This is a genomic window from Nocardia sp. NPDC055050, from assembly GCF_053608345.1.
Map to the genome: position 1 here is coordinate 109582 of NZ_JBSGVG010000014.1, position 54632 is coordinate 164213.

A 54632-nucleotide genomic window follows, 5' to 3' on the forward strand; every position below is an offset into this window, starting at 1 on the left:
TGAGCGCCACCATGCTCGTGGCCAGCCCGCACAGCAGCGACCCCACCGCGAACGCCGCGATCCCGAACAGGATCACCGGCTTGCGCCCGACCATGTCGGCGAGCTTGCCGTAGATCGGCACCGTCACGGCCTGCGCGAGAAGGTAGATGGAGAACAGCCACGGGAACATCGCGAACCCGCCGAGAGTGTCGGTGATGGTGAGCACCGCTGTGGCGATGATGGTCGAGTCGAGGGCCACCAGCCCGGTGGAGAGCATGAGCGAGGCCAGGATCGGACCTCGTTCGGAACGCAGACCGACAGCCGGGCTCACGGTATCGGTAGCCACCGAGGTCCTTTCGTTGCATCGACTAACCACTCGGTTCAAGGTATCCGGGGCGCAACCGTTTCCGCGCGGCAATTTCCGAGGGTGTGACGCGATCGGTGTGGGGCGGGTCTTCAGTCGGCGGCGAACCTCGCGGCGATGTCGGCCGCGGTGACCTTGGCCAGTTCCACGAAGAACGGCACCCGCTCGTCGATCATCAGCGTCGCGGGTCCGCGCATGCCCAGAGCGAAGCGGCAGCGACCCTGGTTGTCGAGGATCGGCAGGCCGATGGTCCGGAATCCTGGGTCGAGTTCGCGATCGTTGAACGCATAGCCGCGTTCGCGCGTGGTGATCAGTTCCGCGCGCAGTTCCTCGGGGCTCGACACCGAACGCTCGGTGCCCTCTTCGTAAGGCAGCGCACGCAATTCGTCATCGCTGGCATCCGACCATGCCAGCAGCGCTTTGCCGAGTGCGCTGGCGTGCAGCGGAAGTCGCACACCCTGGAGCTTGTGCCCGTCGCTCTCGCGCCAACGGCTGGTGCCCAGCAGGACCGCGTGGATGCCGTGGCGGGTGGCCACCGACCCGGTCGCTCCGGTGGTGGCGGCCAGTTGCTCGAGGTAGGGCTCGGCAAGGTAGATCCGATGTTGGCGATAGGCGATCTGACCGTATTCGGCCAGTGCTCCGCCCATGCGGTAGCGACTGGACTCGGCGTCCTTCTCCAGGAACCCGGCCTGCACGAGCGCACCGAGCAGACGGTGGGTGGTGCTGATCGCCAGGCCCTGGGCGCGGGCGACTTCCGAGACCCCACGCTCCTCGCCGCCACGGAAGCAGTCGAGTACCGAGAGGGCCCTGGTCACGGTCTGCACGCTGGAGGTCTCCACAGAGGCGACGGTAACACAGGTGTTCGAGCGCTCGACCGCCCAAATTTCCGCTATGTGGAAAACAAGAGTCCGGAAACCTCGGTTATGTGCCATAGAACGACAAGTCCACCGCTGTCAAGCTTTCCGATCCGTGGAAAGGCATACCTCGTTCGAGACCACACCCGCTCCTACGCTGCGAAGGCATCAACCCCCAGCCCCGAACAGGAGCCCCGATGTCCCGCAGGCTGCCGGCCTTCTCGCGGATCGCCCTCGCGATCGTCCCCGTCGTAGCCCTCGTCGCGGCGTGTGGCTCCGGCTCCACGCCGGAACAGGGGGCGCAAGCCTCGTTCGTTCTCAAGGTCACCGATCCGGGCAACAGCGGCCCGCTCGCCGTCGGCAAGCGCGACGGCACCTTCGACGCCGCACTCGCCCCGCTGGGCGCCAAGATCGAATGGGTCAGCACCACGCCGGGTTTCAGCTCCATGCTGAAGCTGTTCAACACCAGTGAACTCGATGTCTCCGGCGCCGCGTTCAGCCCCGTCGTCGGCGCGCTGTCCAAGGATGTCGGCGTGAAGATCGTCGCCGTGGCCGACCCGGCGGGTCAGGATCAGAGCGGCATCGTGGTGACCCCGGACTCGGGCGTGACCACCGTGGCAGGCCTGGTGGGCAAGCGGATCGCGGTGAATCCCGCGGGCAAGGGCGAGTACATCACGCTCAAAGCGCTCGCCCAGGCGGGCATTCCGGCCGACAAGGTGACCCGGGTGCCCCTGCAGCAGAAGGACGCCGCTTCGGCCTTCGCGACCGGCAAGGTCGACGCGTGGGCATCGTTCCTGGTGCCCTACCAGGAGGCCAAGGCCGCGGGCGCCAAGGAGATCGCCACCGAGAAGTCCGTCGGCTCCAAGGACAACACCGTGGTGGTGTTCCGCACCGAAGTTCTCGACAAGCGACCCGATATCGCCGCGAAGTACCTGGAAGTACTGCAGGGACTCACCGCGAAGCAGAAGGCGGCGCCCGCCGACTTCGAAAACGTCTTCGAGAAGTCCGGCCCGCGGGCGCTGACCGGTGACCGGCTCGCCGACGCGGTCCGGGTCGGCGGTGAGGTCACCGTGCCCCGACTGCCCGCCGAATCCGATGCCATCGACCTGGCCGACGTGGTGAACACCTTCGCCGACAACGGCGTCATCTCCCGCCGGATCACCGCCGCCGACATCTTCTACGACCTGAAATCCAAGCTCACCCCGGACCAGCTCGCCGCGCTGAAGGGCAAGTGAGATGAGCACCCTCGCCTTGGCCCCGCCCCGGGCGCGCGTCGCCCGGCAGCGGCCGCGATGGTTGTCACTCGGCCTGCGCGCTCTTCTACCCGCCGCGATCGTGCTGGTCTGGTGGGTGGGTTCGGCGAGCGGCGCGATCTCGCCGCGGGTGATCGCGGGCCCCGGCGCGGTCTGGTCGGCGTTCGTCGAACTGTTCGACAGCGGCCAGCTGGTGGATTTCGCGCTCGCCTCGTTCGGGCGCGCGGCCGCCGGGGTCGCGATCGGCGTGGGGGTCGGGTTGGTGCTCGGCCTGCTGTCGGGGTTGTCGAGCCTCGGGGAGGAACTGGTCGACTCGACCATGCAGATCGTGCGGGCGGTGCCGTTTCTGGCGCTGGTTCCGCTGTTCATCGCCTGGTTCGGGATCGACGAGCTGTACAAGATCCTGCTCATCGCGGTGGCGACGACGGCGCCGATGTATGCCTACACCTATCTCGGTGTGCGCAATGTCGACCGCAAGATGGTCGAGGCGGCACGCAGTTTCGGGCTCACCGGCGCCCGGCTGGTGGTCGAGGTGATCGTGCCCGCCGCGCTGCCCGGGATCCTGATGGCGCTGCGGGTGTGCCTGTCGATCAGCATCACCGCGCTCATCGCCGCCGAGCAGGTCGGCACCCAGCAGGGCGTCGGCTACCTGGTGACCCTCGCTCAGGAATACAACCGCACCGACTACATGGTGCTGTGCGTCGTGCTCTACGCGCTGCTCGGTCTGGTGTTCGACGCACTCGTGCGGCTCGCGGAGCGCTACGCGATGCCCTGGCGGAAGCAGGTGGCGATCCGATGACGACGACAACAGCAGCGCCGGTCCCCGTCGAGACCGAAGCTCCGGCCCCGGTAGCGGTATCGATCACCGGTCTGCGTAAGGCGTTCGGCGAGAAGACAGTTCTCGACGGAGTCGACCTGACCATCCGCCGCGGCGAGTTCGTGGTGCTGCTCGGCCCGAGCGGCACCGGCAAGACCACTCTGCTGCGTCTGCTCACCGGGCTCGAAACCCCCGATGCCGGTGAGGTATTGGTGCCTGCCCGACGCACGACGGTCTATCAGGAACCCCGGCTGATCCCGTCGAAGCGGGTACTGGCCAACGTCATCGTCGGCCTGCGGCGCGGCAAGCCGCAACGCGAAGCCGGTCTGCGCGCACTGAACGAAGTCCACCTCGACGGCAAAGCCGGTCAGTGGCCCGCCACCCTGTCCGGTGGTGAAGCCCAGCGCGCCGCACTCGCCAGGGCGCTGGTGCGCGAACCGGAGCTGCTGCTGCTCGACGAACCGTTCGCGGCACTGGACGCCCTCACCCGGCTCCAGATGCAGGACCTGGTCGGCGATCTCGTCGCCCGGCACCGGCCCGCCGTCCTCATGGTCACCCACGACGTCGACGAGGCGATCCGCCTCGCCGATCGGGTGATCATCCTCGACCACGGCCGTTTCGCCGTCGACGAGGTCATCGATCTACCCCACCCGCGTGATCACGCGGCACCCGAAACCCTCGGGTACCGCACGCAATTCCTCGCCCAGCTCGGCGTCGGACCACACACCAGGAGCCTGCCATGACCGAAACCCTGTGGTACACCCGCTGCCCCGTGCCGACCGCGAGCGGTCTCGCGCACAGCCTCGGCTGGCTCGGCGAGACCGCCGCCAGCGCAGGCCTCGAGTTCGGCGTTCTCCAGGACGTGGGCCCCGAGCTCGCCGGCCACCACTTCTCCCACGACCTGTCGGGCCTGATCCGGGAGGGCGGCAATGTGCCCGCCCTGGCCGCTCGCGCGCAGGGTTCGCCCACCCGCCTGATCGGGCTCACCTGGATCGACGAGTCCCAGGCGATCCTGGTCGGCCCCGAATCGCCGGTCGCCGACGCGGCGGGCCTGGCCGGTCTGCGCGTCGGTGTGCCCGCGTGGGCGCAGGATCAGGCGCGCAGCTTCCCGCGCGCGATGGCACTGCACGGCTTCGCCAACGCGCTGCGCCCGGCCGGGCTGACCCTGGCCGATGTCCGGGTCGTCGAGCTCGATGTCGAGCGGGACCCGCAGGTGCGCACCGCGATCCAGAGCGCACGGCGCTCGACGACGTGGGGTGTGGAGGAACTCCTCGACGGCAAGGTCGACGCCATCTACGTCAAGGGCGCCCGCGCCCAGGAAGTAGCCAAGGAGAACGGGCTGCGCGTCGCGGTCGATCTCGACGCCTCGGCCACCAAGCACCTGCGGGTCAACAACGGCACTCCGCGCCCCATCACCGTGCACGCGGACCTGCTGGAATCCCGGCCCGAGGTCGTCGTCGGCTTCCTCGCGCAGAGCCTGCGCGCCGCCGACTGGGCCGCCGGTGATCTCGACGGGGTCCGCGCGGTGTTGCAGCGCGAAACGCTGTCCGGTCCCGACGGCGTCGCCGCGGCCTACGGTGACGAGTTCCATCGCGGCCTGCATCCCTCGCTCACCGCCGAACGCGTCGAACTACTCGGCGTGCAGAAGCAGTTCCTCTACACCCACGGCTTCCTGGCCGCCGATTTCGATCTCGAATCCTGGGTCGCCCCCGAGCCGTTGGCTCGCGCGCGGGAACTCGTCGCCGCCGAGCGGGTGCCCGCATGACCGAGTTCGTGTGGCGGCTGCCCAGCCGCGGCGACGGTCGGCGCGCCGACCCGGGTCTGCGCGGTCGCGGAGGCTTCGGCCTGCCGACTCCTCGTCTCGAGACCACCGACGTGCGTCCGGGTCGCTTCGGTCCGTTCGACGATCTCGCCCAGATCGTCGACGCCGCCGAACTGAACGGGTTCGACGGTGTGCTCGCGCCCTACGACCCGCTCGGCGAGGAGTCCTGGATCGTGGCGGCCGCCGCCCTGCGCGCCACCCGCTATACCCGGGTGACGGTCGAATTCCAGCCCGCTTTCGGCACACCGGTGTACGCGGCCAAGGTGTCGGCGACCCTGCAGCGGCACTCGGCGGGCCGATTGAACTGGCGGTTGGCTGTCGACACCGACGCCGCCGAGGCCCGTTCGCGCGGCGATCGTGTCACCGGCGACGAACGCTACGACCGCGCCGCGGAATTCCTCACCGTCGCGCGCGGTGTCTGGAACGAGAACGAGATCAGCGCAGCGGGATTCGCGGGCACCGGCTTCGACTACGCGGGCCGGTACTACGACGTCATCGACGGGGGATTCCGCGGCATCCTGTCCGGTCTGCCGTTCCCGACCGTCCACCTGAGCGGCACGTCACCCGCCGCGCTGGCCTTGTCGGCCGCGCACGGCGATGTCCATCTCTTCGCCGATCGGGCCGACGGAATCGCCTCCGCCGTCACCGAACTGGAGGAGCGGGCCGCCGCGGCGCGACGCCGGGTACGGGTCGGTCTGGAGCTGCCGATCATCGCCAGGGAGACCGAGGACGAAGCCTGGGCCAGGGTCTACCGCCAGTGGGACGAGCTCGACCGCCCCGATACCGCCGCCGACCACGCGCTGGGTGATGGACGCTGGGCGGGCTTCGACGCCTTCGGCTACGACCGGAGCATCGGCCTGGTCGGCAGTTACGAGCAGGTGGCACACCAACTCTCGGCCTACGAGAGCGCCGGAGTGCGGACCTTCGTGCTGTCCGGCCACCCGAACATCGAGGAAATCCACCGCGCGGGCGAACACCTGCTGTTCCTCGCCGACCCGGCTGGCCGCAGCCTCCCCACCGCGCAGGAGCTCACCGCATGACCATCGACGTCTACTGGCGCATCGGCATGGAAGGCGACCACGCCTCCCTGCGCACCCCGCGCCGCTACAACCGGGGCAACGCGGGCGGCTACGGGCCCGGAAACATAGCACCGGCCATCCGCGACGGCGCACTCGATCAGTACAGCTATCTCGACCATGTCGCCGCGGTCGCCAAGGCCTCGGAATCGGCGGGCTTCCTCGGCGGGCTGCTGCCCTCGTTCCCGGTGACCGACGACCCGTGGGCCGTGGCCGCCGCACTCGCCGCCGAGACCACCACCTACCGCTTCATGGTGGCGTTCCAGCCCGGCTTCCTCCATCCCGTGCAGGCGGCCAGGATGTCGGCGAGTCTGCAACGCGCCACCGGCGGGCGACTCGTCTACAACATCATCAGCGGTGGCGGCGGACCGGCCCAATTGTGGTGGGGCGACAGGGTTTCCCATGACGACCGCTACGCGCGAACGAGCGAATTCCTCGACGTGCTGCGCGGGGTCTGGGACGGCGAATCCTTCGACCACGACGGCCGTTTCTTCGGCACCGAGGGCGCCGCACTGCCACCGGGTCTGGCCGGACAGCCTTTCCCCGAGGTGTACTTCTCCGGCTCCTCGGGTGCCGCCGTCGCCGCGGCGGGGCGCCACGCCGACTACTACCTGTCCTGGCTCGAGCCCTACGCCGACCTGCGCGCCAAGTTCGACGGTGTCCGCCGCAACGCCGAAACCACCGGCCGCACGCCCAAGTTCGCGGTCCGCATCGACATCGTCGCCCGCCACACCGAGGAAGCGGCCTGGGCCGAGATCGAGAAGGGCTGGGCCTTCGTCGACCGCGACGCCGCCAACCGCGCCGCTCAGGGCGACTCCGTCGGGGCGGCCCGGATCAAGGGCTGGGTGCCCGAAACCATCACCGGATACCGCGATCTGGAAGTCCAGCCCAACGTCTGGTGCGGATTCAGCCTGATCCGCGGCGGCCCGGCCTTCGGCCTGGTCGGCAGCTACGAGCAGGTCGCCCAGCGGCTCGACGAACTGATCGACCTCGGCGTCGACGCCTTCATCCTCGCGGGCAACCCGCACCTGGAAGAGGCCTACCGGGTCGGCGAGGAAGTACTGCCACTGCTGGGCCGTTCCCGGCTCACCACCCCGTCCACCGACACCGTCCTCGCGACGGCCCGATAACGCAGGAGCAACCTTGACCACCACCGAAACCCGTCTGCCGGAGGCCGTCACCGCCTTCGTCGATGCGGTCACCCGCGACGCCGACACCGCGTTCCGGGTATTCCGGGAGACCGGCACCGTCACCGGCAACGGCACCGTCAACTTCGTCGAGCGCGTACCCGGCGAGGAGATCGCCGTCGCTCTCAACGAGCCGGGCCCGTGGGCCGACGACCGGACCGTCGCGCCCGTCGTCGCCACCTTCGACGGAGAAGTGCTGTCCGGCAAGGGATCCGCCGGATTCGTCACCGGTTACGCGAAGGTGTTCCGCGCGCACCCCGAGATCACCTCCGTCGTCCACATCCACACCCCATGGCTCGGCGGCTGGGCGCAGACCCACCGCACCCTGCCGATTCGCTACGCCGCCTCGCAGCGACTCACCTTGTCGCGGGAGATCCCGTCGCACATCGACCGCACGGTCGGTGCGGGCGATTTCATTCTCGGCCGCCTCGAGGTCGACCCGCACCTGGTCGCGATCTTCGAGGCCAACGGTGGCGCGAACGTGATCGGTCGCGCCGGTCTGCTGGAACTGGCGAAGTTCGTCGTGCTGCTCGAGGAGGGCGCGCAGTATCAGGCGATCGCCGAAACCCTCGGCGGCTCGGTCGAATTCGATCCGTCGAATCTCGCGGTGCAGTGGCAGCGCAGCGGTCTGGCCGACGAGGCCCGCCGTCTCGGCCTGATCGGAGACGCGCGATGAGTGGTATCAGGGTCGGCTACTTCCCGCACAACAATTCGCTGTTCGTCCTGCGTCATCGCGGGATCCTGGAACGGTCGCTGCCCGAGGTCGAATGGGTCGATCTGCGTGCGCTGCCGCAGCCCGCGCGTGTCGATCCCACCACCGCGCTGCCGAGCGAACACTCGGACTGGTTGTTCACCGAGGGCGGTTACGACATCATCGGCACCGGGTTCACCCCGCCGATCACCGCGCTCGCCAACCAGCGCGACATCGTCTATCTCGGTATCTCGGGCCCGCGTGTGGAGAACGGCAGGCTGGTCGCGACCGCGGCGAGCGGCATCACCTCCGCCGCGGATCTGAAAGGCAAGCGGGTCGGGATCGCGCACGGCTCGTGGCAGACCACCCTGTTGCTGTTCGCCCTCGACCAGGCCGGTCTCAGCTGGGCCGACGTCGAACCGGTCGATGTCGACGTGCGCGGGGGCGGCGCCGCGCTGCTGGCCGGTGACCTCGACGCCTGGGTCGGTACCTACCCCGGTCTTCAGGACGTGGAGGCGGCCACCGAGCTCACCACGCTGGTCGACACCGCCTCGGTCTTCAGCCACCCGTCGCTGTGGTTCACCCGTCGCGACCTGGCCGAAAGCAACCGCGCCGCAGTGGAAGCGGTGCTGGCCGCACTCCAGGAGTCCGACGCCTGGATCGCCGCGAACCCCCGCGAGGCGGCCCAGTACTTCGTCGACGACGCACAGGCACGCGGCATCCCCGCCGACCTGGATGCCTGGGAAGCAGCCCTGCGCGGCCGTCCGTTCGGCGTGCATCCGGTGAGCGAGGATTTCCTCGACGAACAGCAACGCGCCGCCGACCTCCTCGCGGCCAACGGGCTGCTCCCGCGCACGGTCGAGGTGCGGTCGGCCGTGCTGCCGTGGATCGGTGAGGTGATCAGCGACCGGTCCGCTGCCACCGTCTGAGCCCGGAACGCTCGGGTGATCGAACCGATCACCCGAGCATCGCGTTCAGTCGCGCCGCGACCCCGTGACCCACACCGGCCCGGTGAGCAGCCAGATCACGGTGATCACACCGAGGCTGCCGAACACCCCCATCAACTGCTCGCGCTGGGCGGCATCGGCGACGGTGTAGCTCAACGCCAGGGTGAGCGCGCCGGCGATAGCCGCCGCACCGAGCCAGCGGGAGAAATCGGCCCATTCCTTGCGGGTGCGTTCCGGCCCGTACTTCGGGATCTTCACCGGGACCGGTCCACCGGCGAAGCGGTGGGCGAATCGCTCGTCGGCCCACCGGATCATCCGGCCACCGAACATCACCGTGCAGCCCAGATAGATCCCGGCGACACGATGGGCGAAGGTCACCTCGCCACCACGGTGGAGGTCGATCGCCACCGCGACCACCAGCACCACATCCAGGACCGGCACCAGAGCCAGCGCCACGGTGCTCGCACGCGGCACCCGGATCACATAGCGCAGCAGCAATCCGCCGACCACCAGCACCCAGAAACCGACTTCGCACGCGGCGATCGTCAGCAGTACGGGGTTGCTCAGTTCGTTCATTCCCCCACTGTGCCGGGCACGTCGGTCCGCCGTCGTCCCGCTTGTGGTCCGCCGCCGGTCCGTCTTTCGGGGGACCCGGCCCGTGCGGACGATGTGCTGAAATGGGGCATGCCCACGTCCCGCACGTTCCTGAGCCGGCTCGCGGACGTTTTCGACAGCTCGACCGCGGCCGCCGTCGGGGTGTTCCTGGTGGGCTTGCTGTTGTGGGCGGCGGGTGGCTGGGCGGTCGTGGTCGACCACGACCTGTATCCACCACCGGCGAAAATGGCGCTGCTGTGCGCGGCGTTCGCGATCCAGCTGACCGCGCAGCGCAGGCCCGCGCTCGCCTTCGGCCTGATGGTCGCGCTGCTGGCCGGCGACTTCGTGTTGGGTCCGTCGCTGCCGCTGTGGATCGCGCTGACCGACGTGATCTTCCTGGCGGTCAGCACCGGATCGGATCGGCTGGGCGCGGTGGTCGGCTGGTTCTCGGTGACGGTGACCCTGGGCGGGTCGCTGCTCGCGCTCACCGTGTTCGGCGTCAGAGCGGCCTTCTACACCGGCTTGATCGGCGTCGCGCTCACGTGGTCGCCGCTCGGTTACGCCCGCGCGGTGCGGGCCTCGCGCCGCACGGTCGACGCCGAACGGGCCGCGGCCCGCGCCGAACTCGCCGCCCGCGACGCCGAACGGTCCGCGGCGATCGGCGAGGAGCGCCGGCGCTTGGCCCGTGACCTGCACGACGCGGTGGCAGGCCACGTTTCCGCCGTCGCGATCCTCGCCGAAGTCGCCCTCAAGGACCCCGCCAACACCGCGGTGCTGGCGACGATCCGCTCGAGTAGTCTGGCCGCGGTCGAGGAGATGCGCACGACCATCGAACTGCTCACCGCGCCCGACGACACCGCCGTGACCACGCGACTGGCCTCCCTCGACGGCTTGATCGACGCGGCCGAGGCGGCCGGCGGCTCGGTGACATTGCGCCGGCCCGCCGACCTCGAACTGTCCACCGCGGTCGAGGCCGTCCTCACCCGGATCCTGAGCGAGACTCTCGCCAACGCGACCAAACACGCCCCCGGCGCACCCCTGGATATCGAATTGCACCGCGATGCGACACGATTGGTGGTGACCGCGATGAATCCGATCCCACCCGGCATTCCGGTAGGGCAGGGAAACGGACTGCGCAACATGATGTTTCGCGCGGAATCAGTCGAGGGCACCATCACCGCGGGCGCACAGGACGGCACCTGGCGGGTGTGCGCGCGAATTCCCCTGGGAGACAAGTGACAGTCACAGTGCTGGTGGCCGACGACCACGCCACCATCCGCGCGGGTCTGCGGATGCTGCTCGAAGTGTCCGGTGAGGTGCGGGTGATCGGTGAAGCGGCCGACGGCGCCGCCGCGGTCCGCCAAGCCAAGGCCCTGAGCCCCGATGTGGTGCTGATGGACGTGCGGATGCCGCGCGTCGACGGGCTGGAGGCGACCGCCGCCGTCGTCGCGCAGACCAGCGCGAAAGTGCTGGTCCTCACCACCTTCGCCCTCGATGAATACGTCCTCGGCGCGCTCTCGGCCGGTGCGAGCGGATTCCTGCTCAAGTCCGTCGGTGGCGACGACCTGGTCAGTGCCGTCCTGGCGGTGGCCGAAGGAGACGCGGTCCTCGACCCGAAGGTGACGCGCGCGGTGATCGCGGCGCTGCCTCGCGCGGCCGATGTCGCGCCACCGCCCGATCTGTCCGCGCTCACCGACCGTGAACGACAGGTACTCGCCGGTCTGGGCGCCGGTCTGTCCAATATCCAGATCGGTACCCGCCTGCGCATCGGCGAGGCCACGGTGAAAACGCACGTTTCCCGGGTGCTGAGCAAGCTCGGTGTGCAGTCGCGCGTGCAGGCGGCGGTGATCGCATCGCAGTCCGGTCTCGATCTGCCCTGATCGCGATCGGGTCTCAAACCGACGATGTCCCGGTACCGCGTCGGGTACCGGGACATCGGGTCGGAACAGGGCTTAGCGTGCAGGTTGCGGGTCGGACTGTTCCGGACGGATCCGGCGTGATTCAAACCAATAGGTCAGGGAAACGGTGGCGTAAGAAGCCAGGACCACTGCTGCGGTTACCAGAAGAAACGCGACGAACAAGGGAATCAGGAAAGCCATGGTGCCCTCCTCGCGGTACGGTAGTCGTGCGATGAAGGTGGTGGTCAGCGCCTCGTCGCGCCGAATCTGAACGAGCCCCGCACATTCGATAGTAGGGGCACGGCGCGACGCGGGCACGGATCCGCGGCTGTGACTGCGGTCATGGTTTACGCGGAGTGTCGCCCACGTCACCGAACCGCCCATGAGGTTGAATGTTCAACATATCTGGGTTCTACCGCGTCACGAGTTCTCGACATCGGCTTCACCACGAACAACCGACGAAGGAGCACCGATCGTGAGCATGATCCTGGCCGCAGTGCATGACACCTATAACGTCGTTGTCGCCCAGGTGGGCAATCCCACGCCGGAAGCGCCGCCGATGGCCGACAAGGTGATGCAGTTGGGCCGGTATTTCACCTGGATGATCCTGTTGTCCGGCGTCACCGCCATCACCTACGGCGGCGGCCGCTTCGCCTGGGAGAAGTGGAACGGCGGCGGCCTGCAATCGCCGAAGATGATCGCCAGCGCCATGGCGGGCGGCGCGGTCGCCACCAGCGCGGGCACGATCATGAACGCGGTCATCGGGGCCTGATCATCGGCCCCGCTACTGTCGGGGTTGTGCGTATCTTTCTCGCGGGCGCCACGGGCGTCATCGGATCACGGTTGCTGCCACTGCTGGTCGGCGCCGGTCACGAGGTGGCCGGCCTGACCCGTTCCCCGAGTAAAGCGGCGGCGGTCCGCGCCACCGGAGCCACCGCGGTGGTCCACGACGTCTACGACGCCGACGGCCTCACCACCGCGGTGCTCGACTTCACCCCTGACCTGGTCATGCACCAGCTCACCGACCTCCCCGACGAGGTGGCGCGCCTGGCCGGCTCCGGCGAGGCGAACTCCCGCATCCGTACCGAGGGCACCGCGAATCTGCTCGCGGCCGCCGCGGCGGCCGGAGCGAAACGCTTTCTCGCCCAGAGCATCGCCTGGACGCCGCCGGCGGGCCGTGGTGACGCCATCGCGACCCACGAATCCGCCGTCCTCGCCGCGGGCGGCGTCGTTCTGCGTTACGGCCAGTTCTACGGTCCCGGAACGTACTACGAGTCCACCCCACCGGCGCACCCGCGCATCCACGTCGACACCGCCGCCGCGCGCACGCTCGAGCTGCTCGAAGCGCCGACCGGCATCGTGGTCGTGGTCGATCCGGAGTAGAGGCGCCGCCCCGAATAGGGAACAGTGAGGGGATGGCTGTTGACGTAGACACCCTGCACGACGACGACGATCTACACGCCGCGGGCGCGCTGTTCCGGGCGGCGATGGTGGGATTGCCGCCGCTGCCACCAGATCGTGACCATCTGTCCGAACCGGGCCGCACGCTGGGCGCTCGCATCGATGGTCGGCTGGTCGGCACCGCGGAGTCCTACACCAGCTGGCTGGTTGTTCCCGGTGGCGCGCGCGTCTCACACGCCGCGGTCACCCATGTCGGCGTGCTGCCCACGCACACCCGGCGCGGAGTGCTCACCGCCCTGCTGCGCCGACAGCTCGACGACATCGCCGAGCGGGGCGAAGTGGTGGCGACCCTGCGCGCGTCCGAGGGCTCGATCTACGAGCGTTTCGGGTACGGCGTGGCGAGTTCGTTCGCGCGCCTGGACCTGCACCGAGGTCGAGCCCGCCTGCGTGACACGGTCCCGCCGTCCGGACCGGTGCGGTTCGTCGAACCGGCCGACGCGTGGAAGCTGTTCCCGCAGATCTACGCGACCGCCGCGATCGCCTGGACCGGCGCGATCGATCGGCCCGGCTACTGGTGGAAGGGCAAGGAACGTGCCGCGGCCGAACCGCTGTACACCGTGACGCACGGGCCGGCCGGCGCCGAGGACGGGTTCGCGCGCTATCACCCGGTCGACACCGCGAACTGGTTCACCAGCCGCGAACGCACGATCGTCGTCGACGATCTCGTCGCGACCACCCCGCAGGCCTACCTCGGTGTGATCCGGCACCTGCTCTCGATCGATCTCGTCGACAAGGTGAGTTTCGCGTTCGCGCCGGTGGACGCGCCGCTGCGGCATCTGTTCACCGATGAACGCGCGGTCGGCGTCGCGGGGGTGCACGACGAAACCTGGCTGCGCCTGGTCGATGTCCCCACCGCACTCGCCCGCCGGACCTATCGCGACGCGCCGCCGGTGATCGTCGAGGTCGAGGACGCGATCCGCACCGCCAACACCGGCCGGTACCGGATCGGCGCCGAGCAGGTGGCGAGAGTGGATGACCCCGCCGATGTCACCGTCGACGTCGCCGGCCTCGGCGCGATCTATCTCGGCGGGTCGACGTGGCGACAGCTCGCCCTCGCCGGTCGTGTCGTCGAGCACCGTGCGGGTGCTGTCGACGCCGCCGACGACCTTTTCGCCACTCCCACACTGCCTTTCAGCGGCACCTTCTTCTGATCGAGGGCGCGTGCCCGGATCAGGGTCGGAAGAGCCGAGCGGCGGGCGGCAGTGGACGCAGGGTGTCGGAGATCTGGGCGACCAGCTGCCACGGGCGATCGAGGTCGGTGATCGCTTTGCCATTGGTCAGAACAGCGCCCGACAGGCCACGATCGGGGTCGGCCCAGCCGTACTGGGTGGTGAGACCGCTGCGGCCGAAGTGCGACCCGGTGTCGCGGCCGAACTTGGACCGGCGGGCGCCGAGTTCGAATCCGGCGCGGCTGACGCGACCGGCCACTCCGAGCATGCGATCGGCGGGGGCGATCGCGTCGCGCAGGGTGCCGGTCCCGATGATCCTCGTTCCGTCCAATTCGCCACCGCGCGCGAGGATTTCGTAGAAGCGGGAGAGTTCGTAGGCGGTGGTGACCAGGTTGCCGGAGGGGAGTTCGGCGGCCAGGAATGCGTCGTTGGTGGCCTTCGAGGCCTTGTCCAGATGCCCACCCAGGGCCTTGTTCGCCAGGAATCGGGCGAGGCGGGGTTGGGGCGGGCCGGTCTTGACGCTCGGTACGACCTTGCCGACATCGGCGGGATCGACACCGAAGTTGTTCCAGCGGAAGCCGAGTGGGGTCAGCACCTGCTCGGCGAGGTGCTCGCGCATCCGCTTGCCGGTGGCGCGCTGGACGAGCAGGCGCTGGATCAATCCGCTGGTCAGTGCGTGGTAGACGCGAAAACGTCCGGGTGCCCAGCTCGGCACCAGGTCGGTGAGAGCAGCGAGGGCCAGATCCTCGTCGAGCACCGCCGCGGTTCCGCTGTGTGGTGCGGTGATGAACGGAATACCCGCCGAATGCGACAGCACATCGCCGACGGTGATCACGCCCTTGCGGTGGGCCGCGAACTCGGGAACATAGTCGGCCACCCGGTCTTGCAGACCGAACGCGCCCTGTTCGATGAGCATGAACATCAGCGTGGCGGCGACGCCCTTCGCGGTCGAGAATCCGCAGAACAGGGTCTGCGGCGTTGCCAGGATCTTCTCGGCATCCGGTCCGTCGCTCGGTGCGTTGCCCCAACCGTGACCGATCGTCCGGTTCAGCACGATCCCGCCGTTGCGGCGCAGACACACCTGGATGGCGGGCGTCGTGCCCATCGCGTACCACCTGCGCACCGACGCCCAGATCGCCTCGACGTCGGCCCGCGAGGACCCGACGTCGGCCGGATCGTCCTCGTGGCCGATCGTCGTCACCGCGTCCAGGTTGTCGGTGACCCTCACCAGGGTGGCAGGAAGTGCGCTCATCGGGCCAGCCTACCGACGGTGACCTGTGATAATCCTGAGCGCGCTGTCGGGTGAACGGTGGCACAGCGACGTCGCAGGGTCCGCGAAACCCGGCGTGCGACGACCGGGATCATCGGTCTCGGCCGCCCGGTCACCGAGGTACTCCTCGGCGGTCGACCGCTGCGCGCCGGACCTGCCGCCACCCGCCCGCAGCAGCGACGATCGTGGCGCATTCGCGCTGCGGCACCGACCCGGCGAGTTGCTGATCATGCCCTGGCCTCGGTCAGTTCCGCGTCGGCGCGAACAGCGTCGACCGGGGTGCGACCCGCGGCGGTCACCGCGCGGCGGGCGTAGGCGCGGACGTCGGCGTCGGGATCGGTGATCGCCGACTCGAGCGCGTCGAGGGCGGTGGCACTCCCCGGCCAGGTGGACAGGGCCAGTACCGCCGCCTTGCGCACATCGAGGTGACGGTCGGTGAGCGCCTCGCTCAACGGCACCACGCCGGTCTCCGGGGTCGAACCCGCCAACCCGCGCGCCGCACCGACACGCACCTGCCAGGCGGAATGTCGCAGTGCCGCAGTGAGTTCGGCGGCATCTACCTCCGTGGTACCCAGTGCGGCGTAGGCGGTGAGGGCGGCAGCGCGGACCAGTGGATCGGGATCGCCTGCCAGCACGCGGATCACCTCTACGCCGCCGCTCCCGATCGAGGCGAGTCCGTGTGCGACCGCGATGCGGACCTCACGGTTGACATCGCCCGCGATCGTGGACACCGCATCGGCGTCGTCGAGCGAGACCAGTGCTCGCACCGCCTCGATCCTGACGCGATGATCGGTATCGCCCAGTGCGGCACGGTATTCCGAGGCAGACCCGGCCCGCAACGCCCGCAGCAGATCGACGACGGTCGCGCGGACGAGGGGATCGGGGGAGCCGAGATACTCACTCAGCGCACCGGCTCCCGCCAGCACCTCTACCAGTTCCCGCAGACTCTCGGTGGCCACCCGGCGCACCGAAGCGGCCTCGTCGCCCAGCGCCCGGATCAGCTCATCGCCGAATCCGTCCGGGGTGTTCTCGGTGAGCACCGACAGCGCGGCCACCCGCACCACCGGATCGGGATCGGTGAGGTAGCTCGAAAGATCCTCGACCACAGGGGAATCCAGCGCGAGCAAAGTTACCAGTCGAGGCGAGGACGCCGACACCGGCGCCGCCTCGCTCCGCACCGGGGCTTCGCGTTGCGGCGCTCGCGTTCCCACCAGCTCGGGCTGGGCGATCACCTCGACGATCGGCTCGGCCGACGGCACATCATCGAGACCGGGCACCGGCACCAGATACGGCGCCACCGATCGCTTGACGAATTCCATCTCGCCGTCGACGGTCTTGCGCAGGTTCAAATGGAAGTTCCACGACTCGTCGTCGCGATCGGGCAGATCCGCGCGGTCGTGATAGAGGCCCCAGCGCGACTCTGTCCGCGTGAGGGAACTGCGCGAGGCCATCTCGGCGCAATCGCGAATGAACTGCACTTCGACGGCACGCATGAGTTCGTGGGGTGTCTGCGCGCCGATCCCGTCGACTTCGGCGCGCATCCGCTCGAAGGTCTCGACGGCGATCGACAGCTTGGCGGCCGTTTTCGGCGGCGCCACATAGTCGTTCACGAACCGGCGCAACTTGTACTCGACCTGCGGCTGGGGCGGGCCTTCGGGCTGACGCAACGGCCGGTAGATCAGTTCGTGCGCTTCGGCGAGCTGATCCTCGGGTAGCTCGGCAGGGGTATCGAGTTCGGCCAGGGTGGAGGCCGCGTGCGCGCCGGCCAGATCGCCGTAGACGAACGCACCGATCATGTAGTTGTGTGGCACGCAGGCCAGATCGCCCGCCGCGTACAGGCCCGGCACGGTGGTTCGCGCGTTCTCGTCCACCCATACACCCGACGCGGAATGTCCACCGCACAAACCGATCTCGGAGATGTGCATCTCGATATCGTGGGTGCGGTAGTCGTGGCCCCGGTTGGCGTGGAAAGTCCCGCGAGTCGGCCGCTCGGTGGTGTGCAGAATCGATTCGAGCGTCGACAGCGTCTCGTCGGGCAGGTGCGAGACCTTGAGATAGATGGGCCCGCGCGCGGATTCGATCTCCTGCTTCACCTCGGCCATCATCTGCCCCGACCAGTAGTCGGAGTCGACGAAGCGTTCCCCCTCGGCGTTGACCTGGTACCCGCCGAACGGGTTGGCCACATACGCGCAGGCGGGACCGTTGTAGTCCTTGATCAGCGGGTTGATCTGGAAGCACTCGATACCCGAGAGCTCAGCGCCGGCGTGGTAGGCCATCGAGTAGCCGTCACCGGCGTTGGTGGGGTTCTCGTAGGTGCCGTAGAGGTAGCCCGACGCGGGCAGGCCGAGCCGACCGCAGGGGCCCGTCGCCAGAATGACCGCTTTCGCGGCCACCTCGACGAATTCGCCGGTGCGGGTGTTCAACGCGGCCGCGCCCACCGCGCGCCCGCCGGCGGTGAGCACCCGCACCGGCATCAGCCGATTCTCGATGCGGATCTTCTCGCGCATCGTGCGTTGGCGCAGTACGCGATAGAGCGCCTTCTTGACGTCCTTGCCCTCGGGCATCGGCAGCACATACGACCCCGACCGATGCACTCGGCGCACCGCGTACTCGCCGTACTCGTCCTTCTCGAACTTCACCCCGTACCGCTCGAGGCGCTGCACCATCGCGAAACCCCGTGTCGCCGTTTGATACACGGTGCGCTGGTCGACGATGCCGTCGTTGGCGCGGGTGATCTCGGCGACGTAGTCCTCCGGCTCGGCCTTGCCGGGGATGACGGCGTTGTTCACACCGTCCATGCCCATGGCCAGTGCGCCCGAATGGCGTACATGCGCCTTCTCGAGCAGCAGCACGTTCGCGCCGGACTCGGCGGCGGTGAGCGCGGCCATGGTGCCCGCGGTGCCGCCGCCGATGACGAGCACATCGCAGTCGAGGCGAACGCGGTCGGACAGTTCGGGAATGTTCACAGAGTCTCCAGGATTCGGGCCCGCAGGGCGCTCCGGTCCACCGGTTCGCGCGGGTCGGGTACCTCGACGACCGCGCGCAGCGAACCCGCGCCGAGTACGGCGATCCGGTCGCCGAGCAGCAGGGCTTCGTCGAGGTCGTGGGTGACGAAAACGATCGTGGTCGGGTGTGCGCGCCAGGTCTCGACCAGCAGACGCTGCATCTCCGCACGGGTCTGGCTGTCGAGCGCGCCGAACGGCTCGTCCATGAGCACCGCGCGCGGCGAGCCCGCCAGGCTGCGGGCGAGCTGAACCCGTTGGCGCATCCCGCCGGACAGATCGCGCGGCAGATAGTCGGCGTAGCCGCTGAGCCCGACCTCGTCGAGCCAGCGCAGCGACCGTGCCGCACGGTCGCTGCGGGACACGCCCCGAAGGCGCAGCGCCAGATCGATATTGGCGCGCGCGGTGCGCCACGGCAGCAGCGCGTCGTCCTGGAACACCAGCGCGCGATCGGCCGACGGACCGGTGACAGCGTCCGCATCGGCGCGGATGACCCCGGCAGCGGGCTTGCGCAGCCCGGCGATCGCGCGCAACAGGGTCGACTTGCCGCAGCCGGATTTGCCGACCAGGACGAGGATCTCCCCGGCCGCGACCGTCAGATCGAGGTCGTGCACCACGGTTTTGCGGCCGTAGCTGATCCGCACGGACTCGAGGTCCAATCGCATGCCGACCGAGACGGCGGGCGCGGCGGTGGTCGTGGTCATGAGGCAACCTCTCGCGGCAGCCAGCGGGTCACCCGGCGGCCTGCCAGTTCGACGATTCCGGAGGTGAGGAAACCGAGCACACCGATGGTGATCATCCCGACGAACACGGCCGGGTAGTCGACGATGGTGTAGGACTGCCAGGTGCGGTAGCCGATGCCGAGCCGCCCGGAGATCATCTCCGCCGAGATCAGGCAGATCCAGGCCACCCCCATTCCCACCGACAACCCGCTGAACACCCCGGGCAGGATGCCGGGCACGACGACCCTGGTCAGCACCTCGCGCCGCGACGCGCCGAGCGTGCGGATCGCGTCCTCCCAGATGGTCGGCAGCGCCCGCGTGGCATGCCTGGTGCTCACCAGCACGGGGAACAGCGACGCGGTGAACGTGATGAACACGATGCCGGACTCGTCGCTGGGGAACAGCAGGATCGCCACCGGCACCAGCGCGATCGCCGGAATCGGCCGGATCAGCTCGGCCAGCGATCCGAACACATCCGCGAGCAGTCGCGACCGGCCGAGCCCGATGCCGGCCAGCACACCGACGACCGCGGCCAGACCGAATCCGGTGACGATCCGGATCAGCGACTGCGCCACATCGAGGTAGTACTGCCCGGTCCCGAGGTGTTCGCCGAACTCGGCCACGATCTCGGTCACCGTCGGCAAGGTGTCGAACCGGAGGCCCGCGCGGACATCGCCCGCGGTGAGCAACTGCCACAGGCCGATCGCCGCCGCCACCGAGGCGACCCGGATCGTCCGCGACACCCAGACCGATCTGACGGGCGCGATGTCGTCGTGCAGGGCGGCGGCATCGGCGGGCTCGCCGCCCGCGACGCCAGGTCTGCTGCCCGCGGAATTCGCCGCACCGGCAGTGGCAGTGCGCAATTCGGTCGCGTCGGCAGTCCGTCCGACCTGCCCGGAGACCGTGCTCATCCGCGGACTTCCGTCACGGCCTGCGCATAGGAGACCGGTGCGGCGGCGGGATGGGTGGCGCGGTAGCGGTCGGCCGCTGCCTGCGTGGTGAACGGCAGGTACTGCGCGCTCTCGCGCAACCAGATGGCCTTGTCCGCGAACCAGCGAGTACCCAGTTCGGCATCGGGAACATAGACCGCGCGAATCGTCTTGCCCTGCGCCTTCGCTGCCTGCACCGCCCGCAACAAGCACACAGGGTTCGCGGCGGGTTGGGGCTTGTCCGCGCCGTCGACCCAGATCTCGCCGGCCAGTGCCGGATCACTCACCGGCGCAGCGCAGATCGGATCGGTGCCGGTCACCTTGCTCGGGTTGACCCCCGACGCGAGTTCGGTGTCGTAGGTCGTACGACCGGTCTCGGCGAAGGCTTTGCGCAACGGTCCGTCCTGCACGAAGGCGTCGATGTCGAGATCGGCGAAATCGCCGATCGACTTCAGGTAGTTCACGTCATCCTTGAACGCCGCGATCAGGTTCGCCTTGAGCGTGGTGTCGAAACTGGTACCGCCAGGGCCGTTGTAGAGGTACACGACCTCCTGTGGCAGGCCGGAACCCTTCGCGACGAGATCCGCTGCCTCGAACGGCTTCTCGTTCAGGAACGCGGTCGCATCCAACTGCGCGGCGAGGAAGGCCTGCAATACCTCCGGATGATCGGCCGCGTAGGCACGGCGAGCGACCACGCCGTGGAAAGTCGGCACGTTCAGCTCCGCACCGTCATAGAGCAGCTTGGCCTTGTTCTGTTGCACGAGCAGACCCGGCCACGCCACGAACTGCGAAAGCGCGCCCACCTGATGCGATTCCAGCGCGGTCGCCCCGACCTGTGGCTGCTGGTTGAGTACTTCCACACCCTTGGCCGGGTCGATCCCGGCCCGGCTCAGCGCCTGCACCAGGGTGCCGTGGCCCGCCGAACCCACACTGGCCGAGATCTTCTGCCCGGCCAGATCGGTCAGCGAACGAGCGGGTGAGTCGTTGGGCACCACCACCATGTTCAGCGCGCCCTTGGGGTTGTAGCCGGTGATCGACACCAGCTCGGTCCGTGCGCGTTCGTTGGCCTGCGTACGAGATCCGTTGATCAGCAACGGGTAGTCGCCCATCGAGCCGATATCGATCTTCTCCGCCACCATCTGGGCGGTGATCGGTGCTCCGGTGTCGTAGTCCTGCCACTCCACCTGGTATTTCGCGCCACCACCATCGGTGATCTTCTGTAGCCGCTGCTCCAGGTAACCCTGCGCTTTGAGCAGCGTGCCCGCGGTGACGGTGTTGATGGTCTTGGACTGGTAGCCGATGACGACCTTGACGGTGCCCGCCGGTGCGGCGTCGGAACTTTCGAGCGAGCAGCCGGCCGTGGTGAGCGCGAGAGCCAAAGCGACAGGGGCGAATCGAGTGATCTTCATGCGTGGGATTCCCGGTTTCAGCGGAGCAGATAGGGCATGTTGACGGTGACGGCGCCGGTGGGGCAGCGGGCCGCGCACGGCCCGCAGTACCAGCACTCGTCGACGTGCATGTAGGCCTTGCCCGAATCATCGTGGATGGCAAGGGAATCGAGCGGACACATGTCCACGCAGAGGGTGCAGCCGGTGATGCACAGTGATTCGTCGATCGTCACCGGGACGTCGGCGCGCTGGGGGACCAGTGCCATTACAGGACCTTCCATTCGGGGGTGGTGCGGGTGAGGCTGCCGCGCATCGTGATGCGGTCACCGCGCATGCGGATGTATTCGAGGTCGACGGGGCGGCCGTCGTCGAGGTGGGTGAGGCGTTCGAGCATCAGCAGCGGCGCACCGGCCGGGGTATCCAGAGTGGTCGCGGTGTGCGGGTCGGCCGCGACAGCTTCCAGTGCGAGGTCGGCGGCGCCCAGCGACCGGCCGGTGACCTGTTCGAGGAGCACGAACACGTCGGTGGTCTCGAGATCGTGGGCGAGCACTTCAGCGCCCACATCGGGCGCGAGATAGGTGAGGTCGAGGCTCAGCGGCAGATCGGCGAGAAACCGCAGGCGTTCGATGTAGACGACCTTGTCGCCCGGCGCCAGCTCGAGCCGGCGCGCGACGGCCGGGGGAGCGGTGATGGTGGTGGCGGCCCTGACCTCGTTGCGGACGGTGCCGTGCCCTTTGAGCGTCTCCTGTAGTCCGAGCAGGGCATCGAGGCCGTGGTCGAACTTGCGGGCGGCGACCCGGGTGCCGAGCTTCGGGGCGCGATCGATGAGTCCCTCGTCGCGTAGCAGCGCCAGCGCTTCGCGCACGGTATTGCGGGAGGTGCCGTGCTCGGCGGCGAGCTCCTGCTCGCCGGGCACCGTACCCGCCACCGCGCCCGCCAGGATCTGGTGGCGCAGGATATCGGCGACCCGGCGCGCCCGATCGGCGCGCTGACCGCGGATCGGGGTGGGCTCCGTAGCCCCTGTTTTCTCGCTGACCTGCATGAACAGCGACGATAGCGGCGATTACGCGGCGCTCCGTGCGCCGCGATCGCGGGGGGAATTCAGCGGATGTTTCTACGCCGGGTGGCGGCTCACACGACCTGCGGGTATCCGCGGAGAAACCGCTATTGCGCCACCTCGGACCGTACGGCCGACATTGCGATCACGTCGATCGCAATGTCGGCGCGCAGTCACGGCTGGCCGGGATTGAGCACGATGAACAGACCCTTCGCCTCGGCGCACAACCGCTCGCCGTCGTGCAGCGTCGCCCGCAGGTACACCTTGCGGCCCTCGACGCGTTCGGTCCACGCGCGCACCGTCAGCTCGCGATTGAGGGGCGTGATCGAGCGGTAGTCCAAGGTGAGCGAGGCCGTGCGGGTCACCGACCTGGTGGACAGCGCGGCGGTCATGCCGATGATGTCGTCGAAGGCGAGGGCGATGTGGCCACCGTGGGCGGCGTTGTTGCCGCCCAGGTGGAAGGTGCGGAAGGTGACCTTCGCGGTGACACCGTCGCGGTCTCCGCTGACCACCGTGTACGGCGGCAGCGTGATGTTGCCCCGCGCAGGCAGGTCGGTCCGGGTCCAGCTGGGCGAGGACCACTCGTCCACCACGGCCTCGTCGAGGCGGGCGTTGAGCTGTTCGAGAGTGGCGATGGCCTCTTTGGCGAGCTCGTCGGAGGGGTTGACCAGCCGCGCCCGGTCCATCAGCGCGCGGACCTGATCGATCAGCTCGCCGTAGTGCGGTCCACCCACCGTGTTGTCGGTGCCGCGGTTCTTGCGTGCCTGGATCAGCTCGGCAACCGGCCGGAATCCGCCTTCGTGATGCTTCTCGTCCGGGAGCGAGTTGCCGACCTGTGTATCGTCCATATGCAACACGTTATCGCTGCCGAGCTGGATGTTCGCGCCGGGGATCGGTGTCGGGTCAACTAGGCTGGATCCCGATCACCGAGCAGGTCCTACGTACCGGAGCGTCGGCGCACCAACTGGTGGTGCCCCTCCGGGTGAGCGGCGAAAGGCTGAACGCATGGGTATCGCGGCGGTTGTGTTCGATATGGACGGCGTGCTGATCGATTCCGAGCCGATCTGGGAACAGGTCAGGCACGAGTACGTCGTCCTCAAAGGTGGCCGGTGGCAACCGGATTCGCAGAAGAAGATGATGGGGATGAACACCGTCGAGTGGTCGTCGTACCTGGCCGACGAGCTGGGCGTGGCCGAACCGGCCGACGTGGTGGCTGCCGCCGTCATCGACCTGATGGCCGACAAGTACGCCCACCACGTCCCGCTGCTGCCCGGCGCGGTCGACGCGGTGCGGCGGTGCGCGGGTTCCTGGAAACTCGGCCTGGCCAGCTCGTCACCGGCCACCTTGATCGATCTGGTGCTCGCGAAGTCCGGATTGCTCGACTATTTCACCGTGGTGCTGTCCACCGAGGAGGTCGGACGCGGCAAACCCGCACCCGACGTCTACCTCACCGTCGCGCAGCGACTCGGCGTGGAGCCGAACGACTGTACCGCCGTGGAGGATTCGACCAATGGTCTGCGCTCCGCCCACAACGCCGGGATGCGCCTGATCGCGGCGCCGCGCCCGGAGTTCCCGCCGCTGCCCGACGCCCTCGCCCTGGCCGACACCGTCATCGACGATCTCGACCAGCTCACTCCCGGCGTCGTGACCGGCGCCGCCTGACTCAGAAGCTGCCGGTGACGCCGTCGATCCGCTCGCGCAGCAGGTCGGCGTGGCCGTTGTGGCGGGCGTATTCCTCGATCATGTGCAGATACACCCAGCGCAACGTGTACTCGTCGCTGCGCCACGGCACGTGGAACACGTGATCGAGGGAGAGTTCGGCGACGGCGGCGTCACAGGCGGCGACCTCGGCGTGAAAGGCCGCGAACACCGCCTGGGCGGGTAGCGAGGCGAGGTCGTCGAAATCAGCGTCGGGCTCGGCCTCGCAGCTGTAGACCGGTTCGACCTCCTCGCCCGCGGCGGAGGTCCGGAACCAGCCTCGCTCCACCTCGGTGAGATGCCGGACGAGGCCGAGCAGCGAGAGCGAGGACGGCTCCACCGAGCGCGCGGCGAGCTGTTCACCGTCGAGTCCACCACATTTGCCGAGCAGGGTCTGGCGATGAAAGTCCAACCAGGACTGCAACATCGGCCGCTCGTCCGCGCCGACCAGAGTTCTGGTCGGCTCTAGCTCGGGAGCTGTCCACGTCATCGGTGCGAGGCTACCCGCCGTCGTGCTGTGGCGCAGCTCGATTGTCAGTGGCCGGTGAATCGGGCCGCCGACTCGCCATCGAGACGGCCCGGGGGAAGTTTTCGCCCGCAGAGCACGAGCAGCAGATCCTGCGCACGTCCCGACAGCACCTCGCCTTCGCCGTAGCTGAAGTCGAGATCGTCTGCGCGCAAGGCGATTCCCGCGAGGTCGACACCGAAATACTTGGCCGTGCGTGGGTTCAGCGCTGCCAGCACCATGCGCATGCGGTCGAGAGGAACCGGATCGGCGTGGCCGAGCGCGACGGTGATGTCGAGGCCGTGGATCACATCGTGGCTCAGCGCGCCCGCGAAGCCGCCGCCCGGTGGCTTCCACGGGTGCCCGGTGTTGTCGCCGATGGCGGCGACCAACTCGGCGGTGCTCAACCGGGCGGCGTCCTCGCGGGCCGCGCGGTCGGCCAGGCGATCGAAGTTGCCGCGCGCGGTGATCATGCCGAGGACGAAACGCGGTAGCGAGGTCCGGTACGGCATGCTCAGGTGTGCGGCGACCTCGCGCACCCGCCAGCCGGCGCACAGTGTCGGCGCGTCCCAGGCGGCCTCGTCCAAGCCCGCCAAGAACTCCGCCGTGTCGGCACGCTGCCGTGCGGTCTCGGCCCTGACTTCGTTTTCGTGCACTGGTGGAGCCTCTCTGTCGACAGAAAACCTGCTGTCGATGTAGACGCTGTACGCGTCACCGATTCATCGGTCCGGCTGTTCGCGATGTTCGCCGATCCGGCACACTGGCCCGATGGGTGCCCAGCGCGACGACCAGCCCGAAGTCGTAGTCCACGTCGGTGACGGCTCGGCGCAGCCACACCCCGTCGACCCCGCCCGACCCGGCGCCTCCGCCACCGATCCGGCCCCCGAGCACCCCTTCCTCCTCCTCACACGCACCCCGGCCGACTCCATCCAGGCGCGCTACCTCGACGACGGCACCTACGAACTCGAGCACACCACCGGCGCCGAACACCGTCAGCTGTTCACCACCGATGCCCTGCTGGTCCGCGACATCGTCTGGTCCTGGATCCAACGCGACACCTGGTGGTCCGACACCGTCGCCTGGACCACCGTCGACCCCGCCATCGCCGAACTCCACGCCCTGCACTCCGAACTGTCCGGGATGCTCGACGGCATGTCTGTGCTCGACACCGTCACCGACGAACTGGACCAAGCCCTCTCCCGGGCCGACGAACTCCTCGACAACTTCGATCCCGACTTCGAAGGCTCGGATGACGCACCCTGAACTTCTCGCGGCCCGAACCCTCATCGCCCTGCTGGGACTGGACATGTCGGCCACGGCGTTCGAGACGCAGAACGCGGAATACGGAGCATCCGTGGCCGAGGTCGGTCGTGGCTCGGTGAGATTTCGGGTGGGCAAGCGGACTCCGGCGAAGCCGGGTCTGTTCGTATCCGTGTGGCAGCGCGCCGAGGACGGCTCGACCGAGCCATTCGCCGTGGAGGACGGTGTCGACCTCCTGGTGATCACCGTTCGCGAGGAATCGCGGGTCGGACAGTTCGTCTTCCCGCGGAACGCCCTCGTCGAACACGGCATCGTTTCCGTAGCCGGCCGTGGCGGCAAACGCGGGTTCCGCCTGTACCCGCCGTGGTCCGCGACCCGGAACAAGCAAGCGCAGCAGTCACAACAGTGGCAGTCCGCCTACTTTCTCGATCTCGACAACGCCGACCGGCGGCGCGCTCGCAACCTCTACGAACCGATCCTTCCCCCCTTTGTCCCATCACACAAAGGCGATGCCCGCTGACGTGAATTACAGTGGCGCCGTGGGGTTCACCGACTACGGGCCGGGCGATGTCGTGTATTTCCCGGCAGGTCCGTTCAGCGGCATCTGCGGGGTTGTCCGGGAGGTCGACGCGCGGCGCGCGGAGCTGAGAATCGAGTTCGGGGAGGGAACCGTCCACCGTGAGGGGAATGTCCTGCGCGAGCGCCGACACAAGCTGACCGTCGGATTCGACGAGGTCGAGCTGGTCTGACCGACCGGAGATCGTGTTGCGTCGTTGCCCAGGGTGGGCAATGATTACGCCCAGCATGCCGAATTCCGATCCCGCTTTCGACAGTCTTCAAGGCTTATCTGTTGGTGATGCGCTGGGTGCGCAGTTCTTCGTTCCCGGTCGTTCTGTTCCTGATCTTCTCGCGGGTCGACCGCCGTCGGCGCCATGGCCATGGACCGACGACACCGAAATGGCGTGTTCGGTGTATGCGGAAATCCGTGAGCGTGGCCACGTGGACCGTGATGTCCTCGCGGGCGCGTTCGCGCAGCGGTGCGAACCGTATCGTGGCTACGGGCCGGGCACAGTTGTTGTGCTGCACGAGATTCGAGACGGGCGTCCATGGAGCGAGGCGGCCGGTGCTGTCTTCGGTGGGAGTGGATCGTGGGGAAACGGGGCCGCGATGCGAGTCGCGCCGCTCGGCGCGCATTTCGCCGGCAATCCCGATCTGGCCGCGGTGCAGGCGGCGCTGTCCGCCGAGATCACCCATCGGCATCCGGAAGCGATCGTGGGAGCGATGGCAGTGGCGGTTGCCGCCGCGCACGCTGCGCAAACACGGGGAAAGGGCTGCGCGCCAGATGAATTGCTGCGGGCCGTCGAACCGTATCTGGTCGACGGGCGCACCGCGCACGGAATCCGTCGAGCTCGAGAGCTGCTCGGCCGAACCGTAGCCGAAGCGGCCTACGAACTCGGCAACGGCGCCCGGGTCAGCGCTCAGGACACGGTGCCCTTCGCCATGTGGGCCGCCGCCACCTACCTCGTGGACTATCCGCGCGCCGTCACCGCTTGTGTGGAAGCCGGTGGCGACGTCGACACCACCGCCGCGATCGTCGGCGGGATCGTGGCTGCCCACACCGGTGTCGGGGACCGTGGCACGACCCGCGGGATCCCGCAGGAGTGGCTCGCGGCGCGCGAAGCGTTGCCCGAGTGGGCATCCGGTGTTCAGCGGGCGCGGGCGCTCCAGCGGCCGTCGTAGCGGACTTCGATCGGGTGGGCGAAGGCGGTGGAGACGTGGTCGGTGGTGATGACGTCGGTGGCGAGGCCCGCGGCGACGGTGTGGCCGTTCGCGATGAGGAGGGCGTGGGTGGTGGTGCTGGGGAGTTCCTCGAGGTGATGGGTGACCAGGATCGAGGCGACCTCGGGGTGGGTGCGATCGAGGGTGTCGATGGTGGTGAGGAGTTGCTCGCGCGCGGCCAGATCGAGGCCGGTGGACGGTTCGTCCAGGAGCAGGACATCGGGGTCGCTGATCAGGGCGCGGGCGATGAGGGTGCGGCCGCGTTCGCCCTGGGACAGGGTGGGCCAGCTGTCGTCGGCCTTGCCGGACAGACCGAGAGTGTCGATGATCGCGTCGGCACGGGCGAGGTCCTCGGAGGTCGGCGACCAGCGCATAGGGGTATCGATGGTGCCGGTGATACCGGTGAGGACGACCTCGCGCACGGTGAGGGCATAGCGCAGCGGATGGCGCGGGTTGACGTGGCCGATCGAGCGTCGCAGCCGGGCCAGCTCCACCCGGCCGAACTGTTCGCCGAGCACCCGCACCGCGCCGGTGGTGGGGAAGGTGACCGCGCCACAGAAGCCGAGCAGCGTGCTCTTGCCCGCACCGTTGGGGCCCAGCAGGGCCCAGTGCTCACCGGCCCGGACGGTCAGTGAGATGCCGTTGATGATCTTCTTGCCGTCGCGCCGGAAGGTCACGTCGTCGAGCTCGATCACGGGGGCGCCGGTCATGTGAAGGCCTCCTTCAGGGCGGACAGGTGGGTGCGGCTGAATTCCGCTGCGGCAGTGGGAGTTCGGTCGGCGATCGCCTGGGCGAGTTGTTCGTGCGCGCAGTGGTCGGCCTCCTCGGAGCGGACCGGGCGCAACTCGAGCATGTCGATCATGGCCAGGCGCAGCCGCGGCAGGAAGCTGCCGAACAGCTGGGTGAGCACATCGTTGTGCGCGGCCACGATCACCGCGCGATGGAAGGCCATATCGGCATCGACGTGCGCGGCGACGGTCTGGCCCTCGGCACGACGACCGGCCAGCGCCCGCCGGATGGCCCGCAGATCGGCAGGCGTGCGCCGTTGTGCCGCGAGGGCGGCGGCCTCGGCCTCGATCGCGATGCGCGCCTCGATCACCGCGGCGATGGTGGCGCCGCGCAGCACGACGTCCCAGTCCTCGGACACGTCGAGTGCGGTGACGAAGACCCCGGAGCCCTGCCTGCTGTCGAGCACGCCTTTGCCCGCGAGCTCTCTGATCGCCTCGCGCAGCGTCGAGCGGCCGACCCCCAGCTGGGCGGCGAGCAGCGTCTCACCCGGTAGTCGATGACCCAGTGGCCATTCGCCCGCGCGGATCCGCGCGAGCAGTAGTTCAGCCGCTTGCGCGGCCAGCGGCTGACGTCGTACCTGCGATACCACCGGCAAACCTCTCTACTTGTCTGAGGAGTTGTGGTAGAAGTGTACCCATCATGACCTACACCGCGCTTCTTCTCGGCCGCCACGGCGGGGCCTGACCGACCGGCCGCCCCGCCGTGGGGCTCCGTCATGGCCGGTCGCCGTTGTCTCGTGGCCCGAAGTGGGCCGGGAAGCAGAGCAAGTCATGACCGAATTCCCCACCCTGACCACCCCCTCGGGCGCTGTCGCCGACGGCGCGCCCGCGTGGAATCGCCAGCGTCACTCGGCAATGCCCTCGTCTCGATATCGCGATGTCCATCGGCGCGTGGATGTTGCTGTCGGACACCGCGACTGGCCGAACGCGCGGCTGACCACCGCCCCCCTGTGGGTGCCCGTCGACCTGCGTGACGGCAATCAGGCGCTGGCCGAACCGATGGACCCGGCGCGCAAACGCCGGTTCTTCGAGCTCCTGATCGCCATGGGCTACAAGGAGATCGAGGTCGGCTACCCGTCCGCATCACAGACCGACTTCGATTTCGTGCGCCTGCTGGCCGACACCTCGATCGCCCCGCCGGACGTCACCGTGGTCGTGTTCACCCCGGCGCGGCGAGACCTGATCCAACGAACCGTCGAGTCGGTGCGCGGTATCGCCAACGAGGTGGTGATCCACCTGTACACCGCCACCGCGCCGGTCTGGCGGGAGGTGGTCCTCGGCAAGGATCGTGCGCAACTGCGCGAGTTGATCGTCGCCGGTGCCCGCGACGTGCTGGAACTGGCGGGCGAGCTGCCCCGCGCGCGCTTCCAGTTCTCGCCGGAGGTGTTCAACCTGACCGAACCGGATTTCGCCCTCGAGATCTGCGACGCGGTCACCGACCTGTGGCAGGCGAGCGCGCAGCGTCCGGTGACGCTGAATCTGCCTGCGACAGTGGAGGTCGCGACCCCGAACATCTACGCCGACCAGATCGAATACATGCACCGCAACCTGGCACGCCGCGACGGCGTGATCCTGTCGGTGCACCCGCACAACGACCGGGGGACCGGTATCGCCTGCGCCGAACTGGCCGTGCTCGCGGGCGCGCAACGCGTGGAAGGCTGTGTCTTCGGCAACGGTGAACGCACCGGCAACGTCGACATCGCCACGCTGGCCCTGAATCTGCACGCCCAGGGTATCGACCCGATGATCGACTTCTCCGACATCGACGAGATCCGCCGCACTGTCGAACACTGCACCCGCCTGCCCGTGCACGAGAGGCATCCGTACGTGGGCGATCTCGTCCACACCGCCTTCTCCGGCACCCATCAGGACGCGATCGGTAAGGGCATGGCCGAACATCGCGAGCGGGCAGCGGCCCAGGGCATCACCGAGCGCGAATCACAGTGGCGGGTACCGTATCTGCCGATCGACCCCGCCGACCTCGGCCGCTCCTACAACGCCGTGATCCGGGTCAACTCCCAGTCGGGCAAGGGCGGTATCGCCTACCTGCTGCACGCCGAATACGGTCTGGACCTGCCACGTCGTCTGCAGATCGACCTCGCGAAGCGGGTGCAGGAACACACCGACGACACCGGCGCGGAGATCACCGCCAAGGATCTGTTCACGCTGTTCGAGCAGACCTACACCGTCTCCGATCAGCGAATCACGCTGGTGGGGTGGCAGATCGCCGACGGCGCCACCGGGATCGTCCTCGACGCACACGGCAGTGAACGGCATTCGGTGCACCGTGAGGTGGGGCCGGTCGAGGCACTGACCGCCGCACTCGACGAGGCGGGCTATCGCATCGAGATCCTCGGCCTGACCCAGCATTCGGTGGGCGAGGGCGCCGCAGGCGCCGCCGTGAGCTACGTCGAGTACCGAGCGGCGGACCGCACCGGATGGGCATTCGGTCGCGACACCTCGGTCGTCGCGGCCTCGCTGGCAGCGGTGATGAACGCCGTCAACGCGGCGGGATAGGTCGATCGGGGCGGTCGCCCTGTCGGCCGCCCCACCGCACCGGGCGAGTCAGTCCGCGTCGCCCTCGCACCAGTCGTCGAACGCGTCGAACTCCGGCTCGTACCGGGGTGGGATCGAATCCTCGACGACGTTCTCGATCGGGTCCCACCTCGCGTTGCACCATTCGGGGGCGGGTGGCCACGACTCGATGTACTCGACCAACGGCGACGAGGGTGGCTCGGCGTCCTCGGCCGCCGCGACACCCGCGGTGACCAGGGTTACTGCCGCGGCGGCACCCGCGGTGGCGATGATCCGGTACACGCTGTTCATGACATCCTCCTGTCCGCGCCGACCTGCGATGTCCAGCAATCCTAGCTCCGCGACGCGGGCCCGATCAGGCCCCGCGCGCACGTCGGTGGGGCCGTTGTTGTCAGCACCAGCCGGTCACGTACATGAGGCCGAGGCTGGTGGTGCCGAGGATCAGGCCGAGGGTGCCACCGAGGATCAGGGGGCGGATGCCCGCGGTGCGCAGGCGGGCGATGCTCAGCGAGGTGCCGATGGCGGCGAGGACGGCGGCGATCAGCCAACCGCTGACAGTGGCGAGCGGTGCGGTGAGCTCGGTGGGAACGATGCCGAGGCCCGCGATGACGGAGGCGGCCAGGAACAAGATCACGAACAGGGGGACCGCCCGGCGCAGGGAGGCCTGGGGGAGATCGGTGTCCTCGGCGATGTGGCGGCGGCCGACGTGCAGGCCGACGCAGAGCGGGATGATGGCGAGGCTGCGAACCATCTTCACGATCACGGCGAACTGTGCGGCGCCCGCGCCGAAGATGACGCCGGCGGCCAGGACGGACGACGTGTCGTTGATCGCGGTGCCCGCCCAGAGTCCGAACGCCTCCTGCGACAGGCCGAGAGCGCGGCCCAGCGGCGGATACACCAGCACGGCCGTGACATTGAAGATGAAGATGGTGCACAGGGCGTAGGCGACCCGTTGTTTGTCGGGCCGCAGGACCGCGGTGGCGGCGGCGATCGCGGACGCGCCACAGATCGTGGTGCCCACGGCGATGAGGGTCGCCGACTCCTTGTCCACCGCGAGCATCCGTCCCACGAAGAACGCCGCCACACCGCCGACGAGCAGCGTCCCGATCAGCACCACCGCCGTCTCGCGCCCCACGCTCATCACCGACCCGAGCGGCAGGCCGAGCCCCAGCAGCACGATCGCCAGCCCGAGCAAGCGCTGGCGGGCAACGTCGAGCCCAGGGCCGAACGTCTCGCCCGTCACGTCCTTGCGACGCAGCACCATCCCGGCGACGGCGCCCGCGCCGAGCGCGAGCACCGGCGTGCCGATCATCGGCAGCGCCTTGCCGAACGGCGTGGCCACGGTGGCCAGGAGCGCGGCGAGGATCAGGCCGGGAGCGAGAGCGGGTGCGCGGTTCACTCCTTCACCTTCGCGGTACGCAGGAGCCCGAGGTAGAGAGCGAATTCGCAGGTGGTCATAATTTCGGCTTATGGCCCTGCCGACGGGGTGTGTGGTTTGCTGGAGACGTGCGGAAACGAACCCGGCTGACGATCGCCACCGGTGTCGGAGTGATGCTGTGGGGCGAATGGGCGAATCGACGGGCCTCCCGTCGGGGCGTCGGAGCCCCACGCTCAGGGTCGGAGGCCGTCGTGGTCCTCGGATATCGCAACACCGGTTCGCGTGCCAACGGCATGAACCGCTGGCGAGTGCGCGCCGGTCTACGATCCATCGATCCGCACGCGTCCGAGACTCGCCTCGTGCTGTGTGGAGGTGCCTGCGCGGGACCGGAGACCGAGGCGGCGATGATGGGCCGCTACGCCGTGGAAACCCGCGGTTACGAGGGCGAACTCGTTTTGGAGGAGTCGAGCCGGTCCACCTGGGAGAACATCGCCTTCGCGATCCCGTACCTGAAGGACGTCGACCGGATCAAGATCGTCTCGCTGCCGACGCATGCCGAGACTGCCCGCGCCTATCTCGCTGAACAGAGCCCGGAACTGGCCGTTCGCCTGGTCCCTGGCCGGGAATATCGGTTCGGCGAATGGATGCCACTGAAACCGGTGTTCGCCCTCTACGGTGTGGCGAAGAAGCTGCGAGGCCGATTCGGTCCCGATCACGACGGCTACGGTGCCTGATGTGGCGTCGCGCCACCCGTCACCCATAATCGGGCCATGACCCTGCCACCCGGAACCCCCGACCTGGAGGTCCTCGATCTCCTGGTGTCGGTGGCGGAGCTGGGCAGTCTGGGCGCCGCCGCCCGCAGGCACGGGGTCAGTCAGCCGGCCGCGAGTATGCGGATCAGCGCACTGGAACGCCGCCTGCACGTGAAGCTGCTCGACCGCGCGCCGACCGGCTCCGAACTCACCGACGCGGGTCGCGCCGTCGTCGCCCACGCGCGCACCGTCCTGGCCGCCGTCACAGACCTCGTCGACGACGTCGCCCGCCTGCGCGCCGCGCAAGCGCCACGCCTGCGCATCGCCGCCTCCAAAACCATTGCCGACCACCGCATTCCGCACTGGCTGGCCGCACTGCGCGCCGATCACCCCGAGGTCGTGATCTCCCTCGAGGTCGAGAACTCGACCCAGGTCGCGGGCCTCGTGCGGGACGGCACCGCCGATCTGGGCTTCGTGGAAGGCCCGCATCCACCGGCCGGGCTCGGCAGCCGCGTGCTGGGCGCCGACGACCTCGTCGTAGTCGTGGCGCCGAATCATCCATGGGCGCAACGGAAGACCCCGGTCACGCTGACCGAGCTGGCAGGTACCGCGCTGCTGTGGCGCGAACCGGGTTCGGGTACCCGCGACACCGTGTGGGACCTGCTCGCCACCGCGGCCCCACCCATGGGCCCGGCGGCCGAACTCGGGTCTACCGCCGCGATCGTGGCCGCCGCCAGAACCGGCATGGCACCCGCGGTCCTGAGTCGATTGATCGCCGCACCCGACCTCGTCACCGGCACCCTGGTGGAAGTCCCCTCGGCCGAGGCCGCCCGGCTGACCCGCAAATTCCGGGCCATCTGGCGCCGCAACACCCCACCGGCCGGGCCGGGCGAATTGCTCGTGGAGCGAGCCGCGCTGCTCGAGAACGCGCGCGGTTGAGCGTCACCCGAGCGCATCGAGCACGGCAACGGCTTTCGCCGCGCCGCCGTATGCGCTGATGCCGACGGCCAACTGTTCGGCGGACGAGGCGAAGCTGCTCTCGCCGAGGATCTGAGCGGCGGTCTGTGCGATCACCTCGCTGCTCGCGTCGGGCATCAGCATCAGGCCCGCGCCGAGGGTTCGGACCTGCTCTGCGTTGAAGAACTGATCGCGGCCCATCGGAATGCACAGCAGCGGCACGCCACGACCGAGCGCGGCCATGGTCGTTCCGAGCCCGGCGTGGGTGATCACCAGTGATGCCGAAGGAAGGATGTCGGCGTGTGGCGCGTACCGCACGACCTGGGTATCCACCCCCGCGCGCACGGTCGCCGGGTCGATCGCCGCTCCGGTCGTGACAATGGCGCGCACCGGCATCCGCGCGACCGCATCGACACAGCGCTGCAACAGATCGGCCTGACCTTGCTCGCTCGTGCTCAGCGCGACCAGAACCAGTGGCTTCGCACCGTCCCCGACATCGACCTCGTCGATCTCGCGCGACAACGCGGGCGCGTCGAGCACCGGTCCGATGCGTACCACATTGGCTGCGTCGGCAACGTCGGGCTCGAACTCCTCGGGCACCGCGACGAGCGCCTGCGCGCACGCGTCGTGGATCTCGGCGAGACTCTCGATCGCGGGCAGGCCGAGGTCCGCGCGTGCCGCGTTCGCGATCGCGATACCCGGCGTGAACATCTCGACCAGTGGTCCGCCCCGAAAGATGCTGTACGCCGTGTGGAACAGCGTCGCGGTCGGAGTGCCCGAGGCCAGCGCGACGTCGATTGCGGTGAAGAGCAGACAATCGACGATCACCACATCGGCGGGCTCGCGGTCCAGCTCCTGGGCGAGGTCCCGCGCGATCGCGGAACTGAAGCACAGCTGGTCGATCATGAGTTTCACTTCGGCTTCGAAGTCGTCCGGGGTGTCCATCGCGTCCCAGCCCTCGCTCTGGGTCAAGGTGACGAAGCGGGCGCCGACATCGGCGCATCGTTGAGCGATCGTCTCGTGTCCGAGTATTCGGACATCGTGGCCGCTATCGACCAGCTCGCGGGCGATGCCGAGCGTCGGGACCAGGTTTCCCGCACCGTCCCAGGTGGTGATCAGGTAGCGAGCCATGGCGTTCCTCCTCGGGGATTGCTTGACAGCTTGTAAAGTACGGTAAGGTTGACAGCGTGTCAAGTGGCGGACGACCCCAAACCCGGACTCAGATCCTCGAGTCGGCGCGCGCGATGTTCGAGGAACACGGCTATCACGGCGCCGGCCTCGGAGCGGTCGCGAAAGAGGCGGGAGTCTCACGCCAGGCGATCTACCTGCATTTCCCCTCGAAGGTCGAGCTGTTGACGGCCCTGCATCTGCACATCTACGCCACCGATGTCGTTCCGGTTCTCGAACGGCATCCGGTCACGGACACGATGACCGCGTGGGAGGCACTCGACGCGACAATCACCGCCGATGTCGAGGTCGCGTCCAGAGTGTGGCGGATTCACGAGGCGCTGGTGGTGGCTCGGCGCCAGTTCCCGGAGGTCGAGGAGACATTGCGGGTACGCGAGGCGGATCGCTACGGCGAGTTGCTCGATCTCGGGCGGCGACTCGAGCGAGCGGGCGCACTGCCGCAGCAGGTCGATGTCGATACGGTGGCCGACATGCTGTGGGGCCTCGTCAACACCGGAACCTACGGCAATCTCGTCAACGAACGAGGCTGGTCGCTCGACCGGTACCGGTGCTGGGTACGCGACACGATCCACCTCCATCTCGGAGCGCAGTGACCGCACAGGGGGCGGTCCGGCCACTGCGGTGGTGGTGGGATTCGTAGTGGTGTCGGAATCATCGCAGGTCACGGCCCTCGCCAACGGCCAGGAACTGGCGTAACCACCCGGTAATTGCCCGAAACGTCCGTCGTAACGCGGCGTTCGCAGCATTTGCCGCATGACAGCCACTCCCACCTCCTCGGCGAGGCCACGGCCCCCCGATCCGGGTTCGGGCAGACGCAGCGCACCGGCCCGGCGCATCCGCGACATCCTGCGCGCACGTATCCGCAGCGGCGTCTACGGCACCCGCGCACTGCCCGCCGAAGCCCAGCTCGCCGCCGACTTCGCCACCAGCCGCAATATCGTGCGCGACGCGCTCACCCTGCTCCGCGACGAAGGCCTGATCGACCGCGTCCCCGGTGCCGGTACTTTCGTCGTCGCCGACAAGGCGGTACAGGGCCTCGACCGCCTGCGCGGCCTCGCCGAAACCTTCGAGACCAGCAGCGACCGGGTGGTGAATCAGGTCCTGCTCGCCGAGGTCGTGCCCGCAACGCCACTGGTCGCCGAACGGCTCGAGCTCCAGCCCGGCGACCCGGTCGTCGCCCTGGAACGGGTGCGCTACCTCGACGGGGCGCCGCTCTCGCTCGATGCCAGCTACCTCACCGCCGACGTCGGCATCCCGCTCCTGGACAAAGACCTCACCGGGTGCGACGTGTTCGGCCTGCTCGAAGCCGAACTCGGCCTGCCGCTGGGCTCAGCCGCGGTCGCGATCGAGGCGGTCGCCGCCGATCCCACCGTCGCCGGACTGTTGCAGGTCCGTGCGGGATCTCCGCTGCTGTTCCTGGAACGGCTCACCTACACCGACTCCGGTCGGCCCGTCGATCTCGAATACATCCGCTATCGCGGCGACCGGTTCTCCCTGTCCGGGCGGCTCGACCGCATCCCGGTGACCCCGCGGCGCACCCGCGACAACCACGAAAGGGGTTGATCCCCATGCAGATTCCACCGCTGACCGACCGGCGAGAACTGGTCTGCGACGTCCTGATCGTCGGTGGCGGCACGGCGGGCACCATGGCCGCGCTCACCGCCGCCCGCCACGGCGCCAGCGTGCTGCTGCTCGAGAAGGCCCACGTCCGGCACTCCGGCGCACTCGCCATGGGCATGGACGGCGTCAACAACGCCGTGGTCCCGGGCAAGGCGAGCCCGGAGGAATACGTCGCCGACATCACCGTCGCCAACGACGGCATCGTCAACCAGCGCACCGTCTACGAAACCGCCACCCGGGGTTTCGAGATGGTCCAGCGCCTCGAGGGCTACGGCGTCAAATTCGAGAAGGACGAGCACGGCGAATACGCGGTCCGCAAAGTGCACCGCTCCGGCTCCTATGTCCTGCCGATGCCCGAGGGACGCGACGTGAAGAAGGTGCTCTACCGCACCCTGCGCGCCCGCGACGTCCGATCCAAGGTGACCATCAGCAACCGGGTGATGCCGGTGCGGGTGCTCACCGTCGACGGACGCGCGGTCGGCGCGGTCGGATTCGACACGCGCACCGGCGAATTCGTCACCATCTCGGCAGGCGCGGTGATCCTGGCAGCGGGAGCGTGTGGCCGGCTCGGTTTGCCCGCGTCGGGCTACCTCTACGGCACCTACGAGAACCCGACCAACGCCGGCGACGGTTACGCCATGGCCTATCACGCCGGTGCCGAACTCTCCGGCATCGAGTGCTTCCAGATCAACCCGCTCATCAAGGACTACAACGGTCCTGCTTGCGCGTATGTGGCCAATCCGTTCGGCGGGTACCAGGTCAACTCCGAAGGCAATCGCTTCGTCGACTGCGACTACTGGTCCGGTCAGATGATGGCCGAGGTCAAACGCGAACTCGACAGCGCCCGCGGCCCGATCTACCTGAAACTGAGCCACCTGCCCGATGCCACGATCCGCGAGATCGAAGGCATCCTGCACACCACCGAACGTCCCACCCGCGGCACCTTCCACGAAGGCCGCGGCACCGACTACCGCACCAGCGACATCGAGATGCACATCTCCGAGATCGGTTTGTGCAGTGGGCATTCTGCCTCGGGAGTCTGGGTCGACGAACACGCCGCCACCACCGTGCCCGGCCTCTACGCGGCGGGCGATATGGCGCTGGTTCCGCACAACTACATGATCGGCGCCTTCGTCTACGGCGACATCGCCGGTGAGCACGCGAGCGAATTCGCGCGTGGCGCAGTACATCCAGAGCTGCCCACCGATCAGATCGAGGCCGCCCACGAGCTGATCTACCGCCCGCTGCGCAACCCCGACGGCCCACCCCAAACCCAGGTCGAGTACAAACTGCGGCGCTTCGTCAACGACTACCTCCAGCCGCCCAAGGCGCAGTCGTATCTGACGCTCGGCGTCGAGGCCTTCGAACGGATGAACACCGACATCGCCGCGATGGGCGGCCGGACGCCGCACGAACTGATGCGCTGCGCCGAGGTGACCTTCATTCGCGACTGCGCCGAAATGGCGGCTCGGGCCTCACTGCGGCGCACCGAAAGCCGTTGGGGGCTCTACCATCAGCGTGCCGACTGGCCCGGGCGCAACGATGCCGAATGGTTCTGTCATCTGAACCTGTATCGCGGTGCCACCGGTGCGATGGAGTTCCGCACCAGGCCGGTCGCCCCCTACATCGTGCCGGTGCCGGGCTTCGTCCGTCCCGACGGCGTCGCCGACGTCTCCGCACCCGAACTCGTCGGCGCGTGGGGTGCGCGATGAGTACACCCGTGCCCGGCCCGCGCGATGTCGGCGACCTCGACGTGAGGGATGTCCGATGAGCGCCCGCCTGCTGGCCCTGCTCGAACTGGCCGACGAGTGCCCCGAGCTCGACGAACTCACGCCGTTCATCACCGACCCCGACCCGGAGGTGCGCCGCACGGCGCTGTCGGTGCTCAGCGAGACCACCGACGCCTGGGCCGAGGCCGCCCCGATCTTCGCCACCGCACTCGCCGATGTCGATGTCGACGTGCGTCACGCCGCCATCGGCTTGCTCACCGAACTCCTCGAGGTCATCGTGCCCGGTCCGGAATTCGATGCGGCGCTGCGCCATTGCGTCACCGCAGCGGAGCCGGCGGTGCGCTCGGCCGCGATCGAGGCGCTGTGGCGGCACCGCAGGACCGACGCGGCGGAGCTGGCGGGGTGGCTCGCCGATCCGAATGCGGCGGTTCGCCGCACCGTCGTGGGCGGGCTCACCTCTGTCGACGCTCTCGACGAACTGAGCCTCGGCGCCGCTGACGAAGACGAGGACGTGCGCATCGCAGTGGCGAAAGGTGTCGCGGCGATCGGTGATCCACGCGGCTCGGTGACCCTGCTCGTTCTCGCTGCCGACCCCCGACCGCTTGTCCGCGCCGCCGCGCTGTCGAGTCTGGCCGGGACCGGCTGCGACGAACACGCTGCCGCGGCGGCCGCCGCATCGATGACCGACCCGGCCTGGCAGGTCCGGCAGGCGGCGGCCATCGCCCTGGCCGCCGCCGACCCCGAACTCGCCGCGGCACCGCTGCTGTCGGCGGTCTCCGATCCCAACCTCGACGTCCGCAAGGCGGCGGTGCGCGCACTGGCCGAGCGGATCGCCGAACGACGCGACATCACCACGGCGCTGCAGGCCGCGCTCGACGACCCGGACGCCGACGTCCGCGCCTTCGCCCGTATCGGCATCGCCAACTCTGGAAAGGAACTCTGATGGCCCAGGCCAATGCCCGTCTCGATGTCCCCGTCTCGGTCGACGAAGCGAAATGTATCGACGGCTGCACCCTCTGCGTGGACATGTGCCCACTCGATTCCCTTGCCATCCACCCGGATTCGGGCAAGGCCTACATGCACGTCGACGAATGCTGGTACTGCGGGCCGTGTGCCGCGCGGTGCCCGGTCGGCGCTGTCACCGTGAACATCCCGTTCCTGTTGCGTTGAGAGAGCCGACCATGAGCACCCGAATCCCCGCGCTGCTGCTCGGCATCGCCGCGGTGGCCGCCCTGGCCACCGGCTGCGGGAGCGCCGACGACGCCAAGACCGTCACCGTGAACATCGGTTACCAGTCCAAGACGATCAACACAGTCACCGCGGGCACGCTGCTGCGTGATCGCGGCACTTTCGAGGCCGAACTCGCCGAACTCGGCAAGACGACAGGGCTCACCTACAAGGTGGAGTGGAAGGACTTCGCCGCGGGCCCACCGCTGACCGCGCAGATGCTGGCGGGCCAGGTCGACATCGGGTCGATGGGAGACGCGCCGATCCTGGTCAACGGCTCCAAGACTCGCGACCACGCCGACGTGAAGTCCGAACTGATCGCCGTCACCGGCTACAACCTGCGCGGTTCGCTGAATCAGATCGTGGTACCGACGGATTCGAAGGCGGCCACGATCACCGACCTGCGTGGTGAGATCGTGTCGACCAGCGTGGGGTCGGCCGCGCACGGCATGCTCGCCACCGGGCTCTCGGCCGCCGGGATGACTCTCGACGATGTGAAGCTGCTCGGTCAGGATCCGGCCGTCGGTGCCTCGGCGCTGCAAGGGGATCAGGTGGCCGCGCTGGCCCAATTCGTGCCGTGGCCACAGAAACTGGTCTACGACGGTAAAGCCAAGCTGCTCTATGACGGTGGCAGCGCCGGCATCCCGACCTTCCACGCCGTGGTCGCGAGCGAGCGCTTCGGCATCGGTAACCCCGATATCGTCACGGCGTTCCTCACCGCGGTGCGCAAGACCACCGACTACCTCAATCAGAACCCACTGGCGGCCGCACAGCGCGTCGCCGAGATCACCGGGCTGCCTGCCGAGGTCGTGTATCTCTACAACGGCCCGAACGGCCTGGTGAGCTTCGATCCGACGATCAAGCCCCAACAGGTGGACGCTCTGGGCACGCTGTTGCCGTTCCTGAAAAGCCTCGGTGCGCTGTCGGATCTGAACCTCGGCGAATTCGTCGACGACCGTTACCTGCGCACCGTCTACGGTCCCGGCTACGACGCCGCCCGCGCGTCGGTGACGGCTCCCGCACCACTGACCGGTACCGATGCGGCGTGCGGGGGAGCGGTGGACGGCCTTCCCACCGCTTCGGAGGTGTGGTTCGCCGACGCCACGACCACCGCCGTCGCCAAGACCCCGACCTGTCTGCTGCGACAGATCGCGGCCACCGGCAGCACCGTCCGCGCCGCCTACGTGCCCGACCACAGCACCGGCACCCGGCTCTTCGCCGCGACCGCGACCTGGGTCAGCGAACCCACCGCGAGCCCCGACGATCGGTTGCTGCCCTTCGCGACCGGTGCCGCCGCACAGCAGTACGCCGCCGCCCATCCGGGCGTCACGGTGATCGACTACCAAGCAGCACTGAAGGCCCGCTAGATCCGTCACGTGAGACCAGGAGGCTCACCATGACCGTTTCCGCCCAACCCCGCACCGCGCCCGTCGCGAAGCCCGACATCATCACCGCACCACCGAGTTCACCCACCCGATTCATCGTGCCCCGCAAAGCACGCAGGGCCGTACTGACCGCCGTGCCACTGGCCGCGTTGCTCCTGGCCTGGTACCTGCTCACCACCAATCAGGTCGTGTTCTGGCTGCGTTTCGACAAGATCCCCACGCCCGCACAAGTATTCGACTCCTTTCGTACGCAGCTCGGTGCGGCCACCTATTACCGTGACATCTTCTCCAGCACCCGCCGCATCCTGATCGGCTTCGGCCTCGCCACGGTGTCGGGCGTGCTGATCGGCATGGCGGTCGGTCGCTCGGCCGTGGTCAGCGCACTCGTGCGGCCGGTACTCGAGGTGTTCCGGCCGATCCCCGCGATCGCACTGGTGCCCCTGGCCATCCTGCTGTTCCCGACCGGGGAACAGGGCATCGTGTTCATCACCTTCTTCGCCGCGTTCTTCCCGGTCGCGGTGAGCACCATCCACGCCATGCACGCGCTGCCCAAGGTGTGGGAGGAAGCGGCCCACACCCTCGGCGCGCGTCGACGCGACATTCTGTTCCAGATCGCCCTGCCCGGTGCGCTACCCGGCATCTTCTCGGGCCTGTCGGTGGCGATGGGCGTGGCCTGGATCTGTGTGATCAGCGCGGAGATGATCTCGGGTCAGTTCGGCATCGGGTACTTCACCTGGCAGTCCTACGGGCTCCTGGACTATCCGGGGGTGATCGTCGGGATGCTCACCATCGGGCTGCTCGGCTGGTTCACCGCCTGGCTGGTCGAACTGGCGGGGCGCCGGGTGAACCGGTGGCTGCCCAGGGCGCAGCGATGAGCGCCGGCGCCGCCGTACGGCTGCACGGATTGCGCATCGCCTACGGCGAAAGTCTCGCCGCCGAAGTAGATCTCGACGTCGATGCCGGCCAGATCGTGGTTCTGCTCGGTCCGTCGGGTTGCGGCAAATCCACGGTGCTGCGGGCGATGGCCGGGTTGCTGCCGCCGATCGGCGGCAGCGTCACCGTCGACGGTGGGCCCAGCGCCCAGCACTGTTCGATGGTGTTCCAGGAGGACGCGCTGCTGCCGTGGCGCACGGCCCGGCGCAATGTCGAATTCGCGCTGAAACTGCGCGGAGTGTCACGGCGCAACCGGCGCGTCGAAGCCCAGGAACTGCTGAACCTGGTGGGGCTCACCGACTTCGGTGACCATCTGCCCGGTGCGTTGTCGGGCGGTATGCGTCAGCGTGTGCAGCTGGCGCGGACATTGGCCGCGCAGCCACGCGTGCTGCTGATGGACGAACCGTTCGGCGCTCTCGACGCCCAGACCCGCGCCGATATGCAGCGCCTGCTCATCTCGGTGTGGCAGCAGCGCCGGACCACGGTGTTGTTCGTGACCCACGACGTCGACGAGGCGCTGTTGCTGGCCGATCGGATCGTCCTGCTCACCCCGCGCCCCGCCCGCATCCAGCGCGTCATCGAGATCGCCGCACCACGCGCACCCGGCGCCCGTTTCGAACCCGAATTCGCGCGGCTGCGTTACGAAATCCTCGCCGCCCTCGGCGAGCCCAACGACAAGGAACTACAGCCATGACCTTCGTCATCGGAGCCGCCTGCGTGGACGTCATGGATCGCGCGTGCGTGGAGGAATGCCCCGTCGACTGCATCTACACCGGCGACCGGATGGCCTACATCCACCCGGCCGAGTGCGTGGATTGCGGTGCGTGCGAACCGGTCTGCCCCGTCGAGGCGATCTACCTCGACGATGACATTCCGGCCGGCCAGGAAGGTTTCGTCGCCACGAACGCGGCCTTCTTCGACACGGCGCTGCCCGGCCGCGACACCGCGCTCGGCTCGCCGGGCGGCGCGGGCGCGGTGGGCGACCTCGGCGTGGACACGCCGTTCGTCGCGGGCTACGAGAAATGAGAACTCCACTGCGGGTGGCGATCATCGGCGCCGGGCCCGCCGGTATCTACGCCGCCGACGCGTTGATGAAGTCCGATGCCGACGTGAGCATCGACCTCTACGAGCGTATGCCCGCGCCCTTCGGCCTGATCCGCTACGGCGTCGCGCCCGATCACCCGCGCATCAAGGGCATCATCACCGCCCTGCACAAGGTCCTCGACAAAGACCAGGTCCGTCTGCTCGGCAACATCGACTACGGCACCGACATCACCCTCGACGACCTGCGCCAGTTCTACGACGCGGTCATCTTCTCCACCGGCGCCAACGCCGACCGCGCCCTGGCCATCCCCGGCATCGACCTCGACGGCTCCTACGGCGCCGCGGACTTCGTGTCCTGGTACGACGGCCACCCCGACGTCCCCCGCTCCTGGCCCCTCGACGCCGAGAAAGTCGCCGTGCTCGGTGTCGGCAACGTCGCCCTCGACGTCGCGCGCGTGCTCGCCAAGACCGGTGACGAACTGCTGCCGACCGAGATCCCGCCCAACGTCTACGAAGGTCTCAAGGGCAACAAAGCCCTCGAAGTCCACGTGTTCGGTCGTCGTGGTCCCGCGCAGGCCAAGTTCACGCCCCTCGAGCTGCGCGAACTGGATCACTCGCCGACCATCGAGGTCATCGTCAACCCCGAAGACATCGACTACGACGAGGGCTCCGAAGCCGCCCGCCGCAACTCCAAGCAGGTCGACATGGTCGCCAACACCTTGGAGCAGTGGGCCATCCGCGACCACGGCGACCGACCGCACAAGCTGTTCCTGCACTTCTTCGAATCGCCCTCGGAGGTCCTCGGCGCCGACGGCAAGGTCGTCGGCCTGAAGACCGAACGCACCCAGCTCGACGGCACCGGCAACGTCAAGGGCACCGGCGAATTTCGGGTGTGGGAGGTACAGGCGGTCTATCGGGCGGTCGGCTATCGCTCCGGAGATGTCGCCGACATCCCGTTCGACGACCGCACCGGCACCATCCCCAACGAGGCGGGGCGCGTGCTGATCGACCCGAACGCGCGCGAGGGGGCGCGATACCTCGACGGGGTGTATGTCACCGGCTGGATCAAACGCGGCCCCGTCGGCCTGATCGGCCACACCAAAGGCGACGCCGCCGAAACCGTTGCCTGCCTGCTGGCCGATCAGGCCCGGCTGACACCGGCGCCGCGACCACACCCCGATGCGGTGACCGAACATCTCACCGCCGCGGGCATTGCCTTCACCACCTGGGAAGGCTGGTACCGACTGGACGCCCACGAACGCGCGCTGGGCGAAGCCGAAGGACGCGAGCGGATCAAGGTCGTCGAACGCGCGGACATGCTGCACGCCAGCTCGGTCCAGTGAGGAGGAGCCCATGACATCACCGACCGAACCACAGATCAGGACCGCGCTCGCCGGAGTGGACGACCCCGAGATCGGCCGTCCCATCACCGAATTGAACATGGTCGAGACCATCGACATCGACGGAGCAGGTCGTGTCGCGGTAGGCATCCTGCTCACCGTCGCAGGATGCCCCCTTCGGACGAAGATCAGTGACGACATCCGCGCCGCCGTCACCGCGGTGCCCGGCGTCGCCGGTGTCGAGATCGACTTCGGGGCGATGAGCGAGGAGCAGCGCCGTAGCCTGAGACTCCAGCTCCGGGGACCCGGATCGGACAGTATCGCCGCTCTCGCGCAACCGGATTCACCGACCCGCGTGTACTGCGTGGTCTCGGGCAAAGGCGGCGTCGGGAAGTCGAGTGTCACCGTCAATCTGGCCGTCGCGCTGGCTCGACGTGGATTACGCGTCGGTCTCATGGACGCCGATGTTCACGGTCACTCGGTACCCGCGATGCTCGGCATCACCACCGCGCCCACCCTGGTCGAGTCGATGATGATGCCGCCCAGCGCATTCGGTGTGCGCGTCGTGTCGATCGGTATGTTCGTCGACGACAACGCCCCCGTCGTCTGGCGCGGGCCGATGCTGCACCGCGCGTTGCAGCAGTTCGTCAACGACGTGTACTGGGGCGAACTGGATATTCTGCTGATCGACATGCCACCGGGCACCGGCGATGTGGCCATCTCCCTGGCCCAGTTGCTGCCCACCGCGCAGCTGCTGGTCGTCACCACCCCGCAACGCGCCGCGGCTCGCATCGCCGAACGCGCCGGCGCCGTGGCCGCGCAGACCGGTCAGCGGGTGGCGGGCATCATCGAGAACATGTCCTGGTACGACAGTCCCGACGGCACCCGGCAGACCCTCTTCGGCGCGGGCGGCGCCACCGCGGTGAGCCGCGCGCTGAGCGGCCTGCTCGACACTTATTGCCCGGTCATCGGCCGGATCCCGTTCGATCCGGTGGTCTGCGCGGCGGGCGATCAGGGCGCTCCGTTCGTCGACACCGACCCGCACTGCGCGCCCGCCAGAGCGATCGGCGAGATCGCGGCGACCATCGCGCCGATCGTGCGCCGCCCGCTGTCTGTGACGCCGGTCAGCCCGGTGCCTGCCTGAGATCGCGGCGAAATAGTGCGTAAGCGGAGCTGACAGCTCTAGTCTGTTAGCGCTACGCACTGTGGAGGTTGGATCACATGACGGTCGAGATCGTGACCGAACCGGCGCCCGAGAACCTGTGGACCGGATCGGGCCGGGCGACCGGGGCACCGCCGACGTCGATGATCGAGCGGATGACGCTCATCCTGGACGCGTTCGACGCCGCCACACCCACGCTGACGCTGCTCGGGCTCGCCGAACGCACCGGGCTGCCGCGCTCGACCGTGCATCGCATCCTCGACCAGATGATCCGGCTGCGCTGGCTCGCGCACACTCCGGGCGGCTACCGGCTGGGGCTGCGGGTGCTCGAACTCGGCGGGCTCGCGGCCGAGCAGAACGAACTGCGCGAGGTGGTGGGGCCACTGCTCTACGAACTCAGTCAGCGCACGGGGCTGGTGGGGCACCTCGCGGTGCTGGACGGGCGTGAGGTGTTGTTCCTGGATCGTTCGGGGGGCCGCGGCCGGGTGGTCATCCCGACCCGTGTCGGTGGCAGGCTGCCCGCGCACTCCACGGCGGTGGGCAAGGCGCTGCTGGCCACGCTGGAGCCCGGCATCGCCGAGGCCGCGCTGCGGGGCAATGCCGTGGCACGAACCGCGCGCACGATCGTCGACCGGGCCGAACTGCATCGCGAACTCGCCCGTATCCGCAACCGTCAGGGCGTGGCCGTGGACACCGAGGAGTCGCTGCCGGGCGTGGGTTGCGTGGCGGTGCCGATCCGCGGCCGCGGTGTCGCGGTGGCCGCGATCTCGTTGTCGGGCACGGTCAATGGTGAGCGCACCGCGCTCGACACCGCGCGGCTGGCTCGGGCGCTGGCCGAGGTGGCCAAGGAAGCGTCACGCACCCTGGCCCCCCGGCACCCGCACTAGGCTGCGCGTCGCGCGATCGCTCGACCGGCAGCCCGACCGGAGAAGATGCACCCGCCCAGGAACGTGCCCTCCAGCGCGTTGTAACCGTGCACGCCGCCACCGCCGAACCCGGCGACCTCACCGGCCGCGTACAAGCCGGGGAACACCGAGCCGTCCGGGTGCAGCACCTGCGAATCGAGGTCGGTCTGCAGACCGCCGAGGGTCTTGCGGGTCAGCACATTGAGGCGCACCGCGATGAGCGGGCCGTGGGCAGGATCGAGGATGCGGTGCGGCTTGGCGACGCGGAGCTTGTCGCCGAGGAACTTGCGGGCGCTGTTGGTCGCGGTCACCTGCGCGTCCTTGGAGAAGGAGTTGGCGACCTCGCGATCGCGGCCCACGATCTGGTGCTCGAGGGCGGCCACGTCCAGCTTCGGACCGCGGGAGATGTCGTTCATGCCGTCGACGAGTTCGGCCAGGGAGTCGGCGACCACGAAATCCACGCCGTGCTGCTTGAACGCCTCCACCGGGCCCGGCGCGCCCTTGGCGAGCCTGCTGCGCACCGTGAACTTCAAGTCCTTGCCGGTGATGTCGGGGTTCTGTTCCGAACCCGACAGCGCGAACTCCTTCTCGATGATCGACTGGTTCAGGACGAACCACGAGTAGTCGTAGCCCGTCGACAGGATCTGACGCATGGTCTCGTTGGTGTCGAAACCGGGGAAACACGGTGCGGGCATGCGGTTTCCGTTCGCGTCGAACCACAGCGACGACGGGCCGGGGATGATGCGGATGGCGTGATCGGGCCAGATCGGATCCCAGTTGTGGATGCCCTCGGTGTAGTGCCACATCCGATCGCGGTTGACCAGCGCCGCCCCGGCTTCCTCGGAGATCCCGAGCATCCGGCCGTCGACATAGGCGGGTACACCGGAGATCATGTGCTCCGGGCACGGGCCGAGCCGTTCGGTGGGCCAGTTGCGGCGGATGAGGTCGTGGGCGTGCCCGATGCCACCCGAACTCACGAGAACCGCGGGGGCTCGGAAGGTGAACTCGCCCATTACATCCCGGTTCGAGGCCTGACCGCGGTCGGTGTCGGAGGGGGCGAGAACGCTGCCGCGCACGCCGGTCACGGCGCCGTCGTCGACGATCAGCTCGTCGACGCGGTGCCGGAAGGCGAAGCGGACCAACCCTTTCGCCTCACCGGCCAGCACCGGCTCGCGGAACACCCGCAGTACCTCGGGCCCGGTGCCCCAGGTGAGGTGGAACCGTGGCACCGAGTTGCCGTGTCCGCCCGCCAGGCCACCGCCCCGCTCGGCCCAGCCGACCAGCGGGGTGAAACGCAGACCCAGGGCGTGCAGGTAATCCCGCTTCTCGTCGGTGGCGAACCGGACGTAAGCCTTCGCCCACTCGCGGCCCATCCGGTCCTCGTCGTCGCGGTCGAAACCGGCCGAACCCAGCCAATCCTGCAGTGCCAGTTCGTAGGAGTCCTTGATGCCCATCCTGCGCTGCTCCGGGCTGTCGACGACGAACAGCCCGCCCAGCGACCAGAATGCCTGCCCGCCGAGGTTGGCGCGATTCTCCTGATCGAGCACCAGGACCTTGCGTCCGGCGAGCACCAACTCGTGCGCGGCCACCAGGCCCGCGAGTCCGGCGCCGACGACAATCGCGTCGGGGGTGAAATCTTCGGTGGGCGCAGGCACTGTGCTCGACATGCCTGGAACGTAGCATTGGTTAGTCGGCAGGTGGGGGCAAGTCCTGGAAAACAGCCTGACCTGCGACATTTCATTCGATGAAAGGCTCGACACGCTCATGAACGCCCGAACCCGTACCGGTGCCGCCGTCCTCACACTCGCCGTCGTGGCCGGCCTCGGCGCCACCTCGTGCTCGAAGTCGCGCTGGTGTGAACGCGATCAAGGCGACGTTCTCGTCGCGGACTCCTACTGCGAACGTGGTGTGGCGGGCTACGAGTGGGAGCCCGATCACGACAAGCCCAAGTACAAGAAGAAGCCGAAGAAGCACTGAGGTAGCGCAGCGGCGTTGTGCCGCAGGCGATCCGAGATGTAACCGTGGCGCAGCCGATGCCGAGTTCGCGCCATGACGATGCAGGTCAACGGGTATTCCACCACTGAGCACACCGAATGCTGTTGGGCAGGAGGTGAATCGCTCTTTCTCTATTTCTCACAACGGCGTGAGTGGGTGGGCACGATGACCTATCGGAAGGCAATTCGTATCGTCGCAAGGCAAACAGCGCGAGCGCTGTCGGTGTTGCTACTGACCGCGGGAATCGGGACAGCGATGTCCCCGGGACTGACAGCGTGGGCGCAGGATTGCGCCACCCTCGACGTCGTGATCGCCCGCGGCACAGCAGAACCCGGCTATCTGGGAGCCGCGATCGGCGACCCGCTCTACGCGGTACTGAGCGCGCAACTACCGGTGGACACCACCGCCCATCGCGTGGACTACCCAGCCGACCTGCTGGTGCCGACCTCGATGCCCGACGGCACCCGGGCCATGACCGGCCACCTGCTCGAGCAGGCCGCCGCCTGCCCCGACCAGCGTTTCGTTCTCGTCGGCTACTCCCAGGGCGCGGTGGTCACCCACGGTGTCCTCGGCTCCGTCCCGTTGCCCGGAGCGTGGGTGCTGCCGCCGGAGCTGTCCTCGCGCGTCGTCGCGGTGCTCCTGTTCGGTGACCCCCTGCGATTGATCGGCGGCCCGGTCGCACCGCTGTACGCCGACCGCACCGCGAACTATTGCGCCGCAGGCGATCCGGTGTGCGCGGGCGGGGTGTTCCCAGCCGCGCACGGTAGCTACGGGTGGGCGTTCGCGGCCGCGGCCGGACAGGTGAACGCGCGGTTGTGAGCCCGCTCAGAGCGCGGGCATGACCCCCGACAGGACAGCGCCGACCTGCGCCACCGCGCGGTCGACGCTGCCTGTCGGCTGGAACAGATGACTCAGCGTCAACCGGACCATGATCTCGACGACCGAGGTCAGCTCGTCATCGGTGAGGGACGCGAATTCGTACTGCTCGCGGACGGTGGCACTGAGGGCGGCGACGGCCCGCCCGAGTACCGGTTCCGGGTCGCTTACCAGGGCGGGCAGCATGGCGGTATCGCCGTCCTGGCGAGCTGAGAGCACCGCCTTGATCAGGGTGTTGTCGCCCGCGGCGCGCAGCGTGTACTCGGCGGCGGCGGTCATGCCGGCGAGCGGGTCGGCCGGATGCCGGGCCAGCGTCTCGGCGATGCCGGTCAGGTAGATGCCGGTCTCACGCTCGATCAGGGCATCCGCGAGCGCCTGCTTGGTGCCGATCTCCTTGTAGAGGACCGGCCTGCTGATACCGACCTCCTTGGCCACCCGCGACATGTTGACCGCGCCCCAGCCCTCGCTGACGACCATCGTGCGCGCGGCGTCGATCATCCGGTCGCGCAGCAGTTGGCGCATTTCTGCCTGAAAGTTCGGTGGTTCGGCCACGTGATCATCCTACATGTGCCTATCGATGTGCTCGTTCATTGACAATCTGCGTGATTGTGTATCCAATCGGAACAACACGCGCTAATGTGTAAACGAAGGCGACTTCGAGCGAGAAGGTGTCCGAAGTCTCGGTGATGAGGAGAATGGCAATGACGACATCTCGAATCGGTGACCACGCAGGATCGGCGGCCCCGCCGCAGTGGCGAGATCCCAAGCGATACCTGTGGCTGTTCGGCCTCGTCGCCCCCAGTGCGACGCTGCTGGCGACTGGGTTCGTGTGGGCCTTCAACCAGTTCGGCTGGCAGGCCGTCGCGCCCGTGTGGTGGTGGCTCGGGCCGATCCTGCTGTATGTGCTGCTGCCGACCCTCGACCGGTTCTTCGGGCCCGACGGCAAGAACCCGCCCGAGGAGGTGATGGAGCAGCTGGAGAACGACAAGTACTACCGCTACTGCACCTACGCCTACATTCCGTTGCAGCTGTTCAGCCTGGTGTTCGCCTGCTACCTGTGGACCGCGGACAACCTGTCCTGGCTCGGCATCGACGGTGGTCTCGGCCTGATCTCCAAGATCGGTCTGGCCTTCACGATCGGCGCCATGGGCGGCGTCGGCATCAACACCGCGCACGAACTCGGCCACAAGAAGGACGAACTCGAACGCTGGCTGTCGAAGATCACGCTGGCCCAGACCTTCTACGGCCACTTCTACATCGAGCACAACCGTGGCCACCACGTGCGCGTGGCGACGCCGGAGGATCCGGCCAGTGCGCGCTTCGCCGAATCGTTCTGGAGCTTCCTGCCGCGCAGCGTGTGGGGCAGCTTGACCTCGTCGTGGGAGCTGGAGCGTACCCGCATGCAGCGGCTGGGCAAGAGCACGTTCTCGCTGCAGAACGACGTGGTGAACGCCTGGCTCATGTCGGTCGTGCTGTGGGTGGGGCTGGTCGCGGTGTTCGGTCCGTCGATTCTGCCGTTCCTGGTGATCCAGGCGATCTACGGTTTCTCGCTGCTGGAGACGGTGAACTACCTCGAGCACTACGGTCTGCTCCGGCAGAAGACCGCCTCGGGCCGCTACGAACGCTGCACCCCCGAGCACAGCTGGAACTCCGACCACATCGTCACCAACATCTTCCTCTACCACCTGCAACGGCACAGCGACCATCACGCCAACCCCACCCGCCGCTACCAGATCCTGCGCCACATGGACGGCGCGCCCGAGCTGCCCAGCGGCTACGCGAGCCTGATCGGCCTGGCCTACGTGACGCCGTTGTGGCGCAAGGTGATGGACCATCGCGTGCTCGCCCACTACAACGGCGACATCACCCGCGTGAACATCCAGCCCAGCAAGCGGGCGCGGGTCCTGGCGAAGTACGGAGTGAACTGATGGCCTACCTCTGCCCGATCTGCGACTACGTCTACGACGAGCGATTCGGCGCTCCCCGTGAGGGTTTCGCGCCCGGCACGGTCTGGTCGCAGATCCCCGACGACTGGTGCTGTCCCGACTGCGGTGTGCGCGAGAAGGTCGACTTCGAACCGAGGGAAGGCGCGACCCGATGAGCGACTATCGACTGTTCCAGTGTGTCCAGTGCGGCTTCGAATACGACGAGGCGCTCGGCTGGCCCGAGGACGGTATCGAACCCGGCACCCGCTGGGACGACATTCCCGACGACTGGTCCTGCCCCGACTGTGGTGCCGCCAAGGCCGATTTCGATATGCGGGAGGTGAGCCGCGGATGAGTGGACGGATCGTCATCGTCGGCACCGGTGTCGCCGGCGCCACCGCCGCCCAGACCCTGCGACGTGAGGGCTACGCCGGTGAGATCGTGCTCGTCGGGGCCGAACCCGACCTGCCGTATCGCCGACCGGCGGTCTCCAAGGAGTTGCTCGCGGGCACTACGCCGTTCCAGCGCGCGGTGCTGAAGCCGGTGAAGTTCTGGGCCGACAACGCGGTCGATCTGCGCCCGGCCACGCTGGTGCGCGCGATCGACACCGACAGCGCGACAGTGCGTTTGAGCACCGGCGAGGTGCTCGGCTACGACAGCCTGCTGCTCGCCACCGGAGCAGGCGCGCGCACGATCGACACCGCGTCCACCCGCGTGCACACCTTGCGCAGACAGGCCGACGTCGTCGCACTGCAAACCGCGATCGACAGGGGCGGCTCGCTGCTCATCATCGGTGGCGGGCTCATCGGCTGCGAAGTCGCCGCCACCGCGCGCGGTCTCGGCGCCGAGGTGACGCTGTTGAACGCCGGGCCGGGGTTGCTCGATCGGGTAGTGCCGAACGCCGTGTCGAACCTGGTGCGCGACATCCACATCGAGCACGGCGTCGTCGTCGAGAACAGTTTCACCACCACACAACTGGTCGACACCGCCACAGGCGTCACCGCGACCACCACCGACGGCCGCACGTTCACCGCGGCAGCCGCCCTGGTCGCCATCGGCTCGATCCCCGACACCGCCCTGGCCGAATCCGCCGGCATCGCGGTGAACGACGGCATCATCGTCGACCAGCACTACCGCACCTCGGCCCCCGCCGTCTTCGCCGCGGGCGACGCCACCACCGCATTCAACCCCCGCCGTGGCGAATACGAACGCGGCCAACACTGGAACACGGCGATGTCGGACGGCGCCGCGGCCGCCAGAGCCATCCTCGGCCACCCGGCGGCCCCCGCCGAAGTCCCGTGGGGCTGGACCGACCAGCACGGCCTGTCGATGCAATTCGCAGGCTGGCTGCATCCGCACGACGACCTGGTCATCGACGGCGACCTCGGCTCCCGGGACTTCCTCGCGATCGCCCTGCACAACGGTCACCCCGTCGGTGCCGTAGCCATGGCGAGACCGAGAGAGCTCCGAGCCACCCGCACCCTCATCGCCGCAGGGCAGCCGTGGTCACCGAACGCGTCCCTCGACCTGGTTCGTTCACGCTGAACCGAGAGCCGGCGAATTCGGCGAAATCTGTCGGCTGTTGCGGTCAGGAACTGGCCGCGATGGGTTTTAGCGTGGGGTTATGGAACTGAGAGAGGACGCGAAGAAGGTTGTTGTCACTACGCCGGTCGGGCATGTGGGGGCTCGGGTTGTGCAGTTGCTGGTGCAGGCGGGGGTCCGGCCGACGGTACTGATGCGCGATCGGGGGCGGCTCGATGCCGCGATGCGGGAGTTCGTCGACGTCGTGCGGGTCGATCAGGGGGATTCGGAGGCGGTGGTGCGGGCCACCGTGGGTGCGGATCGGTTGTTCTGGGTGGATCCGCCTGCGCTGGTGGAGGGTGATCCGGTGGCGGGGTTCGCGCGGATGGGAGCGTCGGCGGCGCGTGCTGTTGTCGAGAACGGGATCGAGGCGACGGTGTTCGTCAGCAGTGTGGGTGCTGAGAAGCGGGGTGGGGCCGGGGAAATCGACGGGCTGGCGCGGACCGAGGAACTGCTCGACAAGACCGGGGCGAATGTGGTGCACCTGCGGTGCGGCTACTTCTTCACCAATCTGCTGACCCAGCTCGACGAGATCCGGGCGGGCACGCTGTCCACACCGTGGCCGCCCGACCATGCGATGGCCTGGGTGGATCCGCGCGATATCGGTGAGGTGGCGGCGGCCCGACTGCTGTCGGATGCCTGGTCGGGGCGTGTCGTGCAGGCCGTGCACGGTCCGCGGGATCTGACATTCACCGAGGTCGCCGAGATCCTCGGCCGGCAGTTGGGCCATGCGGTCACCCCGATCCACCTCGCCGACAACGAGTTCCGGGAAGCGCTGCGATCAGCGGGCCTCGGACAGGGTCAGATCGCCGGAATCGCCGGTATGTCCGCGGGATTGAGTTCCGGATTCGTCGCGGAGAACCCGCGGACGGTGCTCACCACCACGCCGACGACCCTCGCCGCCTGGGCGAGCACCTGGCTGCGGTGAACGGAACCGGCCGGTCACGACGAACGCCGTGACCGGCCGGTGTTCAGGGTGATGTCACCAGTGCACGCCGGGCAGCACCCGGCTCATCCGGGCCGCCGAGTTCGGCATCACCATCAGCGGCGCGAAGACCGGGCCGAGGACGGTGAGGGCATTGCGTGTCGGTTCGGCGGACTCGGTGACCGTGGCGGGAACGGACTTACCCTGTGCCGCAGTGGATTCGCCGAAGAACCGGAACCCGGTGTGCATGATCGTGCGCTTGAGCGAGGGCAGGAACATCTCGACCGCCTGGGCGAAGGTGCCCGCGGGGGTATCGATGCGGTCGGGGCGTTCCAGCAGAGCGCGGACCACGATGTCGGCCGCCCGGTCGGGGTCGGGCAGGGGCAGCGACCGGTAGAGATCGGTGGGCGCGATCATCGGGGTGCGCACGAGCGGCATCCGGATCGAGGTGAAAGACACACCGTCGCCACGGTTTTCGACGGCGGCGATATCGCTGAAGTTGTCCAGGGCGGACTTGCTCGCGGCATAGGCGGCGAAGCGAGGTGCCTTGGTCTGCACGGCGATGGAGGAGATGTTGACGATGTGGCCGAAGTGACGTTCGCGCATCGAGGGAAGCAGCCCCAGGATGAGGCGGACGGCACCGAAGTAGTTGACCGCCATGGTG

At 68.4% G+C, this 54632-nt stretch carries 60 protein-coding genes and 1 pseudogene (2 of these 61 only partly in view); 39 read left to right on the top strand and 22 right to left on the bottom strand.

Annotation, left to right across the window (positions count from 1 at the left end):
• Both ACWGCN_RS17275 and ACWGCN_RS17280 read right to left on the bottom strand, forming a co-directional pair.
• Positions 1–325 carry the start of an MDR family MFS transporter gene (locus tag ACWGCN_RS17275; protein WP_452458204.1) on the bottom strand. The gene continues 1103 nt to the left of window position 1, outside the view, so the window shows 325 of its 1428 coding nt (coding positions 1–325); its start codon is at positions 323–325; its stop codon lies off the left edge, out of view.
• A 110-nt stretch (positions 326–435) separates the two neighbouring features.
• On the bottom strand, positions 436–1182 hold the full coding sequence (locus ACWGCN_RS17280; RefSeq protein WP_452458205.1) for an IclR family transcriptional regulator: 747 nt from the start codon (positions 1180–1182) through the stop codon (positions 436–438).
• 212 nt (positions 1183–1394) lie between these two features.
• Between ACWGCN_RS17280 and ACWGCN_RS17285 the strand changes: the two genes are divergently transcribed.
• Genes ACWGCN_RS17285 through ACWGCN_RS17320 form a run of 8 tightly spaced genes read left to right on the top strand, consistent with a single transcriptional unit; the run spans position 1395 to position 8972 of the window.
• Positions 1395–2432: an NrtA/SsuA/CpmA family ABC transporter substrate-binding protein gene (locus tag ACWGCN_RS17285; protein WP_378989952.1), complete on the top strand. Its 1038-nt coding sequence runs from the start codon at positions 1395–1397 to the stop codon at positions 2430–2432.
• Between the two features lies 1 nt (position 2433).
• The gene (locus tag ACWGCN_RS17290) at positions 2434–3249 is read left to right on the top strand and encodes an ABC transporter permease (RefSeq protein ID WP_452458206.1); all 816 of its coding nucleotides are present in this window, start codon (positions 2434–2436) and stop codon (positions 3247–3249) included.
• A complete protein-coding gene (locus ACWGCN_RS17295) occupies positions 3246–4010 on the top strand; it encodes an ABC transporter ATP-binding protein (RefSeq protein WP_378989954.1) in 765 nt (254 codons plus the stop codon). The genes ACWGCN_RS17290 and ACWGCN_RS17295 overlap by 4 nt, the downstream gene beginning before the upstream one ends.
• Positions 4007–5032 carry an ABC transporter substrate-binding protein gene (locus ACWGCN_RS17300; RefSeq protein WP_452458207.1) on the top strand — a complete coding sequence of 342 codons (1026 nt, stop codon included), beginning with the start codon at positions 4007–4009 and terminating at the stop codon, positions 5030–5032. Before ACWGCN_RS17295 ends, ACWGCN_RS17300 begins: the two co-directional genes overlap by 4 nt.
• Positions 5029–6129 (top strand): LLM class flavin-dependent oxidoreductase, encoded by a 1101-nt coding sequence (locus tag ACWGCN_RS17305; protein WP_452458208.1) that lies wholly within the window; start codon positions 5029–5031, stop codon positions 6127–6129. The genes ACWGCN_RS17300 and ACWGCN_RS17305 overlap by 4 nt, the downstream gene beginning before the upstream one ends.
• Entirely contained in the window at positions 6126–7295 is a 1170-nt protein-coding gene (locus tag ACWGCN_RS17310) for an LLM class flavin-dependent oxidoreductase (RefSeq protein WP_452458209.1), read from the top strand. The genes ACWGCN_RS17305 and ACWGCN_RS17310 overlap by 4 nt, the downstream gene beginning before the upstream one ends.
• Positions 7296–7308: 13 nt before the next feature.
• Positions 7309–8028, top strand: a complete 720-nt coding sequence (locus ACWGCN_RS17315; RefSeq protein ID WP_452458210.1) for a class II aldolase/adducin family protein — start codon at positions 7309–7311, stop codon at positions 8026–8028.
• Positions 8025–8972 (top strand): ABC transporter substrate-binding protein, encoded by a 948-nt coding sequence (locus tag ACWGCN_RS17320; protein WP_449961200.1) that lies wholly within the window; start codon positions 8025–8027, stop codon positions 8970–8972. The genes ACWGCN_RS17315 and ACWGCN_RS17320 overlap by 4 nt, the downstream gene beginning before the upstream one ends.
• Before the next feature lie 45 nt (positions 8973–9017).
• Here the strand turns inward: ACWGCN_RS17320 and ACWGCN_RS17325 are convergent, their stop codons facing one another.
• Complete coding sequence (locus tag ACWGCN_RS17325; RefSeq protein ID WP_378989961.1) at positions 9018–9566, bottom strand: hypothetical protein; 549 nt, start codon at positions 9564–9566, stop codon at positions 9018–9020.
• A gap of 108 nt (positions 9567–9674) precedes the next feature.
• Here ACWGCN_RS17325 and ACWGCN_RS17330 point away from each other — a divergent pair, with 108 nt between their 5' ends.
• A complete protein-coding gene (locus tag ACWGCN_RS17330) occupies positions 9675–10823 on the top strand; it encodes a sensor histidine kinase (protein ID WP_452458211.1) in 1149 nt (382 codons plus the stop codon).
• Positions 10820–11464: a response regulator gene (locus ACWGCN_RS17335; RefSeq protein ID WP_378989963.1), complete on the top strand. Its 645-nt coding sequence runs from the start codon at positions 10820–10822 to the stop codon at positions 11462–11464. The genes ACWGCN_RS17330 and ACWGCN_RS17335 overlap by 4 nt, the downstream gene beginning before the upstream one ends.
• A gap of 72 nt (positions 11465–11536) precedes the next feature.
• Here the strand turns inward: ACWGCN_RS17335 and ACWGCN_RS17340 are convergent, their stop codons facing one another.
• On the bottom strand, positions 11537–11683 hold the full coding sequence (locus ACWGCN_RS17340) for a hypothetical protein (RefSeq protein WP_378989965.1): 147 nt from the start codon (positions 11681–11683) through the stop codon (positions 11537–11539).
• Positions 11684–11963: 280 nt separating this feature from the next.
• Here ACWGCN_RS17340 and ACWGCN_RS17345 point away from each other — a divergent pair, with 280 nt between their 5' ends.
• From ACWGCN_RS17345 to ACWGCN_RS17355, 3 genes are read left to right on the top strand one after another with little or no spacing between them, the layout of a single operon-like run.
• Positions 11964–12254: a hypothetical protein gene (locus tag ACWGCN_RS17345; protein ID WP_211300305.1), complete on the top strand. Its 291-nt coding sequence runs from the start codon at positions 11964–11966 to the stop codon at positions 12252–12254.
• Positions 12255–12280: 26 nt separating this feature from the next.
• Entirely contained in the window at positions 12281–12865 is a 585-nt protein-coding gene (locus ACWGCN_RS17350; RefSeq protein ID WP_452458212.1) for an NAD-dependent epimerase/dehydratase family protein, read from the top strand.
• Positions 12866–12897: 32 nt separating this feature from the next.
• Positions 12898–14094: a GNAT family N-acetyltransferase gene (locus ACWGCN_RS17355; protein ID WP_452458213.1), complete on the top strand. Its 1197-nt coding sequence runs from the start codon at positions 12898–12900 to the stop codon at positions 14092–14094.
• Positions 14095–14113: 19 nt separating this feature from the next.
• On the opposite strand, the gene ACWGCN_RS17360 is transcribed toward ACWGCN_RS17355, so the two are convergent.
• From ACWGCN_RS17360 to ACWGCN_RS17395, 8 genes are all read right to left on the bottom strand, one after another.
• Positions 14114–15364, bottom strand: a complete 1251-nt coding sequence (locus ACWGCN_RS17360) for a serine hydrolase domain-containing protein (protein WP_452458214.1) — start codon at positions 15362–15364, stop codon at positions 14114–14116.
• A 245-nt stretch (positions 15365–15609) separates the two neighbouring features.
• Entirely contained in the window at positions 15610–18348 is a 2739-nt protein-coding gene (locus tag ACWGCN_RS17365; protein ID WP_452458215.1) for a fumarate reductase/succinate dehydrogenase flavoprotein subunit, read from the bottom strand.
• Positions 18345–19088 (bottom strand): ABC transporter ATP-binding protein, encoded by a 744-nt coding sequence (locus ACWGCN_RS17370; protein WP_378989970.1) that lies wholly within the window; start codon positions 19086–19088, stop codon positions 18345–18347. The genes ACWGCN_RS17365 and ACWGCN_RS17370 overlap by 4 nt, the downstream gene beginning before the upstream one ends.
• Positions 19085–20017, bottom strand: a complete 933-nt coding sequence (locus ACWGCN_RS17375; RefSeq protein WP_452458216.1) for an ABC transporter permease — start codon at positions 20015–20017, stop codon at positions 19085–19087. Before ACWGCN_RS17375 ends, ACWGCN_RS17370 begins: the two co-directional genes overlap by 4 nt.
• On the bottom strand, positions 20014–21444 hold the full coding sequence (locus ACWGCN_RS17380; RefSeq protein ID WP_387447374.1) for an ABC transporter substrate-binding protein: 1431 nt from the start codon (positions 21442–21444) through the stop codon (positions 20014–20016). Before ACWGCN_RS17380 ends, ACWGCN_RS17375 begins: the two co-directional genes overlap by 4 nt.
• A gap of 17 nt (positions 21445–21461) precedes the next feature.
• Entirely contained in the window at positions 21462–21689 is a 228-nt protein-coding gene (locus ACWGCN_RS17385) for a 4Fe-4S dicluster domain-containing protein (RefSeq protein ID WP_056816936.1), read from the bottom strand.
• Positions 21689–22465, bottom strand: coding sequence for a GntR family transcriptional regulator (locus ACWGCN_RS17390; RefSeq protein WP_452458217.1), 777 nt, complete (start codon positions 22463–22465; stop codon positions 21689–21691). Before ACWGCN_RS17390 ends, ACWGCN_RS17385 begins: the two co-directional genes overlap by 1 nt.
• A gap of 188 nt (positions 22466–22653) precedes the next feature.
• Positions 22654–23328 (bottom strand): PaaI family thioesterase, encoded by a 675-nt coding sequence (locus tag ACWGCN_RS17395; protein WP_379312463.1) that lies wholly within the window; start codon positions 23326–23328, stop codon positions 22654–22656.
• Between the two features lie 157 nt (positions 23329–23485).
• Here ACWGCN_RS17395 and ACWGCN_RS17400 point away from each other — a divergent pair, with 157 nt between their 5' ends.
• Positions 23486–24142 (top strand): HAD family hydrolase, encoded by a 657-nt coding sequence (locus tag ACWGCN_RS17400; RefSeq protein ID WP_452458218.1) that lies wholly within the window; start codon positions 23486–23488, stop codon positions 24140–24142.
• 1 nt (position 24143) lies between these two features.
• Here the strand turns inward: ACWGCN_RS17400 and ACWGCN_RS17405 are convergent, their stop codons facing one another.
• On the bottom strand, positions 24144–24668 hold the full coding sequence (locus ACWGCN_RS17405; RefSeq protein WP_452458219.1) for a DinB family protein: 525 nt from the start codon (positions 24666–24668) through the stop codon (positions 24144–24146).
• 44 nt (positions 24669–24712) lie between these two features.
• A complete protein-coding gene (locus tag ACWGCN_RS17410) occupies positions 24713–25339 on the bottom strand; it encodes a maleylpyruvate isomerase family mycothiol-dependent enzyme (protein ID WP_379317471.1) in 627 nt (208 codons plus the stop codon).
• A gap of 112 nt (positions 25340–25451) precedes the next feature.
• Here ACWGCN_RS17410 and ACWGCN_RS17415 point away from each other — a divergent pair, with 112 nt between their 5' ends.
• The 4 genes from ACWGCN_RS17415 to ACWGCN_RS17430 are packed head-to-tail and all read left to right on the top strand — an operon-like array spanning position 25452 to position 27683.
• Positions 25452–25946 carry a hypothetical protein gene (locus tag ACWGCN_RS17415; protein ID WP_452448338.1) on the top strand — a complete coding sequence of 165 codons (495 nt, stop codon included), beginning with the start codon at positions 25452–25454 and terminating at the stop codon, positions 25944–25946.
• Complete coding sequence (locus ACWGCN_RS17420) at positions 25933–26463, top strand: MepB family protein (RefSeq protein ID WP_452458220.1); 531 nt, start codon at positions 25933–25935, stop codon at positions 26461–26463. Before ACWGCN_RS17415 ends, ACWGCN_RS17420 begins: the two co-directional genes overlap by 14 nt.
• 19 nt (positions 26464–26482) lie before the next feature.
• A complete protein-coding gene (locus tag ACWGCN_RS17425) occupies positions 26483–26692 on the top strand; it encodes a hypothetical protein (RefSeq protein WP_266289138.1) in 210 nt (69 codons plus the stop codon).
• Between the two features lie 55 nt (positions 26693–26747).
• On the top strand, positions 26748–27683 hold the full coding sequence (locus ACWGCN_RS17430; RefSeq protein WP_452458221.1) for an ADP-ribosylglycohydrolase family protein: 936 nt from the start codon (positions 26748–26750) through the stop codon (positions 27681–27683).
• Here the strand turns inward: ACWGCN_RS17430 and ACWGCN_RS17435 are convergent.
• Together ACWGCN_RS17435 and ACWGCN_RS17440 are read right to left on the bottom strand one after the other, a co-directional pair.
• Positions 27650–28432 (bottom strand): ABC transporter ATP-binding protein, encoded by a 783-nt coding sequence (locus ACWGCN_RS17435; RefSeq protein WP_452458222.1) that lies wholly within the window; start codon positions 28430–28432, stop codon positions 27650–27652. The genes ACWGCN_RS17430 and ACWGCN_RS17435 overlap by 34 nt on opposite strands.
• Positions 28429–29100 carry a FadR/GntR family transcriptional regulator gene (locus ACWGCN_RS17440; RefSeq protein ID WP_452458223.1) on the bottom strand — a complete coding sequence of 224 codons (672 nt, stop codon included), beginning with the start codon at positions 29098–29100 and terminating at the stop codon, positions 28429–28431. The genes ACWGCN_RS17435 and ACWGCN_RS17440 overlap by 4 nt, the downstream gene beginning before the upstream one ends.
• A 181-nt stretch (positions 29101–29281) precedes the next feature.
• Between ACWGCN_RS17440 and ACWGCN_RS17445 the strand changes: the two genes are divergently transcribed.
• Positions 29282–31027: a 2-isopropylmalate synthase gene (locus ACWGCN_RS17445; protein ID WP_452458224.1), complete on the top strand. Its 1746-nt coding sequence runs from the start codon at positions 29282–29284 to the stop codon at positions 31025–31027.
• Between the two features lie 48 nt (positions 31028–31075).
• Here the strand turns inward: ACWGCN_RS17445 and ACWGCN_RS17450 are convergent, their stop codons facing one another.
• A complete protein-coding gene (locus ACWGCN_RS17450; RefSeq protein WP_452458225.1) occupies positions 31076–31336 on the bottom strand; it encodes a hypothetical protein in 261 nt (86 codons plus the stop codon).
• Positions 31337–31436: 100 nt separating this feature from the next.
• The gene (locus tag ACWGCN_RS17455) at positions 31437–32444 is read right to left on the bottom strand and encodes a YeiH family protein (RefSeq protein WP_452448332.1); all 1008 of its coding nucleotides are present in this window, start codon (positions 32442–32444) and stop codon (positions 31437–31439) included.
• Between the two features lie 107 nt (positions 32445–32551).
• Between ACWGCN_RS17455 and ACWGCN_RS17460 the strand changes: the two genes are divergently transcribed.
• Both ACWGCN_RS17460 and ACWGCN_RS17465 read left to right on the top strand, forming a co-directional pair.
• The gene (locus ACWGCN_RS17460; protein WP_379312248.1) at positions 32552–33157 is read left to right on the top strand and encodes a YdcF family protein; all 606 of its coding nucleotides are present in this window, start codon (positions 32552–32554) and stop codon (positions 33155–33157) included.
• Between the two features lie 36 nt (positions 33158–33193).
• The gene (locus ACWGCN_RS17465; RefSeq protein ID WP_378989991.1) at positions 33194–34114 is read left to right on the top strand and encodes a LysR substrate-binding domain-containing protein; all 921 of its coding nucleotides are present in this window, start codon (positions 33194–33196) and stop codon (positions 34112–34114) included.
• Between the two features lie 3 nt (positions 34115–34117).
• Here ACWGCN_RS17465 and ACWGCN_RS17470 read toward each other — a convergent pair whose 3' ends face one another.
• Complete coding sequence (locus ACWGCN_RS17470; protein WP_452458226.1) at positions 34118–35263, bottom strand: glycosyltransferase; 1146 nt, start codon at positions 35261–35263, stop codon at positions 34118–34120.
• Between the two features lie 56 nt (positions 35264–35319).
• On the opposite strand from ACWGCN_RS17470, the gene ACWGCN_RS17475 reads away from it, so the two are divergent.
• The 11 genes and pseudogenes from ACWGCN_RS17475 (at position 35320) to ACWGCN_RS17525 (ending at position 46648) form a co-directional block, all read left to right on the top strand.
• A complete protein-coding gene (locus ACWGCN_RS17475) occupies positions 35320–35913 on the top strand; it encodes a TetR/AcrR family transcriptional regulator (protein WP_452458227.1) in 594 nt (197 codons plus the stop codon).
• Between the two features lie 160 nt (positions 35914–36073).
• Complete coding sequence (locus ACWGCN_RS17480; RefSeq protein WP_378989994.1) at positions 36074–36883, top strand: GntR family transcriptional regulator; 810 nt, start codon at positions 36074–36076, stop codon at positions 36881–36883.
• A gap of 5 nt (positions 36884–36888) precedes the next feature.
• Positions 36889–39613, top strand: a pseudogene (locus tag ACWGCN_RS17485) (fumarate reductase/succinate dehydrogenase flavoprotein subunit).
• Positions 39613–39840: a 4Fe-4S dicluster domain-containing protein gene (locus ACWGCN_RS17490; RefSeq protein ID WP_378989996.1), complete on the top strand. Its 228-nt coding sequence runs from the start codon at positions 39613–39615 to the stop codon at positions 39838–39840. The pseudogene ACWGCN_RS17485 and the gene ACWGCN_RS17490 overlap by 1 nt, the downstream one beginning before the upstream one ends.
• An 11-nt stretch (positions 39841–39851) precedes the next feature.
• Complete coding sequence (locus ACWGCN_RS17495) at positions 39852–41264, top strand: ABC transporter substrate-binding protein (RefSeq protein ID WP_452460467.1); 1413 nt, start codon at positions 39852–39854, stop codon at positions 41262–41264.
• Between the two features lie 29 nt (positions 41265–41293).
• Positions 41294–42157, top strand: coding sequence for an ABC transporter permease (locus ACWGCN_RS17500; protein ID WP_452460466.1), 864 nt, complete (start codon positions 41294–41296; stop codon positions 42155–42157).
• Positions 42154–42909, top strand: a complete 756-nt coding sequence (locus tag ACWGCN_RS17505) for an ABC transporter ATP-binding protein (RefSeq protein WP_378990000.1) — start codon at positions 42154–42156, stop codon at positions 42907–42909. The genes ACWGCN_RS17500 and ACWGCN_RS17505 overlap by 4 nt, the downstream gene beginning before the upstream one ends.
• Positions 42906–43241: a ferredoxin gene (fdxA, locus tag ACWGCN_RS17510; protein ID WP_452460465.1), complete on the top strand. Its 336-nt coding sequence runs from the start codon at positions 42906–42908 to the stop codon at positions 43239–43241. The genes ACWGCN_RS17505 and fdxA overlap by 4 nt, the downstream gene beginning before the upstream one ends.
• Complete coding sequence (locus ACWGCN_RS17515) at positions 43238–44602, top strand: FAD-dependent oxidoreductase (RefSeq protein WP_452529052.1); 1365 nt, start codon at positions 43238–43240, stop codon at positions 44600–44602. Before fdxA ends, ACWGCN_RS17515 begins: the two co-directional genes overlap by 4 nt.
• Positions 44603–44612: 10 nt before the next feature.
• Positions 44613–45743, top strand: a complete 1131-nt coding sequence (locus ACWGCN_RS17520) for an Mrp/NBP35 family ATP-binding protein (RefSeq protein WP_452458135.1) — start codon at positions 44613–44615, stop codon at positions 45741–45743.
• A gap of 77 nt (positions 45744–45820) precedes the next feature.
• The gene (locus ACWGCN_RS17525) at positions 45821–46648 is read left to right on the top strand and encodes an IclR family transcriptional regulator (protein ID WP_387447388.1); all 828 of its coding nucleotides are present in this window, start codon (positions 45821–45823) and stop codon (positions 46646–46648) included.
• Here the strand turns inward: ACWGCN_RS17525 and ACWGCN_RS17530 are convergent.
• The gene (locus ACWGCN_RS17530) at positions 46645–48333 is read right to left on the bottom strand and encodes an FAD-binding dehydrogenase (protein WP_452458136.1); all 1689 of its coding nucleotides are present in this window, start codon (positions 48331–48333) and stop codon (positions 46645–46647) included. The genes ACWGCN_RS17525 and ACWGCN_RS17530 overlap by 4 nt on opposite strands.
• 97 nt (positions 48334–48430) lie before the next feature.
• Here ACWGCN_RS17530 and ACWGCN_RS17535 point away from each other — a divergent pair, with 97 nt between their 5' ends.
• A complete protein-coding gene (locus ACWGCN_RS17535; protein ID WP_378997029.1) occupies positions 48431–48643 on the top strand; it encodes a hypothetical protein in 213 nt (70 codons plus the stop codon).
• Positions 48644–48826: 183 nt separating this feature from the next.
• Positions 48827–49480, top strand: a complete 654-nt coding sequence (locus tag ACWGCN_RS17540; protein ID WP_379318408.1) for a cutinase family protein — start codon at positions 48827–48829, stop codon at positions 49478–49480.
• 6 nt (positions 49481–49486) lie between these two features.
• On the opposite strand, the gene ACWGCN_RS17545 is transcribed toward ACWGCN_RS17540, so the two are convergent.
• Complete coding sequence (locus ACWGCN_RS17545) at positions 49487–50089, bottom strand: TetR family transcriptional regulator (RefSeq protein WP_452458137.1); 603 nt, start codon at positions 50087–50089, stop codon at positions 49487–49489.
• Positions 50090–50238: 149 nt separating this feature from the next.
• On the opposite strand from ACWGCN_RS17545, the gene ACWGCN_RS17550 reads away from it, so the two are divergent.
• The 5 genes from ACWGCN_RS17550 (at position 50239) to ACWGCN_RS17570 (ending at position 53971) form a co-directional block, all read left to right on the top strand.
• The gene (locus ACWGCN_RS17550) at positions 50239–51465 is read left to right on the top strand and encodes an alkane 1-monooxygenase (RefSeq protein ID WP_378997023.1); all 1227 of its coding nucleotides are present in this window, start codon (positions 50239–50241) and stop codon (positions 51463–51465) included.
• Positions 51462–51638, top strand: a complete 177-nt coding sequence (locus ACWGCN_RS17555; protein ID WP_378997037.1) for a rubredoxin — start codon at positions 51462–51464, stop codon at positions 51636–51638. Before ACWGCN_RS17550 ends, ACWGCN_RS17555 begins: the two co-directional genes overlap by 4 nt.
• On the top strand, positions 51635–51817 hold the full coding sequence (locus ACWGCN_RS17560; protein WP_266289085.1) for a rubredoxin: 183 nt from the start codon (positions 51635–51637) through the stop codon (positions 51815–51817). The genes ACWGCN_RS17555 and ACWGCN_RS17560 overlap by 4 nt, the downstream gene beginning before the upstream one ends.
• On the top strand, positions 51814–53007 hold the full coding sequence (locus ACWGCN_RS17565) for an NAD(P)/FAD-dependent oxidoreductase (protein WP_452458138.1): 1194 nt from the start codon (positions 51814–51816) through the stop codon (positions 53005–53007). Before ACWGCN_RS17560 ends, ACWGCN_RS17565 begins: the two co-directional genes overlap by 4 nt.
• A gap of 79 nt (positions 53008–53086) precedes the next feature.
• Complete coding sequence (locus ACWGCN_RS17570; protein ID WP_387447393.1) at positions 53087–53971, top strand: NmrA family NAD(P)-binding protein; 885 nt, start codon at positions 53087–53089, stop codon at positions 53969–53971.
• A 54-nt stretch (positions 53972–54025) separates the two neighbouring features.
• Here ACWGCN_RS17570 and ACWGCN_RS17575 read toward each other — a convergent pair whose 3' ends face one another.
• A protein-coding gene (locus ACWGCN_RS17575) for an SDR family oxidoreductase (protein WP_452458139.1) crosses the window boundary here: on the bottom strand, positions 54026–54632 show its end. 1406 nt of this gene lie beyond the right edge of the window; only the last 607 of its 2013 coding nucleotides appear in the window; its start codon lies off the right edge, out of view; its stop codon occupies positions 54026–54028.

What these genes read in the sequence shown, in the direction of transcription:
- ACWGCN_RS17320 (WP_449961200.1), top strand. Translation starts at nt 8,025, where the DNA reads ATGAGTGGTATCAGGGTCGGCTACTTCCCGCACAACAATTCGCTGTTC.
- ACWGCN_RS17515 (WP_452529052.1), top strand. Translation starts at nt 43,238, where the DNA reads ATGAGAACTCCACTGCGGGTGGCGATCATCGGCGCCGGGCCCGCCGGT.
- ACWGCN_RS17490 (WP_378989996.1), top strand. Translation starts at nt 39,613, where the DNA reads ATGGCCCAGGCCAATGCCCGTCTCGATGTCCCCGTCTCGGTCGACGAA.
- ACWGCN_RS17480 (WP_378989994.1), top strand. Translation starts at nt 36,074, where the DNA reads ATGACAGCCACTCCCACCTCCTCGGCGAGGCCACGGCCCCCCGATCCG.
- ACWGCN_RS17430 (WP_452458221.1), top strand. Translation starts at nt 26,748, where the DNA reads ATGCCGAATTCCGATCCCGCTTTCGACAGTCTTCAAGGCTTATCTGTT.
- ACWGCN_RS17535 (WP_378997029.1), top strand. Translation starts at nt 48,431, where the DNA reads ATGAACGCCCGAACCCGTACCGGTGCCGCCGTCCTCACACTCGCCGTC.
- ACWGCN_RS17550 (WP_378997023.1), top strand. Translation starts at nt 50,239, where the DNA reads ATGACGACATCTCGAATCGGTGACCACGCAGGATCGGCGGCCCCGCCG.
- fdxA (WP_452460465.1), top strand. Translation starts at nt 42,906, where the DNA reads ATGACCTTCGTCATCGGAGCCGCCTGCGTGGACGTCATGGATCGCGCG.
- ACWGCN_RS17530 (WP_452458136.1), bottom strand. Translation starts at nt 48,333, where the DNA reads ATGTCGAGCACAGTGCCTGCGCCCACCGAAGATTTCACCCCCGACGCG.
- ACWGCN_RS17540 (WP_379318408.1), top strand. Translation starts at nt 48,827, where the DNA reads ATGACCTATCGGAAGGCAATTCGTATCGTCGCAAGGCAAACAGCGCGA.
- ACWGCN_RS17360 (WP_452458214.1), bottom strand. Translation starts at nt 15,364, where the DNA reads ATGAGCGCACTTCCTGCCACCCTGGTGAGGGTCACCGACAACCTGGAC.
- ACWGCN_RS17495 (WP_452460467.1), top strand. Translation starts at nt 39,852, where the DNA reads ATGAGCACCCGAATCCCCGCGCTGCTGCTCGGCATCGCCGCGGTGGCC.
- ACWGCN_RS17325 (WP_378989961.1), bottom strand. Translation starts at nt 9,566, where the DNA reads ATGAACGAACTGAGCAACCCCGTACTGCTGACGATCGCCGCGTGCGAA.
- ACWGCN_RS17570 (WP_387447393.1), top strand. Translation starts at nt 53,087, where the DNA reads ATGGAACTGAGAGAGGACGCGAAGAAGGTTGTTGTCACTACGCCGGTC.
- ACWGCN_RS17445 (WP_452458224.1), top strand. Translation starts at nt 29,282, where the DNA reads ATGACCGAATTCCCCACCCTGACCACCCCCTCGGGCGCTGTCGCCGAC.
- ACWGCN_RS17385 (WP_056816936.1), bottom strand. Translation starts at nt 21,689, where the DNA reads ATGGCACTGGTCCCCCAGCGCGCCGACGTCCCGGTGACGATCGACGAA.
- ACWGCN_RS17405 (WP_452458219.1), bottom strand. Translation starts at nt 24,668, where the DNA reads ATGACGTGGACAGCTCCCGAGCTAGAGCCGACCAGAACTCTGGTCGGC.
- ACWGCN_RS17420 (WP_452458220.1), top strand. Translation starts at nt 25,933, where the DNA reads ATGACGCACCCTGAACTTCTCGCGGCCCGAACCCTCATCGCCCTGCTG.
- ACWGCN_RS17505 (WP_378990000.1), top strand. Translation starts at nt 42,154, where the DNA reads ATGAGCGCCGGCGCCGCCGTACGGCTGCACGGATTGCGCATCGCCTAC.
- ACWGCN_RS17355 (WP_452458213.1), top strand. Translation starts at nt 12,898, where the DNA reads ATGGCTGTTGACGTAGACACCCTGCACGACGACGACGATCTACACGCC.
- ACWGCN_RS17375 (WP_452458216.1), bottom strand. Translation starts at nt 20,017, where the DNA reads ATGAGCACGGTCTCCGGGCAGGTCGGACGGACTGCCGACGCGACCGAA.
- ACWGCN_RS17285 (WP_378989952.1), top strand. Translation starts at nt 1,395, where the DNA reads ATGTCCCGCAGGCTGCCGGCCTTCTCGCGGATCGCCCTCGCGATCGTC.
- ACWGCN_RS17295 (WP_378989954.1), top strand. Translation starts at nt 3,246, where the DNA reads ATGACGACGACAACAGCAGCGCCGGTCCCCGTCGAGACCGAAGCTCCG.
- ACWGCN_RS17340 (WP_378989965.1), bottom strand. Translation starts at nt 11,683, where the DNA reads ATGGCTTTCCTGATTCCCTTGTTCGTCGCGTTTCTTCTGGTAACCGCA.
- ACWGCN_RS17415 (WP_452448338.1), top strand. Translation starts at nt 25,452, where the DNA reads ATGGGTGCCCAGCGCGACGACCAGCCCGAAGTCGTAGTCCACGTCGGT.
- ACWGCN_RS17290 (WP_452458206.1), top strand. Translation starts at nt 2,434, where the DNA reads ATGAGCACCCTCGCCTTGGCCCCGCCCCGGGCGCGCGTCGCCCGGCAG.
- ACWGCN_RS17470 (WP_452458226.1), bottom strand. Translation starts at nt 35,263, where the DNA reads ATGGCTCGCTACCTGATCACCACCTGGGACGGTGCGGGAAACCTGGTC.
- ACWGCN_RS17305 (WP_452458208.1), top strand. Translation starts at nt 5,029, where the DNA reads ATGACCGAGTTCGTGTGGCGGCTGCCCAGCCGCGGCGACGGTCGGCGC.
- ACWGCN_RS17390 (WP_452458217.1), bottom strand. Translation starts at nt 22,465, where the DNA reads ATGCAGGTCAGCGAGAAAACAGGGGCTACGGAGCCCACCCCGATCCGC.
- ACWGCN_RS17310 (WP_452458209.1), top strand. Translation starts at nt 6,126, where the DNA reads ATGACCATCGACGTCTACTGGCGCATCGGCATGGAAGGCGACCACGCC.
- ACWGCN_RS17435 (WP_452458222.1), bottom strand. Translation starts at nt 28,432, where the DNA reads ATGACCGGCGCCCCCGTGATCGAGCTCGACGACGTGACCTTCCGGCGC.
- ACWGCN_RS17520 (WP_452458135.1), top strand. Translation starts at nt 44,613, where the DNA reads ATGACATCACCGACCGAACCACAGATCAGGACCGCGCTCGCCGGAGTG.
- ACWGCN_RS17560 (WP_266289085.1), top strand. Translation starts at nt 51,635, where the DNA reads ATGAGCGACTATCGACTGTTCCAGTGTGTCCAGTGCGGCTTCGAATAC.
- ACWGCN_RS17465 (WP_378989991.1), top strand. Translation starts at nt 33,194, where the DNA reads ATGACCCTGCCACCCGGAACCCCCGACCTGGAGGTCCTCGATCTCCTG.
- ACWGCN_RS17395 (WP_379312463.1), bottom strand. Translation starts at nt 23,328, where the DNA reads ATGGACGATACACAGGTCGGCAACTCGCTCCCGGACGAGAAGCATCAC.
- ACWGCN_RS17525 (WP_387447388.1), top strand. Translation starts at nt 45,821, where the DNA reads ATGACGGTCGAGATCGTGACCGAACCGGCGCCCGAGAACCTGTGGACC.
- ACWGCN_RS17380 (WP_387447374.1), bottom strand. Translation starts at nt 21,444, where the DNA reads ATGAAGATCACTCGATTCGCCCCTGTCGCTTTGGCTCTCGCGCTCACC.
- ACWGCN_RS17500 (WP_452460466.1), top strand. Translation starts at nt 41,294, where the DNA reads ATGACCGTTTCCGCCCAACCCCGCACCGCGCCCGTCGCGAAGCCCGAC.
- ACWGCN_RS17345 (WP_211300305.1), top strand. Translation starts at nt 11,964, where the DNA reads ATGATCCTGGCCGCAGTGCATGACACCTATAACGTCGTTGTCGCCCAG.
- ACWGCN_RS17450 (WP_452458225.1), bottom strand. Translation starts at nt 31,336, where the DNA reads ATGAACAGCGTGTACCGGATCATCGCCACCGCGGGTGCCGCCGCGGCA.
- ACWGCN_RS17400 (WP_452458218.1), top strand. Translation starts at nt 23,486, where the DNA reads ATGGGTATCGCGGCGGTTGTGTTCGATATGGACGGCGTGCTGATCGAT.
- ACWGCN_RS17370 (WP_378989970.1), bottom strand. Translation starts at nt 19,088, where the DNA reads ATGACCACGACCACCGCCGCGCCCGCCGTCTCGGTCGGCATGCGATTG.
- ACWGCN_RS17565 (WP_452458138.1), top strand. Translation starts at nt 51,814, where the DNA reads ATGAGTGGACGGATCGTCATCGTCGGCACCGGTGTCGCCGGCGCCACC.
- ACWGCN_RS17330 (WP_452458211.1), top strand. Translation starts at nt 9,675, where the DNA reads ATGCCCACGTCCCGCACGTTCCTGAGCCGGCTCGCGGACGTTTTCGAC.
- ACWGCN_RS17300 (WP_452458207.1), top strand. Translation starts at nt 4,007, where the DNA reads ATGACCGAAACCCTGTGGTACACCCGCTGCCCCGTGCCGACCGCGAGC.